This is a genomic window from Kiloniella antarctica, from assembly GCF_042682825.1.
GTDB classification, from domain to species: domain Bacteria; phylum Pseudomonadota; class Alphaproteobacteria; order Kiloniellales; family Kiloniellaceae; genus Kiloniella; species Kiloniella antarctica.
The window spans coordinates 347,927-405,597 of the sequence record NZ_JBHUII010000011.1 but is presented as its reverse complement, the minus strand read 5'-3'; the positions used below and the strand labels follow the sequence as shown (position 1 = coordinate 405,597).

53 protein-coding genes and 6 tRNA genes (1 of these 59 cut by a window edge) are annotated in these 57,671 nt (G+C 43.3%); 19 read left to right on the top strand and 40 right to left on the bottom strand.

What is annotated here, in order from left to right; translation table 11 throughout:
- The 3 genes from ACFSKO_RS17945 to ACFSKO_RS17935 form a co-directional block, all read right to left on the bottom strand.
- On the bottom strand, positions 1 to 517 hold the start of the coding sequence (locus ACFSKO_RS17945; RefSeq protein WP_380254186.1) for a DUF502 domain-containing protein. 911 nt of this gene lie to the left of the window's left edge; the window shows 517 of its 1,428 coding nt (coding positions 1-517); its start codon is at positions 515 to 517; the stop codon falls past the left edge of the window.
- Between the two features lie 158 nt (positions 518 to 675).
- Positions 676 to 762, bottom strand: a tRNA-Leu gene (locus ACFSKO_RS17940).
- Between the two features lie 80 nt (positions 763 to 842).
- Positions 843 to 930 (bottom strand) — tRNA-Leu (locus tag ACFSKO_RS17935).
- 547 nt (positions 931 to 1,477) lie between these two features.
- On the opposite strand from ACFSKO_RS17935, the gene ACFSKO_RS17930 reads away from it, so the two are divergent.
- Complete coding sequence (locus ACFSKO_RS17930; RefSeq protein WP_380254184.1) at positions 1,478 to 1,831, top strand: TraR/DksA family transcriptional regulator; 354 nt, start codon at positions 1,478 to 1,480, stop codon at positions 1,829 to 1,831.
- A 145-nt stretch (positions 1,832 to 1,976) separates the two neighbouring features.
- Here the strand turns inward: ACFSKO_RS17930 and ACFSKO_RS17925 are convergent, their stop codons facing one another.
- Complete coding sequence (locus ACFSKO_RS17925; protein ID WP_380254182.1) at positions 1,977 to 2,189, bottom strand: DUF3126 family protein; 213 nt, start codon at positions 2,187 to 2,189, stop codon at positions 1,977 to 1,979.
- Positions 2,190 to 2,330: 141 nt separating this feature from the next.
- On the opposite strand from ACFSKO_RS17925, the gene ACFSKO_RS17920 reads away from it, so the two are divergent.
- Positions 2,331 to 2,540, top strand: coding sequence for a hypothetical protein (locus ACFSKO_RS17920; protein WP_380254180.1), 210 nt, complete (start codon positions 2,331 to 2,333; stop codon positions 2,538 to 2,540).
- A gap of 74 nt (positions 2,541 to 2,614) precedes the next feature.
- On the opposite strand, the gene ACFSKO_RS17915 is transcribed toward ACFSKO_RS17920, so the two are convergent.
- The 8 genes from ACFSKO_RS17915 to ssb all read right to left on the bottom strand — a co-directional run bounded on the left by ACFSKO_RS17915 (position 2,615) and on the right by ssb (position 9,696).
- Positions 2,615 to 3,631 carry a M23 family metallopeptidase gene (locus tag ACFSKO_RS17915; RefSeq protein WP_380254178.1) on the bottom strand — a complete coding sequence of 339 codons (1,017 nt, stop codon included), beginning with the start codon at positions 3,629 to 3,631 and terminating at the stop codon, positions 2,615 to 2,617.
- A 9-nt stretch (positions 3,632 to 3,640) separates the two neighbouring features.
- Complete coding sequence (locus tag ACFSKO_RS17910) at positions 3,641 to 4,405, bottom strand: 5'-methylthioadenosine/adenosylhomocysteine nucleosidase (RefSeq protein WP_380254176.1); 765 nt, start codon at positions 4,403 to 4,405, stop codon at positions 3,641 to 3,643.
- A gap of 226 nt (positions 4,406 to 4,631) precedes the next feature.
- Positions 4,632 to 4,707, bottom strand: a tRNA-Lys gene (locus ACFSKO_RS17905).
- Positions 4,708 to 4,744: 37 nt separating this feature from the next.
- Positions 4,745 to 4,820 (bottom strand) — tRNA-Lys (locus ACFSKO_RS17900).
- Positions 4,821 to 4,973: 153 nt separating this feature from the next.
- Positions 4,974 to 5,492, bottom strand: a complete 519-nt coding sequence (gene coaD / locus ACFSKO_RS17895) for a pantetheine-phosphate adenylyltransferase (RefSeq protein ID WP_380254174.1) — start codon at positions 5,490 to 5,492, stop codon at positions 4,974 to 4,976.
- Between the two features lie 37 nt (positions 5,493 to 5,529).
- Positions 5,530 to 8,337, bottom strand: a complete 2,808-nt coding sequence (gene gyrA, locus ACFSKO_RS17890) for a DNA gyrase subunit A (RefSeq protein WP_417458095.1) — start codon at positions 8,335 to 8,337, stop codon at positions 5,530 to 5,532.
- Positions 8,338 to 8,603: 266 nt separating this feature from the next.
- On the bottom strand, positions 8,604 to 9,056 hold the full coding sequence (locus ACFSKO_RS17885) for a GNAT family N-acetyltransferase (protein ID WP_380254172.1): 453 nt from the start codon (positions 9,054 to 9,056) through the stop codon (positions 8,604 to 8,606).
- A gap of 100 nt (positions 9,057 to 9,156) precedes the next feature.
- On the bottom strand, positions 9,157 to 9,696 hold the full coding sequence (gene ssb / locus ACFSKO_RS17880) for a single-stranded DNA-binding protein (protein ID WP_380254170.1): 540 nt from the start codon (positions 9,694 to 9,696) through the stop codon (positions 9,157 to 9,159).
- A 203-nt stretch (positions 9,697 to 9,899) separates the two neighbouring features.
- Between ssb and uvrA the strand changes: the two genes are divergently transcribed.
- Complete coding sequence (uvrA, locus tag ACFSKO_RS17875) at positions 9,900 to 12,740, top strand: excinuclease ABC subunit UvrA (protein ID WP_380254168.1); 2,841 nt, start codon at positions 9,900 to 9,902, stop codon at positions 12,738 to 12,740.
- A gap of 63 nt (positions 12,741 to 12,803) precedes the next feature.
- Here the strand turns inward: uvrA and ACFSKO_RS17870 are convergent, their stop codons facing one another.
- Positions 12,804 to 14,036, bottom strand: a complete 1,233-nt coding sequence (locus tag ACFSKO_RS17870) for an adenylate/guanylate cyclase domain-containing protein (RefSeq protein WP_380254166.1) — start codon at positions 14,034 to 14,036, stop codon at positions 12,804 to 12,806.
- Between the two features lie 135 nt (positions 14,037 to 14,171).
- On the opposite strand from ACFSKO_RS17870, the gene trmFO reads away from it, so the two are divergent.
- Positions 14,172 to 15,533 carry a methylenetetrahydrofolate--tRNA-(uracil(54)-C(5))-methyltransferase (FADH(2)-oxidizing) TrmFO gene (gene trmFO / locus ACFSKO_RS17865; RefSeq protein WP_380254164.1) on the top strand — a complete coding sequence of 454 codons (1,362 nt, stop codon included), beginning with the start codon at positions 14,172 to 14,174 and terminating at the stop codon, positions 15,531 to 15,533.
- A 71-nt stretch (positions 15,534 to 15,604) separates the two neighbouring features.
- Here the strand turns inward: trmFO and ACFSKO_RS17860 are convergent, their stop codons facing one another.
- The 5 genes from ACFSKO_RS17860 to yajC all read right to left on the bottom strand — a co-directional run bounded on the left by ACFSKO_RS17860 (position 15,605) and on the right by yajC (position 19,910).
- Positions 15,605 to 16,453: a phytoene/squalene synthase family protein gene (locus ACFSKO_RS17860; RefSeq protein WP_380254162.1), complete on the bottom strand. Its 849-nt coding sequence runs from the start codon at positions 16,451 to 16,453 to the stop codon at positions 15,605 to 15,607.
- 13 nt (positions 16,454 to 16,466) lie between these two features.
- Entirely contained in the window at positions 16,467 to 16,844 is a 378-nt protein-coding gene (locus ACFSKO_RS17855; protein WP_380254160.1) for an Mth938-like domain-containing protein, read from the bottom strand.
- Between the two features lie 12 nt (positions 16,845 to 16,856).
- Positions 16,857 to 17,801, bottom strand: coding sequence for a protein translocase subunit SecF (gene secF, locus ACFSKO_RS17850; protein ID WP_380254157.1), 945 nt, complete (start codon positions 17,799 to 17,801; stop codon positions 16,857 to 16,859).
- 21 nt (positions 17,802 to 17,822) lie between these two features.
- The gene (gene secD, locus ACFSKO_RS17845; RefSeq protein ID WP_380254155.1) at positions 17,823 to 19,391 is read right to left on the bottom strand and encodes a protein translocase subunit SecD; all 1,569 of its coding nucleotides are present in this window, start codon (positions 19,389 to 19,391) and stop codon (positions 17,823 to 17,825) included.
- Positions 19,392 to 19,520: 129 nt separating this feature from the next.
- The gene (gene yajC, locus ACFSKO_RS17840; RefSeq protein WP_380254153.1) at positions 19,521 to 19,910 is read right to left on the bottom strand and encodes a preprotein translocase subunit YajC; all 390 of its coding nucleotides are present in this window, start codon (positions 19,908 to 19,910) and stop codon (positions 19,521 to 19,523) included.
- A 221-nt stretch (positions 19,911 to 20,131) separates the two neighbouring features.
- On the opposite strand from yajC, the gene ACFSKO_RS17835 reads away from it, so the two are divergent.
- Entirely contained in the window at positions 20,132 to 21,004 is an 873-nt protein-coding gene (locus ACFSKO_RS17835) for an ATP-binding protein (protein ID WP_380254151.1), read from the top strand.
- Positions 21,005 to 21,087: 83 nt separating this feature from the next.
- Here ACFSKO_RS17835 and ACFSKO_RS17830 read toward each other — a convergent pair whose 3' ends face one another.
- The 15 genes from ACFSKO_RS17830 to ACFSKO_RS17760 all read right to left on the bottom strand — a co-directional run bounded on the left by ACFSKO_RS17830 (position 21,088) and on the right by ACFSKO_RS17760 (position 35,505).
- Positions 21,088 to 22,338: a peptidoglycan DD-metalloendopeptidase family protein gene (locus ACFSKO_RS17830; protein WP_380254149.1), complete on the bottom strand. Its 1,251-nt coding sequence runs from the start codon at positions 22,336 to 22,338 to the stop codon at positions 21,088 to 21,090.
- A gap of 36 nt (positions 22,339 to 22,374) precedes the next feature.
- A complete protein-coding gene (locus tag ACFSKO_RS17825) occupies positions 22,375 to 23,016 on the bottom strand; it encodes a protein-L-isoaspartate(D-aspartate) O-methyltransferase (RefSeq protein WP_380254147.1) in 642 nt (213 codons plus the stop codon).
- Positions 23,013 to 23,807 (bottom strand): 5'/3'-nucleotidase SurE, encoded by a 795-nt coding sequence (gene surE, locus ACFSKO_RS17820; RefSeq protein WP_380254145.1) that lies wholly within the window; start codon positions 23,805 to 23,807, stop codon positions 23,013 to 23,015. Before surE ends, ACFSKO_RS17825 begins: the two co-directional genes overlap by 4 nt.
- Positions 23,800 to 25,077 (bottom strand): serine--tRNA ligase, encoded by a 1,278-nt coding sequence (gene serS, locus ACFSKO_RS17815; protein ID WP_380254143.1) that lies wholly within the window; start codon positions 25,075 to 25,077, stop codon positions 23,800 to 23,802. The genes surE and serS overlap by 8 nt, the downstream gene beginning before the upstream one ends.
- 101 nt (positions 25,078 to 25,178) lie before the next feature.
- The gene (gene tatC, locus ACFSKO_RS17810) at positions 25,179 to 25,979 is read right to left on the bottom strand and encodes a twin-arginine translocase subunit TatC (protein WP_380254141.1); all 801 of its coding nucleotides are present in this window, start codon (positions 25,977 to 25,979) and stop codon (positions 25,179 to 25,181) included.
- A 5-nt stretch (positions 25,980 to 25,984) separates the two neighbouring features.
- Complete coding sequence (tatB, locus tag ACFSKO_RS17805; RefSeq protein WP_380254139.1) at positions 25,985 to 26,479, bottom strand: Sec-independent protein translocase protein TatB; 495 nt, start codon at positions 26,477 to 26,479, stop codon at positions 25,985 to 25,987.
- An 84-nt stretch (positions 26,480 to 26,563) separates the two neighbouring features.
- Complete coding sequence (locus ACFSKO_RS17800; RefSeq protein ID WP_380254137.1) at positions 26,564 to 26,773, bottom strand: twin-arginine translocase TatA/TatE family subunit; 210 nt, start codon at positions 26,771 to 26,773, stop codon at positions 26,564 to 26,566.
- 115 nt (positions 26,774 to 26,888) lie between these two features.
- Positions 26,889 to 27,950, bottom strand: a complete 1,062-nt coding sequence (locus ACFSKO_RS17795) for an ABC transporter ATP-binding protein (RefSeq protein WP_380254135.1) — start codon at positions 27,948 to 27,950, stop codon at positions 26,889 to 26,891.
- Positions 27,951 to 28,087: 137 nt separating this feature from the next.
- Positions 28,088 to 28,822: an SMC-Scp complex subunit ScpB gene (scpB, locus tag ACFSKO_RS17790; protein ID WP_380254133.1), complete on the bottom strand. Its 735-nt coding sequence runs from the start codon at positions 28,820 to 28,822 to the stop codon at positions 28,088 to 28,090.
- A complete protein-coding gene (locus tag ACFSKO_RS17785) occupies positions 28,812 to 29,702 on the bottom strand; it encodes a segregation and condensation protein A (protein ID WP_380254131.1) in 891 nt (296 codons plus the stop codon). The genes scpB and ACFSKO_RS17785 overlap by 11 nt, the downstream gene beginning before the upstream one ends.
- Before the next feature lie 9 nt (positions 29,703 to 29,711).
- Positions 29,712 to 30,410 carry a site-2 protease family protein gene (locus tag ACFSKO_RS17780; protein WP_380254129.1) on the bottom strand — a complete coding sequence of 233 codons (699 nt, stop codon included), beginning with the start codon at positions 30,408 to 30,410 and terminating at the stop codon, positions 29,712 to 29,714.
- Positions 30,411 to 30,464: 54 nt separating this feature from the next.
- Complete coding sequence (gene nagZ, locus ACFSKO_RS17775) at positions 30,465 to 31,487, bottom strand: beta-N-acetylhexosaminidase (RefSeq protein WP_380254127.1); 1,023 nt, start codon at positions 31,485 to 31,487, stop codon at positions 30,465 to 30,467.
- 18 nt (positions 31,488 to 31,505) lie between these two features.
- Positions 31,506 to 32,567 (bottom strand): SPOR domain-containing protein, encoded by a 1,062-nt coding sequence (locus ACFSKO_RS17770; RefSeq protein ID WP_380254125.1) that lies wholly within the window; start codon positions 32,565 to 32,567, stop codon positions 31,506 to 31,508.
- Positions 32,567 to 34,321 (bottom strand): arginine--tRNA ligase, encoded by a 1,755-nt coding sequence (gene argS / locus ACFSKO_RS17765; RefSeq protein ID WP_380254123.1) that lies wholly within the window; start codon positions 34,319 to 34,321, stop codon positions 32,567 to 32,569. The genes ACFSKO_RS17770 and argS overlap by 1 nt, the downstream gene beginning before the upstream one ends.
- On the bottom strand, positions 34,318 to 35,505 hold the full coding sequence (locus ACFSKO_RS17760; RefSeq protein WP_380254121.1) for a deoxyguanosinetriphosphate triphosphohydrolase: 1,188 nt from the start codon (positions 35,503 to 35,505) through the stop codon (positions 34,318 to 34,320). The genes argS and ACFSKO_RS17760 overlap by 4 nt, the downstream gene beginning before the upstream one ends.
- Positions 35,506 to 35,846: 341 nt before the next feature.
- On the opposite strand from ACFSKO_RS17760, the gene erpA reads away from it, so the two are divergent.
- The 4 genes from erpA (at position 35,847) to ilvD (ending at position 39,782) form a co-directional block, all read left to right on the top strand.
- Positions 35,847 to 36,188, top strand: coding sequence for an iron-sulfur cluster insertion protein ErpA (gene erpA, locus ACFSKO_RS17755; RefSeq protein ID WP_380254119.1), 342 nt, complete (start codon positions 35,847 to 35,849; stop codon positions 36,186 to 36,188).
- Between the two features lie 73 nt (positions 36,189 to 36,261).
- Positions 36,262 to 37,050, top strand: a complete 789-nt coding sequence (gene xth / locus ACFSKO_RS17750; RefSeq protein ID WP_380254117.1) for an exodeoxyribonuclease III — start codon at positions 36,262 to 36,264, stop codon at positions 37,048 to 37,050.
- 115 nt (positions 37,051 to 37,165) lie between these two features.
- Entirely contained in the window at positions 37,166 to 37,780 is a 615-nt protein-coding gene (locus ACFSKO_RS17745; RefSeq protein ID WP_380254115.1) for a rhomboid family intramembrane serine protease, read from the top strand.
- A gap of 151 nt (positions 37,781 to 37,931) precedes the next feature.
- Positions 37,932 to 39,782: a dihydroxy-acid dehydratase gene (ilvD, locus tag ACFSKO_RS17740; RefSeq protein WP_380254113.1), complete on the top strand. Its 1,851-nt coding sequence runs from the start codon at positions 37,932 to 37,934 to the stop codon at positions 39,780 to 39,782.
- Between the two features lie 70 nt (positions 39,783 to 39,852).
- Here ilvD and ACFSKO_RS17735 read toward each other — a convergent pair whose 3' ends face one another.
- From ACFSKO_RS17735 to ACFSKO_RS17715, 5 genes are all read right to left on the bottom strand, one after another.
- Entirely contained in the window at positions 39,853 to 40,500 is a 648-nt protein-coding gene (locus ACFSKO_RS17735) for a TetR/AcrR family transcriptional regulator (protein WP_380254111.1), read from the bottom strand.
- Positions 40,501 to 40,686: 186 nt separating this feature from the next.
- Complete coding sequence (locus ACFSKO_RS17730) at positions 40,687 to 43,338, bottom strand: valine--tRNA ligase (RefSeq protein ID WP_380254109.1); 2,652 nt, start codon at positions 43,336 to 43,338, stop codon at positions 40,687 to 40,689.
- Between the two features lie 140 nt (positions 43,339 to 43,478).
- The gene (locus ACFSKO_RS17725) at positions 43,479 to 44,240 is read right to left on the bottom strand and encodes a DUF2497 domain-containing protein (protein ID WP_380254107.1); all 762 of its coding nucleotides are present in this window, start codon (positions 44,238 to 44,240) and stop codon (positions 43,479 to 43,481) included.
- Between the two features lie 105 nt (positions 44,241 to 44,345).
- Complete coding sequence (locus ACFSKO_RS17720; RefSeq protein ID WP_380254105.1) at positions 44,346 to 45,734, bottom strand: TolC family outer membrane protein; 1,389 nt, start codon at positions 45,732 to 45,734, stop codon at positions 44,346 to 44,348.
- Positions 45,735 to 45,986: 252 nt separating this feature from the next.
- Complete coding sequence (locus ACFSKO_RS17715) at positions 45,987 to 46,658, bottom strand: protein-L-isoaspartate O-methyltransferase family protein (RefSeq protein ID WP_380254103.1); 672 nt, start codon at positions 46,656 to 46,658, stop codon at positions 45,987 to 45,989.
- Between the two features lie 230 nt (positions 46,659 to 46,888).
- On the opposite strand from ACFSKO_RS17715, the gene ACFSKO_RS17710 reads away from it, so the two are divergent.
- From ACFSKO_RS17710 to ACFSKO_RS17700, 3 genes are all read left to right on the top strand, one after another.
- Positions 46,889 to 46,962, top strand: a tRNA-Cys gene (locus ACFSKO_RS17710).
- A 422-nt stretch (positions 46,963 to 47,384) separates the two neighbouring features.
- Positions 47,385 to 47,460 (top strand) — tRNA-Asn (locus ACFSKO_RS17705).
- Between the two features lie 167 nt (positions 47,461 to 47,627).
- Positions 47,628 to 48,578: a tetratricopeptide repeat protein gene (locus ACFSKO_RS17700; RefSeq protein ID WP_380254101.1), complete on the top strand. Its 951-nt coding sequence runs from the start codon at positions 47,628 to 47,630 to the stop codon at positions 48,576 to 48,578.
- Positions 48,579 to 48,597: 19 nt separating this feature from the next.
- On the opposite strand, the gene ACFSKO_RS17695 is transcribed toward ACFSKO_RS17700, so the two are convergent.
- Entirely contained in the window at positions 48,598 to 49,197 is a 600-nt protein-coding gene (locus ACFSKO_RS17695) for an SEL1-like repeat protein (protein ID WP_380254099.1), read from the bottom strand.
- 168 nt (positions 49,198 to 49,365) lie between these two features.
- Between ACFSKO_RS17695 and ACFSKO_RS17690 the strand changes: the two genes are divergently transcribed.
- The 7 genes from ACFSKO_RS17690 (at position 49,366) to ACFSKO_RS17660 (ending at position 56,517) form a co-directional block, all read left to right on the top strand.
- Complete coding sequence (locus ACFSKO_RS17690) at positions 49,366 to 50,700, top strand: pentapeptide repeat-containing protein (RefSeq protein WP_380254097.1); 1,335 nt, start codon at positions 49,366 to 49,368, stop codon at positions 50,698 to 50,700.
- A 97-nt stretch (positions 50,701 to 50,797) separates the two neighbouring features.
- Positions 50,798 to 51,436 carry an NUDIX domain-containing protein gene (locus tag ACFSKO_RS17685; protein WP_380254095.1) on the top strand — a complete coding sequence of 213 codons (639 nt, stop codon included), beginning with the start codon at positions 50,798 to 50,800 and terminating at the stop codon, positions 51,434 to 51,436.
- A 55-nt stretch (positions 51,437 to 51,491) separates the two neighbouring features.
- Positions 51,492 to 52,493 (top strand): cysteine synthase A, encoded by a 1,002-nt coding sequence (locus ACFSKO_RS17680; RefSeq protein ID WP_380254093.1) that lies wholly within the window; start codon positions 51,492 to 51,494, stop codon positions 52,491 to 52,493.
- Positions 52,494 to 52,696: 203 nt separating this feature from the next.
- Positions 52,697 to 53,407 carry an alanyl-tRNA editing protein gene (locus ACFSKO_RS17675; RefSeq protein WP_380254091.1) on the top strand — a complete coding sequence of 237 codons (711 nt, stop codon included), beginning with the start codon at positions 52,697 to 52,699 and terminating at the stop codon, positions 53,405 to 53,407.
- Between the two features lie 18 nt (positions 53,408 to 53,425).
- Complete coding sequence (gene sseA, locus ACFSKO_RS17670) at positions 53,426 to 54,277, top strand: 3-mercaptopyruvate sulfurtransferase (protein ID WP_380254089.1); 852 nt, start codon at positions 53,426 to 53,428, stop codon at positions 54,275 to 54,277.
- Positions 54,278 to 54,371: 94 nt separating this feature from the next.
- Entirely contained in the window at positions 54,372 to 55,868 is a 1,497-nt protein-coding gene (locus ACFSKO_RS17665) for an MATE family efflux transporter (RefSeq protein WP_380254087.1), read from the top strand.
- 49 nt (positions 55,869 to 55,917) lie between these two features.
- Positions 55,918 to 56,517 carry a GNAT family N-acetyltransferase gene (locus ACFSKO_RS17660; RefSeq protein WP_380254085.1) on the top strand — a complete coding sequence of 200 codons (600 nt, stop codon included), beginning with the start codon at positions 55,918 to 55,920 and terminating at the stop codon, positions 56,515 to 56,517.
- A gap of 23 nt (positions 56,518 to 56,540) precedes the next feature.
- Here the strand turns inward: ACFSKO_RS17660 and ACFSKO_RS17655 are convergent, their stop codons facing one another.
- Complete coding sequence (locus tag ACFSKO_RS17655) at positions 56,541 to 57,563, bottom strand: type 2 periplasmic-binding domain-containing protein (protein ID WP_380254083.1); 1,023 nt, start codon at positions 57,561 to 57,563, stop codon at positions 56,541 to 56,543.
- Between the last annotated feature and the right edge of the window lie 108 nt (positions 57,564 to 57,671).

The window sequence follows — 57,671 nt, the reverse complement described above, 5'->3', positions numbered from 1 at the left end:
CAAATACATTGATCACGGTCTTATCGGTTACGCTCTGAACTTCGCCCTTGGTCCTCCCCGTAATAAAACCAACCGCCCAACACCCCTTGTGAGGGTATTCAACAAGAACAACCTCATTAAATGCTGACGAATTCTTGGATAGAACAGTTTCGAAAACTTGCTTGGTCCAGCTGTACACGCCGCGGACGACGGGTAATCGCTTCACAATACCTTCGCTGGTACGCATTAAAAGGCGCCCAATGTACCCTGCTGTTAGAAAACCAATTAATGTCAATCCAACAAGGATGACCACCAGCCCAAGTCCAGGTACTCCAAAAGGAAGGTAATGCTCCGGATTCCAGTTTGCAGGTATTAAAGGAGTTACCTGATTATCAACAAAAGTAACCGCCTTCCAAGCTAACCAAAGAGTAATGGTCACAGGTGCTGTAATCAAAACTCCCGCAAGAAGATAATTACTAAGCCGTTGGGCAAAAGATTGCTTCAGCTTCTTATTGGCCTTGCGACCCGTATCTTTCATGAATCAAGGTTCCGTCATAAACAACTGTTTAGGTGCCAATTGATAAATGGCATCTTATGCATTTAAAGATTGCTGTTTATGCTGTCGTTTTCAAGGGAAGAAATGTTTGAAAGATACCTAGAAATCAAAAACCAACAATCGGTATCGAAACTGTGGGATGGTGCGGCAAAGAGGACTTGAACCTCCACTCCCTTACGAGAACTAGCACCTGAAGCTAGCGCGTCTACCAATTCCGCCATTGCCGCATTTTAAGATGCACCCACAGGCTTTGCCTAGAAGATCTTAGCGGATCAATATCGGCATTATCAAAGCAACAATAAAAGTATGGTGCGGTCGAGAGGACTTGAACCTCCACGGGCTATTAGCCCATAACGACCTCAACGTTACGCGTCTACCAATTCCGCCACGACCGCATCGTTGTTGCTTGAGGGGATTTATACTGATCCAATCAGAAAGGGCAATCGAAAAATTTCAGAAAAATGAATTTAAATGAAATTACCTGTGGATAAATCTTAAAAGCAGCAACTGAAGGTACTTTTTAGCATAATTAGGCTGTTGGAACTCAATTTTTAATCACTTTAAACGCATAATTATCGTTTATTCGATTCTCTAACAAATATAATTTTGCTTTAAAGAATCTATAGTTAAGAACTTATTACTCAAGAAACAGGCTTTCTCAACAAGCTTTATCCAGCAAGTCTCTCGTAGAGCTATAATATATGTAAAATTAAGTATGAATACGTTTTGATCAAGAACACAAAAACATCACAACAATTTTTAAAACCCTTTGATATGGTCTTTTCAAGCACCTCGAATTAAGACGTAGGCCATGCCGTGGCTTGTTCACGGTAACCCCCATTTGGCCGTCCCCCTGTCTTCTTTCGAGGTGTTTTCTATTTCTTACTAATCATTGTCATATATTTGCTATAATAGCTTTTCACAAAGAAAGGCAAAATGGGCATGGCCGATGAAAAAATCCAATTTAACCGAGAGAAATTTGCACAAAACTTAAAGAAACGAAAAGCTGAGATCGGTGATCTTCGTCTTTCAAGTGCTGAATCTCGTAATGTCGTTGAGCTTGACCAAACAAAAATGGGTAGGCTCTCACGAATGGATGCCCTCCAGTCTCAAGCCATGTCTTTAGAATCGGAAAGAAGGCGGCAGCTTGAGCTCGAAAAAATAGAAATGACACTGAACAGACTTCAGAGTGGTAATTTTGGATATTGCCTAAAATGTGATGAAGAAATTCAGGTTAAGCGTTTGGAACTCGACCCAACGGTAACACTTTGTATTGATTGCGCCTCAAACAAGTAAAGGCACAGCTGAAATAAACTGAAGAGATAAATAAACGTCGAGGTAAAATCAAAGATTTGACCCCGACAGTTCATGCCTGTACAGCTTATTTAAATTGGTAATTTGTTAAATGTACCAAAGCTTAGGCAATAATTTACTTGGTAAATTATTTAGGTAGATCGTCTGCTAGGATCGCCATGTTAAATGAGTAAGAAAGCTCATCATCTTCATCGTCCCGATACAGAACACCAATAAACTCTCCGCCAAGAGTAACTTCAATCGAATCTTCTTTTTTGGTTTTAAGGTCCAAGCCAATTGATTCATTACCAAAGGTTTGGCGAAGATATTTTTCTACACTGGTGATTTCGTTATTATCCACGCTTACGCTCTCCGACATTAAATATAAAGGAACTGATTAACGGATCGAACTCAGAACTTAAAGTATTTTCTCTTTAAGTTCTCAAAAACATCCCTATATATGTTAACACTTACTTAATAGAGATGTGAGAAAGTCTTTAGTATGAATGTAAATGCAACATCTTTCCAGAGCACCGTTCGTTTTTCAGAACCAGCTGCTGCAATTGATACCTCGCTTGAAGGCGGCGTTCATAAAAATTCGCAGGCTGAGTTCGCAACCAAACGTCCCGTTGAAAACTCTGAATCTGCAGCAGAGCCACGTAAGTTTAATGCGAGCCAAGATCGTGGACAAAATCTTGACATTGAAGTCTAAGAAGTCTAAGAAGTCTAACGCGCTTCATTTAACTATTATTAAAAAAATTACATATATATAAACTTGCTCTATATTTAAGGGTAAGTGACATCTGTATTGTCTGAAAACACTATTTGCCATTTCCCTTCGACAATACGCTCTAATAGCACCGCTCCCTTATACTTTCCAGACAACCACCCTTCCTCAGGCCGATTGATTCCGTAATATTTAAAATACGACGCTTGATTATTTTTTACAACTTTCTGGCTTTTAGATATTTTCCCTGCAGGATCCACATATATTAAAGTGATCCGATCTGCGATCTTCACCCCAAAAACCTCTACCCAGTAAATAAGAAGTTTAGCATCTTGGCGTAACGCTATTCTTTTTCTTTCATCAGAAAATGGTAATTGTTTTTGATGTGGTATTTCTGATGAAAACCCGGATTCAACAATTCCAGTCTCAATATATTTTAGTTTATCTTGGGCAAGAGCATTCCAAAAACTATTCGATGTTCTGTATAGGCACCCCTCGGCTAAAGCCCCCATAAAGGGATCATAAGAATTATAACCATGCATAATCTCGAAATGCAGGTGAGTAAACTCACTTTTACCACTAAGTCCGACAACACCTAATGCGTCACCAACTTGAACAGCATCACCAACCTTTACAGTGATCGATCTTTTACGTAGATGCTCATAAAGCGTTTGCCACCCCCCTTTATGCTGAACAACGACACTATTCCCCTCTTCAGTTCTTGGTGTTAGCTTGCCTTCTTCTCTGATATAAGCGCCATCTTCTTGTCCTTCTTTAACACGCAAGACAGTTCCATCAGCAGCGGCTAGAACCTTTACTCCTTGACTGAATAATGGATAGTTTAAAACTCTAAAGTCGGTCCCCTTGTGTCTTTCATAACTCAGAGTTCCGCATCTAAAATCACGTACTCCAGGACCTGGCCGGACATCCATATAGTTCTGAACAACACAATCATTAGGGAAATCACATCGTAAAGGAATGGAGAATTCAGGAATATCAAGCTCATCGGCTTGTGCAAATGCTATGCTTAGAATTAACGCTCCGACAAAACAGAGCGCATGAAATATTCCGTACATAATCACTCCCTAAACGATATTGATAATACGCCTTAACACTAAAGCGGCTCCTCCGGCTGTCTCCTCAAGGAACTTAACAAAGTCCATGGTACTTTCCTCGCCTGCCAAGTCGCTTAGAGAGCGGATGATCAGAAAAGGCACCTTATAGCGCTCAGCGACCTGTGCAATCGCTGCACCCTCCATTTCAACAGCCAACCCAGAAAGATCATTGTACAGTTTATCACGAGCCATCGTACATCCAATAAACTGATCTCCTGTTAGGATTGTCCCAGCAGTAATAACGGGTTGTCTTTTTTGCCCACCGGCAGCTTCAGCAGAAATTTCAGGCAAGTGAAATTCTTTCAGCTCCGACATAATTTTATCAATTAAATTCAAATCAACGTCATAGCCAAGCTGTTCGGTTGGCATATGAATTGGAAGGTGGCCTGGTTGGTATGTCATCAACCGTCCATCAACTGTCATTCCGTAATCATGCTGGATGAGTTTGTTGCCTACAATGACATCACCAACACCGAGCCTAGGATCCAGGCCGCCAGCTACCCCTGAAAAGAGAATTGCCCGACACTTAAAATGCTCCATAAGCAAAGTCGTAACCACGGCGGCATTCACTTTGCCCATCCCAGCTTCAACAAGAACTGTCTCGACACCGTCCAGCTTGCCAGAATAGAAAGAAAACCCCGCGATAAGTCGCTCAGAATTCTTAACAAAAGCAGAACCAAAATGTTGAATTTCGTTGGGAATGGCACAAATAAGGCCGAGCGGATTTAGAGGCACATGTTTATCCTAGCATTTATGGTGGTATCAAAAAACCAAAGCTATTTTAAAAACTTTAGCCAAAGACATTACATTACGAAATTTAATACCGTTCTATCAGCCATACAATGGTTATTCAATTGAGAGACAATGAAGGAGTTTCAAAATAAAGCGAGGGACATTTAAATATTTTTTGATTAAGCAGATAAACAAAACCCCGCATTGAAGCGGGGCTGTTTGTACAGATTGGTGGGCCCGACTGGGCTCGAACCAGTGACCTGCCGATTAAAAGTCGGACGCTCTACCAACTGAGCTACGGGCCCAATCTGTAATATGTACCGAATTACATTCGGTTGAGAATGGTGGGCCCGACTGGGCTCGAACCAGTGACCTGCCGATTAAAAGTCGGACGCTCTACCAACTGAGCTACGGGCCCATTCTCATTTGCTTTCCGACATCAAACTGTAATGCGGTAAGCGAGGCGGAAGATAGAACCACTTATTGATTCGGTCAACAGCCTTTTTGCCTTAAAGAGTAAAAAAATGAATAATTTCAAATATTATTTAAAAGACTTTGATTTAAAATGGCTTTATCCCTCGTTCAAACGCATAAGTTCAAACTTATCTTCCAACTTTATTTTTGTTTCGGCACTCACGAATGATGCGATATCTCCACCTAAATATCCGATTTCTTTAACGAATCTTGAGGAAACAAATTGTTGTTTCTCAGATGCCATAAGAAAGACAGTTTCAATTTCAGCATCTAATCTGGCATTCATACCTGTCATTTGAAATTCATATTCAAAATCAGATACAGCTCGAAGACCGCGTAGGATAACGCTCGCCCCGACGTCACGAGCAAACTTAACCAACAGATTGTCAAAGGGCAGAACTTCTATCTGGAAGCCCTTCTTTCTTAAGGGCTCCGTATCGTGCAAAACCATCTCTACACGTTCCTCTGTATTAAACAGAGGCCCCTTACGGTCATTGCGTGCGACAGCAATGACCAGCTTATCAACCACACGGCAACCGCGGGTTATTATGTCCATATGGCCTTTGGTAATAGGGTCAAAGGTGCCTGGGTAGAGTCCGACGTGTTTTGTCGTCATGGAGCCTATCTTTCTCTCTTCGCCGAAGAGGCGGGGATTACTCCCCTCCCTCTCCTTCTACCTGTTGAGTTTTGATCGAGATATCTTCTGAAGTAATTTCAGGATTCTCATCAACGATCTCTACACCATCGTCTTCTTCGTTCTCATCTTCACCATCATCTTCAAGGCGAGAAACAGAAACAATCTTCTCATTATCTGCAACATTGAAAAGATTAACACCACGTGTAGAGCGACCAGCGATACGAACATCATGAACTGGACACCGGATTAATTTACCAGCATCCGTAACCAGCATGATGTGATCAGTTTCCTCAATTGGGAACACTGAAATCACTGTTGTGGTTTTATTTTTACCACGAGATAGATCAAGGTTTCCAATCCCCTTACCACCACGGCTTGTCACGCGATATTCAAAGGATGAAGTACGTTTACCCAACCCATCTTGAGATATGGAGAGAATAAACTGTTCGGTTTCTGCCATGCTATCAAGAAGTTCTTGAGACAACGTTGTTTCTAACGCAGTAGGATCAAAATCCCCCTCATCAGCATTTTCGCTACGTCTTTTTGCACTCGCATAACGAAGATACTGTTCACGCGTATCAGAATCTGCATCCATGTGATTAATAATCGCCATGGAAATTACAGAATCACCGTCTGCCAAGGATATGCCACGAACACCTGTTGATGTACGCCCAGAGAACACGCGCACACCTTTAACCGGGAAACGAATACATTTACCACGATCGGTTGCAAGCATGATGTCATCATCTTCACTACAGGTCTGAACACCAATAAGATGACTGTCCTCACCCTCGAGCTTCATCGCAATTTTACCATTTGCCATCACGCGCGTGAAATCAGATAGTTTGTTACGACGAATACCACCCGTCGATGTTGCGAACATCACATACATGTTTGACCATGTATCCTCATCCTCAGGCAAAGGCATCATCGTTGAAATGGTTTCACCCTGTTGCAGCGGCAACATATTGACCAAGGCTTTGCCTCGTGAAGTCGGTGTCCCCGGCGGCAAACGGTATACCTTCATCTTGTAGACCATACCACGTGAAGAGAAGAATAATACTGGCGTATGGGTATTACAGACGAAGATCTGAGAAACGAAATCTTCTTCTTTTGTCGCCATACCAGAACGCCCCTTGCCGCCACGACGTTGTGCTCGGTAAGTGCTAAGTGGTACCCGCTTGATATAACCAGTGTGACTAACGGTTACGACCATTTCTTCACGTTGAATAAGATCTTCATCATCGTAACCAAAGACACCATCTAAAATCTCGGTACGGCGTGGTGTCGCATACTTTTCCTTCATTTCAACAAGTTCGTTGCGAAGGATATCAAGTAGCTTCTCACGAGAAGCCAAAATTTCGAGATAGTAGCGAATTTGTGAAGCGATCTCTTCCAATTCGTTGGCTATTTTGTCTCTTTCAAGACCCGTAAGTCTTTGCAACCGAAGTTCCAAAATAGCGCGGGCTTGAATTTCAGAAAGATAATAATTTCCATCGGCATCAACACTACGACCAGGCTCATCAATCAACCTGATCAAAGGCTCAACATCTTTGGCAGGCCACCCTCTGGTCATAAGTTGCTCACGCGCAAGCACTGGGTCTGATGCTGCTCGAATAAGAATTATAACTTCGTCGATATTCGCAACAGCTATCGCTAAACCAGCAAGAACATGGGCACGATCACGGGCTTTATTGAGTTCATAAATTGTTCTGCGGGTAATCACTTCTTCGCGGAATGCGATAAATGCAGAAATGATTGCTTTAAGATCAAGAAGCTCTGGACGGCCAGAATTTAGCGCCAACATATTGGCACCAAACGAAGTCTGTAATGGAGAATAGCGATAAAGTTGATTAAGAATAACCTCTGGCTCAACATCACGACGTAACTCAACAACGACACGAACACCGTGTCTGTCACTTTCATCACGAATGTCCGTAATGCCTTCAATCGTCTTTTCACGGGCGATTTCAGCAATTTTTTCAAGCATCCGAGCTTTATTTACCTGAAAAGGTACTTCGGTGATGATAATTGCCATTTTGTCCTTACGGACTTCCTGCACCTCTGCCCTACCTCGCATGATAATTGAACCACGACCAGTGTGATAAGCATCACGGATTGTGGTTCGACCAAGGATGAGGCCTCCAGTTGGAAAATCTGGTCCTGGGATAATCTGGTTTAGCTGATCAATAGAGATATCTGGATCATCAACGTAAGCCTGGCAACCATCCAAAACCTCACCAAGGTTGTGTGGTGGAATGTTAGTCGCCATACCAACCGCGATCCCCCCGGCACCATTTACCAGCAGATTTGGGTAACGTGCAGGAAGAACGATTGGCTCTTTTGTTGATTCGTCATAGTTATCCTGAAAATCAACCGTATCTCGGTCAATATCTTCAAGAAGAGCCTCAGAAGCAACACGTTGAAGTCGAGCTTCAGTATAACGCATTGCAGCTGGCGGATCACCATCCATGGAGCCAAAGTTACCTTGGCCGTCAATCAATGGCAGGCGCATGGAAAAGTCTTGAGCCATACGAACCATGGCATCATAGATCGCACTATCACCATGGGGGTGATATTGCCCCATTACGTCACCGACAATACGCGCAGATTTACGGTAAGCCCGGTTCCAATCGTAACCAGACTCTTTCATAGCATAGAGTATACGGCGATGAACCGGCTTCAAACCGTCTCGAACGTCAGGAAGTGCACGGGAAACGATAACGCTCATTGCGTAATCGAGGTAAGAGCGCTTCATTTCATCTTCAATGGTTACCGGAAAGATATCCATGTGATCAGAGGAGGTATCAGAATTCGAGGTCACGTAATTATCCTGTTTCTGTTGCACAGAAATGCTTAAAACATCGCCCTAGGCTGATTGCCAAAGAGCTAATAACTTCAAGCGTCATAAATTTCAGGAAAAATGTAACAAATTCATCGCGCAGCTACAACAAAATGTGCGCAAAAAGGTGAGGAAAAAGCATGTTCTATCAATTTGAAACTAAATAACTTTTCAAGAGCCCTATTATTGATAAAAATTTAATATATTTTTGATTTGTCAAGATAAATAAATAGAACATTTATCGAGATTTATACCGCTCGGATCATATCCACATGCATAACACCGGCATCATCATACGGTTGATCAGATATTAAAACATACCCAAATGATTTGTAAAAATTTGTGAGATACACCTGAGCTGATAGCTCTATTCGTTCTGCACCTTCTTGTTTGGCAATAAACGCATGCGCTCGGTCCATCAGTTCCTTTGCTAATCCCTGCCCCCGGCCGGCCTTGGATATGGCAACCCGCCCAATTGAATAACAAGAACCATCCTTCGGATCTTTAAGAATACGCAACACACCGACGAGAACATCATTCTCATCTTGAACAAGAATATGCCAAGCACGCTCATCCAGCCCATCTATATCTTGATACAAAGACTTCTGCTCTAACACAAAAACATCAGATCTTAGTCGCAAAACAGCATAAAGCTGTTCTCTAGAAAGTTGATCAAAGTGTAGTAGGTTCTGTTGATACAAATTAAAATCCTAGAGTTACTTTTATAAAATCAAAGTGAACTTTACTTAATAGCAAAAAAGCGGCCACCAGGGCCGCTTTTTTGATTATCTAAGATTTTTTTTAAAATGGGATTTCATCATCCAGATCATCAACCGGGGCCGCACCACCAGAGGAACTGCCACCACCGCCTGAACCTGAGCCGCCACCAAAGCCGCCGCCATAACCGCCGCCGCTACTTCCGCTCCCGCCAAAGCCACCAGCATCACCACCTGAAGAATCGCCAAAGCCACCGCCTTGCTGTCCATCATTCCTGCCGTCCAGCATAGTCAGTTCACCTCGAAAATTTTGAAGAACGATTTCAGTGGTATATTTTTCAACACCAGAATTATCAGTCCACTTACGTGTTTGAAGAGAACCTTCGAGATATACTTTGGAGCCTTTACGAAGAAACTTTTCCGCAACGTCGACCAAACGATCGTTAAAGATAACGACGCGGTGCCATTCCGTTTTATCACGGCGTTCGCCAGAAGATTTATCTTTCCAGCTTTCAGATGTCGCAATATTCAAATTGGCCACACGCTGTCCAGACTGCATTGAACGGATCTCAGGATCACGTCCCAAATTACCAACCAGGATCACCTTGTTAACACTACCAGCCATGGCCACTTTCCTTGATTTATAAAGAATCTAAAAATTTAATTTGAAACCCTATCAGTTCAGGGTGCTCAGAGCCAATGTCTAATAGAATATCGTTCACTTTTCTGCAAGATGTGGAAATTTTTATAAAAAAAGATGCATTTTGTTCACTGTTCGTCCATATATATTTAAATGAGAACATTTAGAAAACATTAGCAGGTAAGAAAATGAGTTTGATACAGGAATCCCGCACTATTTCCGTCCGCGGTGCGAGAGAGCATAACCTGAAAAATGTCAATGTTGATTTACCACGAAATCAACTGGTTGTCATAACGGGGCTCAGTGGTTCTGGTAAATCATCTCTTGCCTTTGATACCATCTACGCAGAAGGCCAACGGCGATATGTCGAATCACTTTCTGCTTATGCACGACAATTTCTGGAGTTGATGCAAAAGCCGGATGTCGATTCTATCGAAGGCCTTTCTCCTGCGATTTCAATAGAACAAAAAACAACATCAAAAAACCCACGCTCTACAGTCGGCACCGTTACCGAGATTTACGATTATCTCCGTCTTTTGTTTGCCCGCGTAGGAATTCCATACTCTCCGGCAACAGGCCTGCCCATCCAAAGCCAATCTGTCAGTCAAATGGTTGATAAAGTAATGGAAATGGAACAAGGAACCAGATTATACCTTCTGGCGCCTATCGTTCGTGGCCGTAAAGGAGAATACAAAAAAGAACTCCTCGATCTTCAAGTAAAAGGATTCCAAAGGGTAAAAGTAGATGGCGAACTCTACGAGATTGCGGATGTCCCGACCCTGGACAAAAAGAAAAAACACGATATCGAAGTTGTTATTGATCGCGTCGTCGTCAAAGGGGATATAAAAACCCGTTTGGCTGACAGCCTTGAAACAGCTCTGGGTCTTGCAGATGGCATTGCCTTTGCTGAAGATGCCAAAACAGGCGAGCGCACGATTTTCTCAGCCCGCTACGCCTGCCCTGTTTCCGGGTTCACAATCGATGAAATAGAACCTCGCTTATTCTCTTTTAATAATCCCTTTGGCGCATGTCCAACCTGTGATGGCCTAGGGAAAACACTTATTTTTGATGGTGAACTTATTGTCCCAGATCCAAGAGTAGCACTCAAAGAAGGTGCGATTGCGCCTTGGGCAAACTCTACTTCAAAATATTACCTGCAAACTCTAAAAAGTCTTGCAGAACATTTCGGATTTGAACTTGATTGCTCATGGAATGAACTTCCAGAGAAAATTCAAAATCTGTTGCTTCAAGGTTCCGGTAAAGAAACCATTGATATGACCTACACTGATGGCAATCGAAGCTATCAGACTAAAAAGCCTTTTGAAGGCATCATCCCCAATATGGAACGTCGCTTTCGTGAAACTGACAGTGATTGGGTCCGTGAAGAGTTATCGAAATACCAAGCCAAACAACCATGTACGGTTTGTAAGGGGTACAGACTAAAACCCGAAGCACTTGCGGTTAAAATTGGCGACAATCATGTGGGTGAGATTGCCCAATTCTCCATTGCAGAAGCTGCAAAATGGTTTACAGAAATTCCAAAAATCCTTTCTTCCAAAGAAAATGAGATTGCAGTCCGGATTCTCAAAGAAATTAACGAGCGCCTTTACTTTCTCGTTAACGTCGGCCTTGATTATCTAACACTTTCACGATCCTCCGCGACCTTGTCTGGTGGAGAAAGCCAACGTATCAGACTGGCTTCGCAAATAGGCTCAGGACTAACTGGCGTCCTCTATGTTCTAGACGAACCTTCAATCGGTTTGCACCAACGTGACAACGCCCGTTTGCTAGAAACTTTGCGGCGATTACGTGACCTTGGAAATACCGTTGTTGTCGTCGAACATGATGAAGATGCAATACGCACAGCCGATTACCTCGTGGATATGGGGCCAAGGGCAGGAAAACACGGAGGGCAAGTTGTTGCCTGTGGTACACCTGACGAAGTAATGGCAAGTGAGGCAAGCTTAACGGCAAAATATCTAACCGGTAAAGTCGCCATCAAAATTCCGGACAAACGCCGTAAAGGTCACAAAGGGCAGAAGATCAAAGTCCTGAACGCCAACGAAAATAATCTGCAAAATGTATCAATAGAGGTTCCTCTCGGTACTTTCACCTGTATCACAGGGGTTTCTGGGAGTGGTAAATCTACCCTAATTCTTGAAACGCTCTATAAAGCAGTATCTCGGAAGCTTCACAATGCCAAGGGGCACCCTGGAAGTCATGATTCGATCGAAGGTCTAGAACATATCGATAAGGTAATCGATATCGATCAGTCTCCAATTGGTCGAACACCTAGATCAAACCCGGCGACTTACACTGGTGCCTTCTCCCCAATCCGTGAGTGGTTTGCAGGCCTGCCTGAATCGAAAACTCGGGGCTACAAACCTGGTCGTTTCTCTTTTAACGTCAAAGGCGGACGCTGTGAGGCCTGTCAGGGCGATGGCATGATCAAAATTGAGATGCACTTTTTGCCAGACGTTTATGTCGAATGTGATGTCTGTAAGGGTAAACGTTATAACAGGGAAACTTTAGAAATTCTCTTCAAGGGAAAGTCCATTTCTGATGTATTACAAATGAATGTTGATGATGGATTGGAGTTTTTTAAGGCCGTTCCTTCCATTCGAAATAAGCTCGAAACCTTACAACGAGTTGGGCTTGGCTATGTTCAAGTGGGACAATCAGCAACCACGCTGTCAGGCGGCGAAGCACAGCGCGTAAAGCTTGCCAAAGAGTTATCCCGACGCGCAACAGGTAAAACACTTTACATTCTGGATGAACCGACCACAGGACTACATTTTGATGATGTAAAAAAGTTACTAGAGGTCCTTCAAACTCTTGTAGATCAGGGAAATACAATACTTTGTATCGAACACAATCTCGAAGTTATTAAAATTGCAGATTGGATTATAGATATGGGTCCTGAAGGAGGCGATAAGGGTGGCAAAGTTATCGCCACTGGAACACCTGAGAAAGTTGCAAAAACAAAAGGCAGCTATACAGGTGAATATTTAAAACCCTACCTATCATAAACTTTCATCGAGTTTAATAAAAAAATGCCGGAAGATTTTTTCTTCCGGCATTTTTATTTCAAATCAGTTTGTTAACGTAAATATTTCACGTTTTTCTTCAATACCCCTGAGACGATGTTCCCCCATGGATACACATTGTTTGCCAACAATTTCAGCAAATTCTTTACTCATAAGAATTTTTTTACCAAGTGTTTTAGTCAAATCTTCAAGACGAGCAACTTCATTTACAGCTGGCCCAACTGTCGTAAACTGAAGTCGATCTGGTAAGCCTATATTTCCAAACATGACATTGCCGACATGCAGGCCTAATCCAAAAGAAGCTTCGCATTTACCGTTATCACAAGCACAAGCATTGAGTTCTTTAATGCGTTCCAATGCATCATTGGCAGCTTTTACCGCAAGTTCACCTGTTTCGGCCTGAGTACGATTTTCGGTAAAGGGAAAAATACCCAATACGGCATCACCAATAAGCAAGAGGACATCACCACCATTATCAATGATAGCCCCTGCCGTACTTTCGAAATACCCATTGAGAAGGTCGAGGTATTCTTCCTCAGGCATCATATCGGCAAGCGCAGTCGAATTACGTAAATCGCTGTACCAGATTACGGCATGGATTTTTTCACCATCACCTCTTTTAATTTGCCCCTTTAATACACGTTGTCCCGCATTAGTTCCAAGGTAAGTGGTCGAAATGTTATGTGCGATCTGAGATTTGATAATTACCTTGCAGGCAACAGCGAGACGGTTTTGTACACGGATCAGAGATCGAATATCAGAATCACTAAACCCAGCTTTTATATCGCAAGACCAAGTTCCGAGTATCCCTCTGGCTTCAGTATCTCCTGGGGCAAACTCTTCAAAATGAATGGCATAACAAAGCGTATCAGTATAACCATCATCCCTAAGGTCAGTCATGAGCGGGAAATCATGAATAGCACCCTCCCCAATCAACCGACGTCTTAAAAGGCCAATGTCTTTACTGAGCATAAAATAAAATGGACTTCTGCGCCACTCATCTGACATTGAGCTTTCGTGAGACATGCCAACCGTTTTAACGCCGTTGCCCAGTTCCCAAGTAAGGCCCATGGCACTATAAAGCGGATGAAGCGTCCGGAAAGCGATATAACCGCGAGCAATAGGTAGGCCCGCAGATCTCAAGCGCAGACAACAGCCTTCGAAGAGGTCTTCGATCGTTGTATCACGTAGGGCTTGCGCCATTACCCAATCAACAACCGAGCTGATAAGGCTATCCTCATCTCCTCCTCGTTTAATGCGGTCATCAATTCGTTGCATAGGTTAATGTGCTCCTGAGAAACGTGTTATTAATTAATTATTATAAAGAAAATTACATAGCCTGAAACATATGGGTGCAATTAGCTGGATTAATAGATATAACACGGAAAATTATTTAACACACGAGAAGAACAAATGAGCAACAGCGATTTAAAACCTATCCACGTAATTGGTGGCGGAATGGCGGGCACCGAAGCGACCTGGCAAATTGCTCAATCTGGCATCCCTGTTGTCCTTCACGAAATGCGTCCAGTAAGAAAGACCGATGCACATCAAGGAGAAGGTCTGGCCGAGTTAGTTTGCTCAAATTCCTTCCGATCTGATGATTACGAAAACAATGCCGTTGGGCTACTTCATGAAGAAATGCGTAGATTAGATTCTATCATCATGGCTTCGGCTGCTTTGCACATGGTTCCGGCTGGTGGTGCCTTAGCTGTAGATCGTGATAATTTTTCAGACGAAGTAACACGGCGCCTTGAAACCCATCCTCTTGTGACAATTGTTCGTGAAGAAATTGACGCTCTGCCTCCCGAAGAATGGGATTCCGTTATCATGGCAACCGGTCCCTTGACCTCTGAAAGCATGAGCACCGTTATCGCCGGCATCACGGGCGAAGAGTATCTTGCGTTCTTTGATGCTATTGCCCCCATTGTCTACAAAGAATCCATTAATTTTGACAAAGCTTGGTTCCAATCACGCTATGACAAAGTTGGTCCCATGGGCGACGGGGCTGATTACATCAACTGCCCCATGAATAAAGAGCAATACGAAACTTTTATTCAGGCTCTAATTGATAGTGAAAAAACTGACTTTAAAGAGTGGGAAGAAAACACCCCTTACTTTGAAGGATGTCTTCCGATTGAAGTGATGGCGAGCCGTGGTGTCGAAACTCTTCGTTTTGGCCCAATGAAACCCGTTGGCCTGACAAACCCGCACAGTGATGAAGAACCTTATGCTGTTGTCCAGTTACGTCAGGATAACAAACTCGGTACGATTTATAATATCGTTGGATTTCAGACTAAAATGAAATACGGCGCACAAATGGAAATCTTCCGTGCTATCCCTGGTTTAGAAGAAGCTGAATTTGCCCGTCTTGGAGGCCTTCATCGCAATACTTTTTTGAAGTCACCGAAACTACTAGATAGCTCACTTCGCATGAAGCCAATGCCCCGGTTAAGATTTGCAGGACAGATCACTGGTGTTGAAGGTTATGTCGAATCTGCGGCCTCTGGGCTGATGGCAGGACGCTTTGCTGCGGCAGAACGCCTTGGCAAAGAACTACCAGCTCCCCCCATTACCACAGCACACGGCGCTTTGATCAACCATGTTACGGGCGGGGCTGATGCCAAGACCTTCCAACCCATGAACGTTAACTTTGGTATATTCCCGAATATCCCAAGAGGTCCTGGCAAAAAAGTGAAGAAGAAAGACCGCAAGCCGTTATATTCCAAACGTGCGCTGGAAGATCTCCAAACCTGGTATGATGAAAACTATTAAGAATTCAATTTCTTGAAGGCTGATAATAAAAATGGCTCCGAACTTTAAAAGCTCGGAGCCATTTTCCTTAATTAATAGCGAGATCTTAAGTTGGCCCACATTAAACGCCAGGTTGACGAAGACGTCACTTTGCTTAGTGATGGGTAAAAAGGATCATAGTCATTATCCTCTAGCCGCGAGATGTACTGGTCTGCAAGAACCCCCACAAGCAAAGGGGACATTACGTTTTTAGGAATGTCCTGCCGAAAAGATCTTGCATGAACTAAATGGTCACGCAGCCGTTCAGTCAGAACTTTGGTAATATCACACAGAGCTTTGGAGCTTTGTAATTCAAAAAGCTCTTTAGGATCTAAATTATACTGATTACTTAATTCCCGTGGAATATAGATCCGTTTCCTCTCAGCATGGAAAGGAATAGCCCTTACTAAACCAAGAATGCCCCACGCAAGCCCCATATGTTTAACAGCTTTATGAATACTGTTTGTTTGGTTAGATGCTGTGATCTCTACTGCTGCCGTTAGTAAGCTCGACGATGTACTCTCAACATAGTCTTCTAAAGAGGTAAGAGTTGCCGGAACTTCTTCGTCCAGATCAAACTCTCTACTATCGATTATTTTATCAAATAATCTCTGCTCGAGAGAAAATTGATGGATCGCATCTGATAAGGCCTCAACAACGATATGTTTTCTTGGGGAATTATCATAAATTCCCTGAACTGATTCACGCCACCATTGTAAACGAATCATACCTGTAAGTGGTTCGCTAACAACCTCGGCCGTTTTTGCAATCTCTTGGTTGAAGGCGTAAAGAGCAAACAAAGCGTTGCGGCATTCTTCGGGAGCAAAGAGACATGTTAGATAACGATCATAATCATTAACTTTAACATCCTGACCACAAGGTGAGAGCGCATTATTACTCATAAAATTTGTTGATCTATTCTACAGCAATTAGCGCTGCGGCCACTGTACGATTTTCTGATAACAAAACGTTATAAGTTCGACATGCAGCGCCTGTGTCCATGGCATCAATCACAAGGCCTTTATTTCGAAGTTCTTCTCTCAATTTCGGAGGAATAAATTCTGTTTTTGAACCACAACCAATCAAGAGAACTTCGATTTGATCCGCCATAACAATGAAGGGCTGAAGGCTCTCAACTGTTAAATTATCAAAGCTATTAACATCCCAAGAAACGGTTTCTTCAGATCTGATAAGAACAGAACCTTCGTGGTAATGGTTGCTTATAAGAAAGCGACCATTACCATATTTTTCAACGACCTGTTGGCCTTCATTTAATTGCAGAGTCACTTCCACAGTGTGGCGCTCCTAAACTTCTTGTTCGTTTTCGGAACCTTCGCCATTTTCTTCTTCTGGAACAGGTGAACGAACATCTGTTGCAAAGAGTAATGGAACAGCAAGGCCAATAGATGAGTAAGTACCAATAGCAACCCCCCAAATCAGACCCAAACTCAAACCACGAAGAACTTCACCACCAAAGACAAAAAGAGCCACAAGCGCGAGTAAAGTCGTGACAGATGTAAGGAGCGTCCGAGACAAGGTTTTATTGACCGACATATTAAGAACGTCAATGACTTCCATTGTCTTATAACGACGAAGCTCATCTCTTACCCGGTCAAAGATAACCACTGTATCGTTGATCGAATAACCAGCGATCGTCAAAATTGCTGCCAGTGTCGCCAGATTAAACTCATATTGCGTTAGCGCAAAAAAGCCTATTGTTGTGATAACATCATGGGTAAGTGCCAAAAGCGCAGCAACAGAGAATTGCCATTCAAAACGGAACCAGATGTAAAAAGCTATCCCAAGAAGAGCAAAGATTGTTGCAAGTGCACCATCTGTTTTCAGCTCAGCCCCAACTTTTGGTCCAACAAACTCTACGCGACGATACTCTGCAACATCGTTTCCGAGCTCAGCTTTAACCAAATCAATGGCTTTTACCTGTTTTTTTTCATCACCGTCTTGCTTTTGGATATTGATGAGAACCTCATCAGCTGCACCAAACTCTTGAAGGCTAACTTCGCCGATATTAAGTGAACTCATCCTGCTGCGAAGATCATTCAAATCAGCAGGCCCTGTGGTTTTGATTTCGATCAGAACGCCGCCACGAAAATCAATACCAAAGTTTAGTCCACGGGTCGCAACCATAAAGATAGAAAGACCAATCAACAGCGCAGAGAAAGCCATAAACAGCTTTCTTTTACCCATGAAATCAATCTTAGGATCAACAGGAAGTTTTTTAATTAGTGCCATAATATATATCCAACCCCTCTATTATATGCCGAGTGATTGCGGACGTTTCCGACGCAACCAAACTACGATAAGCAAACGGGTGAACATAATCGCCGTAAACATAGAGGTAATGATGCCAATAGTCAGTGTGACCGCAAATCCTTTGATTGGACCCGTTCCAAACTGAAACAGCAGAACCGCAGCAATCAAGGTCGTGATATTTGAATCCAGAATGGTTGCAATCGCACGCTTGTAGCCTGCATCAACAGCCATAACAGGGCCTCGGCCATTTCGTATTTCTTCTCGTATACGTTCAAAAATCAAAACATTCGCATCCACAGCCATACCGATTGTCAGTACGATACCCGCAATACCCGGCAAAGTAAGGGTCGCCTGAAACAGAGAAAGCACAGCAACAATCAAGACGAGGTTAGCGACCAACGCGAAGTTCGCCATGATGCCGAACAGACCATAAGCCAAGCCCATAAAGATCAGGACCAAAACAAGCCCAATAATACTTGCGTATTTACCAGCTGTGACAGAATCTTCGCCAAGTCCCGCACCAACAGTTCTTTCTTCTTCAAAAGAAATATCAGCAGGAAGCGCCCCTGCTCTTAGCAAAAGAGCAAGTTCTTCAGCAGATTGAGTGGTGAAGTTCCCTGATATAATACCGGTTCCCGTTAGAATTGGAGAGCGAATAACCGGAGCAGAAATAACTTTACCATCAAGAACAATGGCAAAGGGACGATTTACATTTGCTTGTGTCGCGTCAGCAAAGCGTTTGGCGCCAGTGGTATCAAACGTGAATGAAATAACAGGTTGGCCATCTTGAAATGTTGCTTGCGCATCAATCAGGTTTTCACCGCTGACCATAACGCGTTTATTAATCACATAGCGCTGCGGTTGACCGTTGGTCTGTAGGTCTTGAGAAAGTAGAATTTGAGAACCAACGGGTGCTTTACCTGAATAAGCATCAGCATTTTGGTTAACCATCTGAAAATTTAGTTTCGCGGTTTTACCAATGAGTTCTTTTAATCTTTCAGGGTCTTCTTCACCCGGGGCCTGTAAAACGATACGGTTTTCACCCTGTCGTTGCAGGCTGATTTCTTTTGTTCCTGTTTCATCTACGCGACGTCGAATAACTTCAATCGACTGATTTAGAATAGAGATTTTACGTTGCTGAATAGCCTGTTCACTGTACTCCGCAGCAATCGTGCCATCATTCGTTGTAATCAGTAGACCTGGATTGCTCTGAAAAATCATTGAACGAACGCGTGATGACATTTCTTCACTGCGATCTTTCAGGTCAAAAGTAGCAATTCCATTTTCCACGCGAAGGTTTTCATAACCAATACGCTCAGTTCTCAAGCTAGAGCGAAAACTTTCAACGAGATTGGATAATTGTTCTTTTTGTGCAGCTTCAAGATCTACTTCCATCAGAAGGTACGAGCCGCCTTGAAGATCCAATCCCAAGTTTATTTGGTCTGAAGCCACCCACTCGGGGAAGTTATCAAGAGTTTGTTCTTTGAAAACATTTGGCATGGCGTAATAGATACCAAGAACAAGAACGCCAATAATTGCAAATATTTGCCACTTAGGAATTTGAACCATAACCGGCCCGTTTTATCTGTTAATAAATGAAATAAACCTGCTCTGGATATAAGGCCAGAGCAGGCAAAGACCAACCCGTAAACTTATTTACTTAAAAAAATAAGCTAAGTTACTGGAGGCTAAGACAAATTAATCTTTAGATTTTTTGTCTTTTTTGCTTTTCTTGTCGTCGTTTGCTGATTTTTCAGCTGACTTATCAGCAGGTTCTGGTTTTGTCAAAACACTGGCAATCGTGCTTTGGATTACGGTAATCCGTACGCCATCAGCGATATCAACTTCGACTTCGCCTTCTTTAACGCGAGACACTTTACCAACAATACCACCAGCAGTGATAATTTTATCACCACGGCTAATCGCTTGGATCATCGCTTTTTGTTGTTTCATTTTCTTGCTTTGTGGGCGAATAATCAAGAAGTAGAAAACCGCAAAAATCAAAACAAGCGGAAAAAGTGTCGCGAACAATTCGTTAGGTGAACTAGAACCACCAAGTGCCTGAGCATAGGCTGTGGAAATAAACATTAATCCCTCCAGAAGATAGAACTTGGAATCGGTCTATTAACAGCCGTCCAAAAAAAATTACCCGCGGACTATAACGGTCTGGCCCGGAAATGCAAACGAATGCAACGGAACAGAATAACAAAGCTAACCGAACTAGATGATACTCTAATTGACGCTTCCAGAACAGAAGGATAGGGTTCCGGAAATACTAACATTATTGGCGTATAGCCGGAGTAAGATAAATGACTGATTCTCAATCTTTAATGCCCGTTCTTGAACGCATAGCCACAGCATTGGAAAAGATCGCTCCGGCAATAAAATCAGAACCCGATCTTACTAAAGCAGAAGCGTATGTCTGGCACGCAAACCCTGACCAATTAGAGCCAATTGTCGACGTGAATCGGATTGATTTCGACTTGTTAAAAGGCATTGATCGCCAAAGAGAAATACTTCTTTCCAACACTTTACGGTTTGTTGAAGGTTATCCAGCAAACAATGCCCTGCTCTGGGGCGCCAGAGGAACGGGTAAAAGCTCTATTGTAAAAGCTGTTCATGACAAAGTTAATGATCTTGCAAAAGAAGGCGACTTCTCAAAACTCACACTTGTCGAAATACACCGTGAAGACATCCCTTCCCTGCCAAGATTACTCAAAATTTTAAAGAAATCTGATCGCCCCTGTATTTTATTCTGTGATGATTTGAGTTTTGATACCCAAGACGATACTTACAAATCCCTTAAGGCAGTTCTAGAAGGCGGCATAGAAGGACGACCAAACAATGTAATCTTCTATGCGACATCAAACCGTCGCCACCTGATGGCCCGTGATATGATCGAAAACGAACGTTCTTCTGCGATCCACACATCTGAATCAACAGAAGAAAATGTAAGTCTATCAGATCGCTTTGGTCTATGGCTTGGTTTCCACAATTGCAATCAGGATACTTTCTTTGCCATGATTGAAGCCTATGTTGAACATTATGGCATAAAGATAGACAAAGACGCTTTGCATGCTGAAGCCCGTGAGTGGTCCGTTACACGTGGATCACGCTCAGGAAGAGTTGCATGGCAATACATTCAGGATCTAGCCGGCAGAATGTCTATAAAGATTTTGTAAGAGAAAGGTTACTGTCTCTAAAATAAGGGCTCTAAAAACAGGGCCCAGGAAATAATAAATCTGCTCCTGAAAAATAGAATTATCTATTTGGTAATCAGCTTAGCTGGATTTACCGCTTCAGAGCCTTTTCTTATCTCAAAATGAAGTTGAGGCTTTGAAACGTTCCCGGTACTCCCTACCTTAGCAATAGCCTGCCCTCTTTTGACCCTTTGTCCTCGACCAACCAAGAGTTGGTCCGTATGTGCGTAGGCAGTAACCCACCCATCAGAATGTTTAACCAATAACATTTGACCAAAGCCCTTCAACTCGCTTCCTGCATAAACAACTACGCCATTTTCTGCAGCTTTAACTGTCGTACCCTTTTTAGCCTCAATATTCATTCCGTCATTATGAATGCCGCCGGGTTTGGGACCAAAGGTGGAGATGATCTTTCCGTTTACAGGGCGCAAAAAATTACTCGCCGAACGCGGTAATGGTTTAGGAACTGGTCCGGTAAAATTTTTGGCTTCAGGAACACGATTAACAGCAGAATCTTGTGTTGAAGGAGCAGATACAGTCTGTTTTTTTATCGTTGAACGAACAGCTTTTTTAGTCACAGCCGCACTTGAAACAGTACTTTTTCTCAGGGCAGGCAAATTCAACCGTTGCCCAACGCGTAAAGAATAAGGAGGTTGAATTTTATTGATACGTACCAATTCTGTCGTTTCCACGCCGTAACGTCGTGAAATGCCATATATCGTATCCCCCCCAGCAACGACATGTTCTTTAGAAACAGGGAGTTGGATAACCTGCCCTGCAACTAACTTATAAGGCGCAGACAGTTTGTTTAAGATAATCAATTCTCTAATAGAGACTCGTTTGTCACGAGAGATTGAATAAACGCTGTCCCCTCGCATAACTTTGTATCGGAAGGTTGCGTTATCAGATGCGCCATTTTTAGAGGTCGAAATAGTTTGTAACCCAGAATTAGTGGCCGTTTTATTATCTGAATTATTAAGTGCCTGTACCTTGGTATTACCACGCCTTGGGTTTCTTTTCGGTAAAGGGATACGATTAGGAAACAAGGCCGGAATTTCGTTTCCGGCAACAGTTCCAGTGCCCTGCTCAAAGGTTTGTGGTCTCGGTGGCGGCGTCGGTTTGCGTTTTGGTAAAGCCGTTGGAGGTAAATACCGGTAAACTTTCGCCTCAGACTTTTGAGACGATGATGAAGAACCCGACAGTATTGGAAACGAAGGAGGCTGAAAGGTACATCCATACAATCCTGCTGAGAGAAGCAGGATAGGAACTTTCAAAATAGATAAGTATTTCTTATCAAACATTATTTTGTAACGCACGTTAGCCTATCCCACTTTGACCTCGGGATATCGACCTTATCGTTCCTTAGGCATTCCATGTACGAGAGGTACAAAACGTACGCCCCCCAAATTTTCCTGATCAAAACCATGCTCAGTTCGTGTAATTCTAATCAGTTCTTGATTATTTCCCTGCGATCCAAGTGGTAAGACAAGGATACCACCAATTGCTAATTGCTCAAGCAGTGCCTGTGGAATTTCTTTAGGCGCAGCTGTGATAATTATGCGTTCGAAAGGTGCTTGTTCCTTCCACCCCTTGTAACCATCTCCCAACTTTGTGGTCACATTGTGAAGACGTAACTCTGTAAAGCGTTCTTCTGCCTCGGATAATAGCTCTTTGTAGCGCTCGATAGTGTAAACCCTACGACACAAACGGGAAAGGATTGCAGCTTGGTATCCCGACCCAGTTCCAACTTCGAGAACCTTCATGCGTTTATTCAAGGTAAGAGCCTGCGTCATCATCGCGACAACCTGAGGCTGACTTAAAGTCTGTCCCCGACCAATTGGCAGCGCCATATTTTCGTATGACTGATCTTGAAAGGGTTTTGGAACAAAAGCTTCTCTTGGAATGCGCTCAATCGCAGACAAGACATCTGTATCCGAAATGCCCCCGCGGCGCAGTTCCATGATCAACCTGATTTTTCGCGCTTCCAGGCTCATGGGAAAAGCTGACCCATTTTCTCAAGAACGCCATGATCCGTCAGATCGTATTTCAAAGGGGTTATCGTAATGTAGTTTTCTGCAATCGCAGTCAGATCCGCATTGGGCACAGAGGTGTGATGACTGACAAATTGCCCCACCCATAAAAAGGGCCTTCCGTTGGGATCGCTACCTTCAACAACGGTGGTTTCTTCATCTCGATGCCCCTGACGACAAACCTTTACACCTTTGACCTGATCGGCTGGTATCCCAGGAAAGTTGACGTTGAATAAAAGATTAGACGTTTCCTGCCCCTGCCAAAGCGATAGTTTTCGAATAATATCCGGTGCAAATTTTCGGACAGTATTCCAATGATATACTGTATCATCATGGTTATCCGGGCGCAGACTAAGTGCAATAGATCGCGCACCAAGGATAGCGCCTTCCATAGCAGCAGCTACTGTTCCCGAATAGATTACATCTTCACCAAGGTTGGCACCAACATTAACCCCAGAGAGAACGAGGTCAGGGCGCTGCCCTTTCATAAGATACTTCATACCCATTAAGACGCAGTCCGTCGGTGTTCCATCAATCGAATAGCGTTTATCGCCAAGCTTTCGTTCACGTAATGGCCGACGCAAAGTCAATGAATGACTTGCAGCGCTTTGTTCTACTTCTGGGGCAATCACCCAAACATCATCAGATAGGTTTCGTGCAACATCTTCAAGAACAGCTAATCCTTCGGCGTGAATGCCATCATCGTTAGACAGTAGCACCCGTGCCTTCGAAAGATCGTGTATAATCTTACTCATTCGTAAGAATGCTCTCCTTGCCGCCCATGTAAGGACGTAAAACTTCTGGCACAATAATAGAGCCATCAGCTTGTTGATAGTTTTCCATAACCGCAATCAAACAACGTCCAACGGCCACACCTGATCCGTTTAATGTATGTACAAATGAAGGCTTTTTACTATCTGCAGGGCGGAAGCGAGCATTCATACGACGAGCTTGAAAATCCCCACAGGTGGAACAACTTGAAATTTCACGATAAGCATCCTGACCAGGAAGCCACACTTCAATATCATAGGTTTTACGCGCACCAAATCCCATGTCGCCAGTACAAAGCACAACCACGCGGTAGTGCAGCCCCAGACGCTTTAAAACATCTTCGGCACAACCTGTCATACGTTCTAATTCTTCATCCGATTTATCAGGATGAACAATGGAAACCATTTCAACCTTATCGAACTGGTGTTGACGCAGCATACCACGGGTATCACGTCCCGCAGATCCAGCTTCAGAACGGAAACAAGGCGTAAGTGCTGTCATACGTCTTGGAAGATCAGAATCTTTTAAGATTTCGCCAGCCACAGTGTTTGTCAAAGGAACTTCAGCTGTTGGTATCAACCAAAATCCCTCTTCTGTACGGAAAGAATCTTCGGCGAATTTAGGAAGTTGTGACGTTCCATACATAGCATGATCACGAACTAATACGGGAGGTATAACCTCAGTATATCCATGCTCATCAATATGAAGATCGATCATGAACTGTGACAACGCCCGATATAACCGGGCAACACCACCTTTCAGAACAACAAACCTTGAACCAGAAAGCTTCGCAGCAAGTTCAAAGTCCATTTCGCCATCTACTTCACCAAGCTCAAAATGTTGTTTGGCATCAAAGGACAGTTTTGGTTTATCACCAACCAGACGCGCTAGAATATTATCATCTTCATCCGCACCAACAGGAACATCATCCAGAGGGCGATTGGGCATTCCTGAAAGAATATCCTTAATCTGGTTCGCTAAGTCGTTATCAGCCGATTCTTTTTCAGCCATGCCTGATTTAATCTCAGCAACCTCTGCCATGAGGTCAGAAGCATCATCTCCATTACGTTTAGCTATACCAATTTGTTTCGACGCATCGTTACGGCGCGCCTGCATATCTTGCAGTTCAGCCTGTATAGCGCGATGTTGTTTATCCAGCTCAAGAATGCGTGCTGACATTGGCTCTAAATTACGCCGTTTGAGTCCTTCATCCAGAACTTCCGGTGTTTCTCGGATTAACTTTAAATCATACATAGGTATCTCTGTCCTTATTTTGATAGAGACAAAATTCAATAAAAGCTGAATGCTTCCTGCACCTTATCAAAAGGATACAGGAAGCTTGTACAGTATTCGTTTTAAGTATCTGTCGATTCAGCGTTTTCTTCTTCGGCCCGTTTTTTCTCAACCATCTTAGCCATAAGAATAGAAATTTCATAAAGCAGAACGATTGGAATGGCTAAAGCCAACTGGCTCAAGGGATCGGGCGGGGTAAAAATTGCAGCGACGATAAATACGCCAACGATAGCATATTTACGTTTTTCGGCCATTCCTTTGGAGGTAGCCATGCCAACTTTTGCCAACAAAGTCATAAGTACTGGAAGCTGAAAACAAATACCAAAGGCAAAGATGAGCTTCATCATAAGCGAGAAGTACTCATTAACCTTGGCTTCGAGCTCAATTGCAATTGTACTTTCACTTCCTTGAACCTGAAATCCAAGGAAAAACTCGGCCGCCATTGGGAAGATAACGTAATAAACCAACGCACCACCAATAAAAAACAAAATCGGTGAGGCTATTAAAAACGGCGCAAAGGCTGATTTTTCGTTTTTATACAAACCTGGAGCCACAAAGAGCCAAATTTGAGATAGAAAAATCGGACAACTGATAAAGGCGCCAAAAAAGAAAGCTACTTTGACATAGGTGAAAAAAACCTCTGTCAAATCTGTAAAGATCAACCGAGTTTCACGGTCACTTACAGCATTTTCTCGCATAACCTCAGCCAAAGGGGCAGCTAAAAACTCAAAAAGATATTCGGCAAAGGCAAAGGATGCCAAAAAAGCAAACAACAGAGTGAGTACACTCCATAGAAGGCGTTTTCTGAGTTCAATCAAATGCTCCAGCAAGGGCATTTTTTGTTCTTCTGTCGTATCAGTCACAATGATTAGCTACTTTTAGAAGAGGTTGTTTCACGATCTGTATCCGAAGCAATGACAGGTTTAAGGTCGTCACTTTTTTTAGCCTCAGCTTTAGGGGCTTTTGGCGTATCAGATACAAGATTTGTTGGCGGCGTTGTAATGGAAGAAAAAGGATTATGCTCTTCTTCTTCGACATCCTTATTCGCATCTTTTGCGATAGCCTCAACGCCGTCCTTCACCTCTTGCGTGGCTTTGGACAGGCTTTGGCTTGGATCAATTACGTCTTCCAGAGTTTTACGAATAGATTCACTATTTGAACCCTCAAGTGCTTTTCTGGCGTCTTGAAGGTCTGACTCACGAATAACATCGTCCACACCGGACTGGAACTCACGCGCCAGCCCTTTTGCTTTCTTTATCCACTTGGATACTGTTCGCAGCGTGTTAGGCAGCTCTTTAGGACCCATAATTAACAGGGTTAGAACTGCAACGACCATCATTTCCGACCAACCAATGTCGAACATAGGTTACTGCTCCTTAAGTCAAAGCTCTGTTCAATTGAAACCCATCTGGAAAATCCATCAGGCCAATTGAAACCCTAAATGGGTTTATGCTTTGTCTTTATCCTCGGAAATGATTTTGCTTTCTTCATTTTCAGAAGCAGCAGTATCTTTGTTTTCTTCTTTTAGACCTTTTTTGAAGGCTTTGATGCCTGAGCCTGCGTCACCCATAAGCTTACTCAGCTTACCGCCGCCACCGAAGAGAACCAAAACAACAACTAAAACAATCAGCCAATGCCAAATGCTGAACGTACCCATTACTCTCTCCCTGGAGATAAAAACCTAATAATCTGCTTGGGACTATGGCAAAAAGATCAGGGTCAATCAACGATTCATACGTATCGGGTTTAAGTGTCTTGTATGAAACACATAATTATTCAATTGGCAGAGCAGAAAAGACAAAGGCGAGACGTTGATCCAGCTCAAGAACAATCTTCTTTCCTGCTTCGGGAATAACTGCACTTTCCAATCGAGCTTTTACATGAAGATCATTAGACAAGCCATTGGGAATTTTAAAATCTACCAGTGAAGTTCGCCCTAACATTCGCGATTTTAAGACACTGGCTTCCACCCCTGTACCATTGACTTTTTCTCCCAACAACACCCCTTCATGACGGATAAGAATATTAACAGGAGATCCATGTGGTACACTTGGTGTATTAAGCGGTCCAAAGGGTGTGGCAACTTGCCCGTTATCACAAACCCCATCAAATTCATTCAAATCACCAAAAAAATGCGCAACAAAAGGGTCTGCAGGCTTTGTATAAAGTTCCGATGGCGTCGCCAGTTGGATAATCTTGCCCTCACGCATGATGGCTATCCTATCTGCCATGAACATGGCCTCTTCTGGATCGTGGGTAACCATCAATGTCGCGGTGCCGTTTTCTTTTAAAACTCGAACAGTTTCATCTCTGATTTGGTTCCGAAGACGAACATCAAGCCCGGAAAAAGGCTCGTCAAGCAAAACAAGCTTTGGTCTGGGCGCTATAGCTCGGGCCAGTGCAACCCGCTGTTGTTGACCGCCAGACAAAGTATGGGGATAAGCTTCAATATAATCAGCCATGCCTACTTGTTGTAGAGTTTCCAACACCCGAGACTTTCGCTCACCTCTGGAAAGGTGAGAAAGTCCAAACGCTATGTTTTTTTCTACATTGAGGTGGGGAAACAAGGCATAGTCTTGAAAAACCAAACCTACGGACCTCTCTTCCGGAGGCGTTTCAACAGAACGATCAGCAACAACGGTTCCTCCCATACGAACAATGCCGCCCTGAAGAGGTTCCAGTCCCGCCGCTAAACGTAAAATAGTGGTCTTCCCGCATCCCGAAGGACCTAACAGGCAAATAAACTCACCAGCCTCAATAGACAGGCTGACATCATTTACTGCTGCTAATTTGCCAAAACGATGGCTTACATTTTCCAAAGAGAGCGCGGGCATGAAGTAACCGTACCGTTAAACTTTATTACACTTTGTGCAACCTACGCAGAACTGCAGTTAAAAATCAATATCAACTAGAGCCTGCTTCCAAAATGTCGCACTTAAAAGCTCACAATTCGTTATTTTGTCAAAAATACCTAAACAGGCAATGAAGATTGATCTCTGTCTTTATCTGTATTTTTAGCCGATTCATCCTCAGAGTTGACAAGTTCATCACCAAAGTCTGACTGCAGCGTTTCAATAAAAGGTTCATTCTCATCATCAAGAGTATCAATATCAACCCCGTCTCCAGCCACGGATAGTAAATCGCCATGATCTCCTAATGCCGTAATGGCAGGCCTTGCGTCCAAAAGACCAGCAACCTTCAACTCGTCTAAACCAGGGAGATCATCCAAGTTTTCAATAGAAAAATGATCTAGAAACCGATCACTCGTCGCCCAAGTTACCGGTCGTCCTGGTGTTCGACGCCGTCCCTTCGGGCGTACCCAACCTATTTCGAGCAAGGTATCCAAAGTTCCTTTGGAAAGCGCAACACCGCGAATTTCTTCAATTTCTGCTCTGGTAACAGGTTGATGATAGGCAATAATGGCAAGGGTTTCGATACCCGCACGGGTTAAACGCTTAACCTGACTTTGTTCAATTCTAAGCAAAGGAGCCATATCAGGGGCTGTACGAAAGGCCCACTTCTCATCCAGTTGCAAAAGATTTACCCCCCTGCTCTCATAAACAGCCTTGAGCTCCTTGAGAAGAGATAAGAGGTCAGTATCGGGTGGAAAATGACGAGCTAAATCTTTGGGCGAGAGAGGTTCCGTTGCCGCAAAAAGTAATGCTTCAATAAGACGAATATGATCATACTTGGTCTCAAGAACCATTTGTTTCCCCCTTAACATTACCCATTGGAAGACCATCCATGATCACAGTGTCAGTGTCAGGTCCACTAAAGCTTTCGCTTTTAGGTCCGTTTTTGATGCCGTCTTTGATGTAAATTGGGCCAAAGGTTTCTGTCTGCTTTAATTCGAGCTTCCCTTCCCGACACATCTCAAGACTGGCAGCAAACAGAGAGACCACAGCTGAGCGCCCAAGGATACCCGATTGTATATTACGAGGTAAAAATTGTTGAAGATCCCGCCAATCAGGCAAGGTTCCAAGAATTGCGGAAAGCCTCTCTATCGCCTCTTCAACGGAATGTAATTCCATATGTTCAATTAATAAGCTTTTGGTTTCCGTTTTGGCTCGGGTATTGCCGTAAGCTTTCAAGAGCTCAAAGAGAGACACTTCATAGCTTGTCTTCTCTATAACACCCGTATTTTCCGGTGTTCCTCTGGCAAAAAAATCCACGCCCAACTGAGGTCGAGCCATAAGATTTTTCCCGGCATCCTGCATGGTCTGTAGACGTTGGAGTTGAAATTTTAAAGATGCCGCAAGCTCTGCACCCGAAGGCTCATCATCCCCTTGGGGAGCTGGTAATAACAGTCGGGATTTGAGATAAGCCAGCCACGCAGCCATAACCAGATAATCGGCGGCAAGCTCTAGTCTTAATTCATGCGCCTGCTGGATAAAGTCAATATATTGATTGGCCAGATCGAGAATGGAAATTTGTGTCAGATCAACCTTTTGATCTCGCGCCAGCTGAAGAAGAACATCAATCGGTCCCTCAAACCCCTCAAGGTCGAGAACAAGCGGATGAAGCGCCTTTAGCGCGTCATCCCTTTCAGACTGATTATCTTCCTCAAATAACGGCGTTTCTGTCACTTATTTCCTTTAATTGAATTTTATAAGATTAGCTAATTCCTGAAAAAACGGAATTATAGCACTCTTTGCCTCAATCATTACGTATCTAAATATATCAAGATCAGTACCGATTTGTTGTCCGATCATTGGTAACAGAAAAATTAATCCAAGTAATACAAACATTCCATAACGTTCTGACTTAGAGAATTTAATAGCGAGCGGTGTAGGTAATAATCCCGTAAGTATACGTCCTCCATCCAAAGGTAAAATAGGAAACATATTAAATATAGCCAAAATCAGATTAATATTAATCGCATTAGATAAGTTTTGCGCCACCCATTTATAAGCGACAGGGTTGTCGATAAGAGGAATAAAGTTAAAGCAAAACGCCGCGATTAAAGCTATTAAGATATTTGATATTGGCCCGGCAATTGCCACAAAAATCATATCGCGCTTAGGGTTTCTTAATCGACCAAAAACCACTGGTACGGGTTTAGCCCATCCAAAAAGAAAAGGAGCACCAGAAAATATAAGTATCCCAGGTAAAAGTACCGTTCCAAATGGATCGATATGTTTTAAAGGGTTAAGACTTACCCGTCCTAATTTTGTAGCTGTATCATCTCCTAGAAGTTTTGCAACATAGGCATGTGCAGCTTCATGAAGCGTAACGGCTAATAGAACTGGTAGAACCCAAATAGAGGCTCCTTCCAGGAAGTCTGCAATACTCATTGAAATTAATCCTGATTAGAAAAGGCATCTGATGTTTATGATACGATAGTGGTCTTATAATGAAGGCCAATAAGGTGAGATTAAAGAAGTTAATTCAGCGAGAGGTTCATCCCTACCAAGAGAAGGCTCTTTGCGTAAGCTCCAAGCATTATCTAATCGTATTTGTGTACTTTCATTGATCCGCGTAAGCCCTTTAGAAACTGATTCCATCTCTAATTGGTCACCATTACAATGCAGCGCAAGATCACATCCGGATTGAAGAGATGATTGTGCACGTTCTTCATATGTACCATGCATGGCTTTCATCGAAAGATCGTCAGAGAGAAGAATACCGCTAAAACCAATTTCTCCGCGAATAATCTCTTTAATCACCTTTTCAGAAACCGTTGCGATATTATCGGGATCAATGTTTTCATAGATCACATGCGCGGTCATTCCCCAAGGGGCATCGTTCATCAACCTAAAAGCTTCAAAGTCACTTTTCGAAAGCTCCAATTTCGAAGTATCAACCCGCGGAAGCTCTTTATGACTGTCCACCATTGCCCGACCATGGCCGGGTAAATGTTTGACCACAGGCATAATACCGCTATCCAGAAACCCTCTACTTACAGACCGGCCAAGAGCCGCGACCTGCTCTGGCGTTGCGCCATAGGATCGATCACCAACAATTTCATGCGCTCCCGGGATTGTAAGATCCAACACGGGGGCACAATCAGCTGTAAAACCAAGCTCAAGTAATTCCTGAGCAATCAGACAAGAATTCAGATAAGCCGCCCGAATACCTTGTTCTGGAGAGTGTTCGTAGATCTTTCCAAATATCGCCGCCGGGGGAGTACGCCGCCAATGGGGAGGTCGAAGTCGGGCGACACGCCCCCCTTCTTGATCAACCAGCACAGGAAGATCATCCCGGCCAGAAAGTTCCCGTAATTCAGTTATCAGGTTTTTAATTTGGTCAGGAGTATCACAATTTCGGCCAAAAAGGATAAAGCCATAAGGATTAATTTCAGGAAAAAATCCTTTTTCCCAATCCGTTAGGCTGTGTCCTTCACACCCGAAGATAACAGAATTACATCCCATTTTACCGCCCCAGAATTCCTATTTTACTTTTTTAACGAGGCAATCTCTTTTAGCCGACTTGAGCTTGGCACAAAAATCATTCGCTGTTTTTTTATCGGCAAAAGGCCCGGTTTGCAGACGGTATCGAACCCCGACCCCTGTAATGTTGGCCTTTTCGATAATGGGATTCTTATCACCAAGAAGGCTGGATAGCTTCTTCTGCATACCGCCCCACTCAGTCATGGCACCGTCTTTGGATTTCAACGAAGCCAACTGAAGGACGTACTGACCGGATACGGGCTTTGCGGCCTCAAGAGTTTTGCTTGGCGCCGGAGTTGAGGCCGGAGCCACCGCAACCACTTCTTTAGTTTCAGAAGCTTTCGGTTCTGTTTTAGTCACTTTTGGCACTTCGGGAACCTGCTCTGGTTTCTTGGGTGCGAGTACAGACTCAACTTCCGGTGCCGGGGCTTCTGTAACCGCAGCTACTTGTGCTGGTTGTTTTGTCTCAGACACCTCTGTCGAGCCCGCTAATGTTTCGGCAACACCTTCTCCGTTATCCTGAGCGGCCTTTTCAGGAACCTCAGTTATAACTGTATTTGTATCGGTAACTGGCGCAACAGCATCAGCCTTTGGTGGTTGAGGCACTTCAGGTGGCGGCAACAACTTTTCAACTTTAATTGTTTTATTGCCTTTACCTTCCTCATTCAAAACGAGCTTATCCTGATGAGGAATTTTCATGCCCCCAGGAGATTCTGGCTTGGTTTTTTCAGGGGTGGTCTCGGCCTCAATCAAGGGAATAGCATCTGGGATATTTTGTTTGGGTGAGTTATCACCCAGCATAATCAAAATACCGCCTCCAACAATTGAAACAGCAATCAAACCAAGACCAACAGGCATTAATTTTTTAAAAATACCAGCACCAGGGTCATCATCCAAATCGATTTCATCTTCCCAGTATTCCTCACCAGAAAGTTCATCATTAGGCAAATCATCAAATGTATTGGATGCCTTATCAGCATTTCGATCTGCAACCATACGCATTGACTCGTTTTGCCGTACTTTTTCAAAATCTCTTAGATCATCAGTCGGTTTAGAAGACATCAGCGCATTTCCTCAGCTGGTTCAATGCCAAACATCTCAAGGCCAGAAGCAATAACATTATTTGTTGCTTCAAGAAGTGCCATGCGTGCCTGCGTAAGATCTTGATCATCACGAACAATGAAACGCATGCGTGGATTCAACTTACCCTTATGGTAAAGAGAGTGAAGTTCAGCAGCAAGATCATAGAGATAAAAAGCAATCCTATGAGGTTCGTGTGCTTCCCCTGCGCTTTCCAGTAATCTTGGCCATGCACAAAGTAATTTTACCAAACGAAGTTCATCTTCGCTGTTAAGAACAGACAGGTCTAGGTTCTTTAAAGTCTCAATAGATAGATCTATTGAAGAAAATTCATCTGTGGCATGTTTAAGAACAGAACAGTTCCGAGCATGCGCATACTGAACATAAAAGACCGGATTGTCTTTGCTTTGTTCAAGCACCTTTACCAGATCGAACTCAAGCGAGGCATCGTTTTTACGGGTCAACATGATAAAGCGAACAACATCTTTACCAACTTCATCGATCACTGAACGTAAGGTAATAAAATTGCCCGAACGTTTGGACATTTTGACAACATCACCGTCGCGCATCAACTTCACAAGTTGGCAGATTTTAACATCCAGGCTGCCTTTTTTATCCGTAACAGCGCTAACAGCAGCTTGCATACGCTTAATGTAACCGCCGTGATCTGCACCCCAAACGTTGATCATCGTATTAAAACCACGACGATATTTGTCGAGGTGATAGGCCATATCGCCCGCAAAATAAGTCCAACTACCGTCAGACTTCTTAATTGGACGATCAACATCGTCGCCAAATTCCATGGACTTAAAGAGAGTCTGCGGACGTTCTTCCCAGTCTTCCAGTTGCTTACCTTTTGGAGGCTCTAACACACCTGTGTAAACTAAGTTTTTAGCTTCAAGAACGGTCATCACCTCATCGACACCACCAGCTTCAACCAGTGCGCGTTCTGAGGAATAGAGATCCATAACGACACCCAGTGCAGCCAAATCACTTCTGATAAGCTCCATCAATTGGCTGATGGCAAATTCTCTAACTTCAGAAAGCCAAACGCTTTCTTCTTTACCAAGCCACTTTTCACCATCTCGATTGGCGAGAGCTTTCCCAACGTCTTTGAGGTATTCGCCCGGATAAAATCCCTCTGGTATTTCTCCGATATCTTCACCTAGCGCTTCGCGGTATCTCAGATAAGCAGAGTTGGCCAAAACATTGACCTGATTACCGGCATCATTGATGTAATATTCACGGCAGACATCATATCCAACTTTGGATAATAACGAGGCAAGCGCGTCACCGACAATCGCGCCCCGTGCATGACCAACAGTTAAAGGCCCGGTAGGATTAGCCGAGACATACTCAACGTTGACCTTTTCGCCCTTCCCCATATCGGAATCGCCATACGATTTTCCAGCCTCAAGGATGGTTCTAATCTGTGCGAACCAGAAATCTTGGTCCAACCTTAAATTAATAAATCCGGGGCCCGCAATTTCAACTGATTTCACAACATCTAAGGATTCTAGTCGCGCAGCAAGTAAACCGGCGAGGTCTCGAGGTTTCATCCCAGCTGCTTTAGAAAGCACCATGGCAGCATTTGTTGCGGCATCACCATGGGAAGGATCTCGTGGAGGTTCTGCTGCGACACGGGAAAAATCTAATCCCGCAGGAATTTCACCAGCCGCAACCATATCTTCGAGTTGCTCAATAACTTTAGTTCTTAGATCTTTGAAAACGTTCATTTTATCTCAAAATCCAGATTGAAAATCTGTCTGTGTTGTTCAAAAGCAAAGCGATCCGTCATTCCAGCAATATAATCTGCAATTAAACGGGCGCTACGCTTCGTTAATTTCGTTCCAGCTTCCAAACGCCAATAATCAGGAAGCTCTTCCGGGTGTTCTGAATAATGCGAAAATAGGTTTCTCACAACCTGCTTTACACGTTCTCGCATTTCTTTGACCTTTTCATGGCGATACATACGCTCGAAAAGGAAAGCTCGCAACTCTCTTTCAACTTTCTTAAAGTCATCAGAGAAGGCAACCATGGCTCTTTTCTGACATCTTATGTCATAAACCGTTTTGGGTTGCGCAGCTAACAAGCGGTCGTTGGTTTCTTTTAAAACATCTTCAGTCATATAGCCAATAAGACTTCTGACAGCCTCGTGTACAAGGCTTTCTTTCTCGAGGTTGGGATATCGCTTCATAACATTTAAAAAGATGTCACCAACCAAGGGTAACTTAAGTAAATCTTCTATTTCAAACAACCCAGCCCGAATTCCATCATCAATATCATGGTTATTATAAGCGATATCATCCGCAACCGCTGCAACCTGAGCCTCTAGACTGGCAAAAGAGGAAATTTCAAGATCTCGCGCATTTTTACAATATTTTAAAATGCTGTCGGGGACATGTTCATGACGCGCATTAGGACCATCAAGAGGTCCATTGTGTTTCGCCAACCCCTCCAGACTTTCCCACGTTAGATTTAAACCGTTAAAGTCTGCATAGCGCCGCTCTAATTGTGTAACGATCCGAAAGGTTTGTTCATTATGGTCAAACCCGCCAAACGGCTCCATGACATCCTTCATGGCATCTTCACCCGCATGACCAAAAGGCGTGTGGCCAAGATCGTGTGCTAAAGCGATGCCTTCAGCAAGGTCTTCATCGACCCTCAAGGTTCGGCTCAGACTACGGGCTATTTGGGCGACCTCCAGGGAATGGGTCAACCGTGTTCTAAAATGATCACCCTCGTGGTAAACAAATACTTGAGTTTTATATTGCAATCTTCGAAAAGCAATTGAGTGGATAACCCGATCCCGATCCCGTTGAAAACATGTTCGAGTCTGGCTTTCCGGCTCAGTTAAGAGCCGTCCGCGAGAACTTTCAGGATAAGAGGCATAAAGTTTTTTCGAATCGTCCTTTTTCATAGCAAAAGACTAGCTGTATAAGGCCTTTAGTAAAGGCTAATTAACCCATTTTATCAAATCCGAGACAATTCCCTATGGGACGCTCTTTTAACAAATGAAGATTGACACTCTCATGTTCTTCCTTACATACATATCTGAGCCATGGTAAAGCTTGAAAATGTGGTAGAGTATTGGCAAATGCGTGCATTTTATTAATTAGGGTGCCAGTTTGTTCTACACACCAATTTGTTTTACACAAATGAGTTAGGTCGTTCCAGAATTGATGCCCAGAACTTGAAATCTAAAACTTGGTACACGGACCTATACTCGATCTTGACGCCTGAATTGACGGATACAAAATTATGACTGACCAAAGCCCTTCAATTTCACTTTCCTCCAGTGCTGCAAAGCGCGTGGCATGGCTTGCCGTACAAGAAGGCAACCCCGATCTTATGTTACGGATAACGGTGTCTGGCGGTGGTTGCTCAGGATTTCAGTATGGATTTTCTTTTGATAGCTCCATCAACGAAGATGACAAAACATTTCAAACCGATGGTACCAAAGCCGTTATAGATGAAATGTCTCTAGATATCTTAAACGGTTCAGAGGTTGATTTCATCGAAGACCTTATGGGCGCTTCCTTTAGGATTAACAATCCAAACGCCACAGCCTCTTGCGGATGCGGAACATCTTTCGCGATCTAGACACAACCTCAACATATAACCTGAGTATTTCTGGTTATAAATTCATTTTACCTTTTCTGGAGCCCGTTCTCTAATGGTCAAGATTGCGACTTGGAATGTAAATTCCATCAACAAACGTCTCCCCAATGTTCTTGACTGGATTAAAACGGTTTCACCTGATGTTCTTTTGCTACAAGAACTCAAGACTGTTGCGGAGAAGTTCCCCTACCTTGAATTTGAAGAGTTGGGCTATCACGTAGAAATCGTTGGGCAAAAGAGTTACAACGGCGTTGCTTTAATTTCCAAAGAACCAATTACAGACGTTATAAGAGAACTTCCAGGTGATGTTGATGATGATCACGCCCGATATATCGAAGGAACAACCTTTGGCATACGTGTCGCTTCCATCTATTTGCCCAATGGAAACAACAACCATAATTTAACGGATGAAGTTAAGTTTCCGTACAAATTAAAGTGGATGGAACGCCTCAACGTCCGCGCGCGCACACTTTTAGAATCAGAACAGCCTGTTGTTCTCGCGGGAGACTACAATTTAATTCCTACTGATGATGATGTGTTTGATGCCCGTCGTTTCGCAGGAAGTTCCCATACTCACCAAGATTCCAGAGATCGCTACCGTGCACTGGAATACCTTGGGTACAGTGAAGCTTGGCGCAGTTTAAATAAAGAAACTCATGTCTACAGCTATTGGGATTATCAAAAGAGTGCTTTTGCACACAACAACGGCATCCGCATTGATCTTATGATGCTGTCCCCACAAGCCGCAGACCTTTTAACATCCTGTAACATTGATAAAGAACCACGGGGTAAAGAATCTCCTTCTGACCATACACCTGTTGTGTGCGAGCTCGCGGCGGCATAAAGCCCTTATGTTTTTCCCTCTCTTCGATAATCTGCCAAGGTTACTTATTGAAAAGCCGTGGGTTACCATAGGGGTAATTATACTCTGTACTGTCATTTATACTTTAGAGAGCCTTTTGCCTTCCGCTGCTACAACACGCCTGTTATACGGTTTTGGATTAATACCTGATGTCCTGTTGGGCACGGCACAGCGTCCATCCTCAATAGACTGGATTGCCCCGATCTTTACCCTGATATCCTATAATTTCCTCCACGGGAGCTTTATGCACTTGATTGGAAATATGGTTTATCTCTGGGTATTTGGTGACAATGTAGAAGATGCTATGGGGCACAAACGGTTTCTTGTCTTTATTCTCTCATGCGGTGTACTCGCTGGATTAGGGCAAGCTCTCATAGTTTCATCAAGTCAATCCCCCATTGTTGGAGCAAGTGGTGCCGTTTCCGGCATTCTTGGGGCTTACCTGTTACAATACCCTCGCGCCAAAGTTCTTATCCCCATATTCACCATTCCGGTCTTTGTCCGCGCATACTTGCTTTTGATTTTATGGATTGGATTTCAAATTTTTTCGGCATTTATATCCGGACAAGATGGTGTTGCTTGGTGGGCTCATATTGTTGGTTTTTTTAGTGGTATGGCCTTACTTCCATTCTTTCGCCATAAAACTCTGCCTATATTGAGTCCAGAAGAGCTTCCGCGAGGATTAAAGATTAGGAAAAGCCGTAAAGATTAGCCTAAGTAAATTAATTTTTTGGGGCAAATTGTCTCAAAAGTAATAATTTTCCATCCCTTTTGTGAAATAACCATGGACGAAGTGCCTTGGATTTCCTAATTATCTTACAAGAGCTTTAAATAACAAACGAAGTAACGTTAGGATTAAGACAGTGCCTGAGTATCGCTCCAGAACATCTACACATGGTCGTAACATGGCTGGCGCGCGTGGCCTTTGGCGCGCGACGGGGATGAAAGATGATGATTTTGGCAAACCAATCATTGCCATTGCGAACTCGTTCACTCAATTCGTCCCAGGGCACGTTCACCTGAAAGACCTAGGCGGTCTTGTCGCAGAAGAAATTGATAAAGCCGGTGGTGTCGCCAAAGAGTTTAATACCATCGCTGTCGATGATGGCATTGCCATGGGGCATGATGGCATGCTTTACAGCTTGCCATCACGTGAAGTGATCGCAGATGCTGTCGAGTACATGTGTAATGCACACTGTGCCGATGCTGTGGTATGCATATCCAACTGTGATAAAATCACACCAGGCATGTTAATGGCGGCTATGCGTCTAAATATTCCTGCGATCTTTATCTCTGGCGGCCCTATGGAATCCGGTAAAATCGTTCTTAACGGTAAAGAGCGCAAACTCGACCTTGTGGATGCCATGGTTGATGCTGCAGATCCAAATGTCAGCGATGAAGATGTTGCCGCAATTGAGCGTTCAGCTTGTCCAACTTGTGGCTCTTGTTCCGGTATGTTCACTGCCAACTCAATGAACTGTCTGGCAGAAGCCATGGGCCTTGCCCTTCCCGGTAACGGCTCTCTCCTTGCCACACATAAAAAACGCGGCGAATTGTTTAGAGAAGCTGGCCGCAGAATTGTTGACCTCACAAAACGCTATTATCAGGACGGCGATGAGAGCGTAACCCCACGGGGTATTGCCACAGCCGAAACTTATGCAAACGCCATGGTACTTGATATTGCTATGGGCGGATCTACGAATACGATCTTGCATATTTTGGCGATGGCAAAAGAAGGCGGTGTTGACTTTACACTCGCGGACATTGATGCCCTCTCACGTAAAGTGCCTCAACTCGCCAAAGTAGCTCCATCAACTACAAAATATCACATGGAAGACGTCCATCGTGCTGGTGGTATTATGGGTCTACTGGGCGAATTAGATCGTCTGGGCTTGATCGACAGAAGTCGCCCGACAGTTCATGAAAAGACCCTTGGTGATGCTATTGATAAATGGGACATCATCAAAACGGATGATCCAAAGGTAAAAGAGTTTTATTCCGCGGCGCCCGGTGGTGTAAGAACCACTGAAGCGTTCAGTCAGGATAAATACTACTCTTCACTGGATGATGACCGTGCAAACGGCTGTATCCACAACGGAGAAAATGCCTTTAGTCAGGAAGGTGGTCTGGCTGTCCTTTTTGGTAACATCGCCTTGGACGGTTGCGTTGTAAAAACGGCTGGTGTTGATGATTCAATTCTGAAGTTTACTGGAAGCGCCCGAATTTTCGAATCTCAAGACGGTGCTTGTGCTGGTGTTCTCAGTGGTGAAGTCGTCGCCGGCGATGTTGTTGTTATTCGTTACGAAGGCCCCAAAGGTGGGCCGGGCATGCAAGAAATGCTCTACCCGACCAGTTATCTTAAATCTATGGGTCTAGGCAAAGCCTGCGCCCTCCTTACAGACGGACGTTTCTCTGGTGGTACATCCGGTCTTTCAATCGGGCATGCATCTCCTGAAGCTGCCCAAGGTGGCGCGATAGGGCTCGTAGAAGCTGGAGATGCTATTGAGATTGATATTCCAAACAGAACCATCAACGTTCTGGTCAGTGACCAAGAGCTTGAAATGCGACGTAAAGCAATGGATGCCAAGGGTAAAGATGGTTGGAAACCGGCAAAACCACGCGAACGCAAGGTAAGCTCTGCTTTGAAAGCCTATGCTCACTTCACCACTTCTGCAGACAAGGGTGCTTACCGTGATGTTGACCAACACGATTAACAATTACTGCTAACAACTTGAATTTAAATACAAAGGCTGCCCAGGGAAATTTTGGGCAGCCTTTTAAATATTATGTTTCAGGTTTAAAAGCGATGCCAATCACTTCAAGGAGGGATTGTTTCCCTCTGGAGAAAATTTGAGGCTTTTGAGTTTCATCTGAATTAGCCAAAGGCGTGACCAAGGCCCTCTCGAAATGAAGTAACAAAACAGCGATATGCTGTAATTCTACCAAGGGTAATTTAGCCCCTAGGGCTTGCATAAAGTTGGTCATTCGTTCTGCCAACAATTGGCCATGAACAAGATCGAGTTGCCTCAACTCATCATTCATTCCCATTGCTTTTTGCAACCGATCTTTGACTTCAACGCCTGTATTCGTTGCGGCGAGTGCATCAAAAAGTTGACCAAAAAATTCTCTCCACCCTCTTGTTTGCAAACCGTTCTCTTCAGCTTGGTCCATAACGCGCCCTGTTTCAGCGAGCCATTTTTCATAAAGGGCAAAGATCACAGCCTCTTTATTTGGAAAAAATTGATAAAGCGTTGCAATATTTACTTCTGCAACTTCTGCAATCCGACGCGTGGTTAATTTATCCACACTATTAGTGGTTAATAATGTTGAAGCAGCCTCTAGGATGCGCTCCACGCGTTGGCGCGAACGCTCCTGTGAAGGAAGACGTCGTTTACCAACCCTGGGCAGTTCCGAAGTTGCATTTTTTTTCAATACCATCATGCCATTAGAATACTGGGCATGAAGTTGTCTTTATATACGTAGATAAACGTATAAATCGTATTTTCAGTACATGAAAACGACTTGCAAAACTGAAGATGACCATATTAAACAGTTCGAACAAAGAAAATGCCGCTCATAAAGAGCAGCATTTTTAACCGAGCTATCTACTTGAAGTGCTTAAAGATCTTTCAGACGATCCATTGCTTCTTCCAAATTGGATTTCACAGAAATGTATTCGTCTCGAAGGGCACGCTTTTCTAAGACAACCTTTTCAGGGGCTCTCGAAACAAAGTTCTCATTGGAAAGTTGCTTATCAATCTTCGCAATTTCCTCAAGAGTTTTCTCCATCTCTTTACTCAAACGCGCGCTCTCTTGATCAACATCGATAATACCTGCAAGTGGCAGAGCAAAAATAGCATCATCCAAGACGATTTGAATGGCTCCTTTTGGTAAGTCATCTTCGGTAAAATCTACGGAAGACAATCCTGCAAGCCATTTTACGATGTCGCGATATTGATCAACTTTGGTTTTAACAGCCCCGGAACCGTCTTTTAACAAAAGTGGTGCTTTGAGTTTTGGCGGAGTGTTCAGTTCAGCACGTGTTGCCCGAATTTCAGAGATCAGTTTAATAACCCAATCCATCTCTTTTTCGACGTCAGTATCCGTATGACATTCGTCAAACTTAGGCCAAGCGGAAGAAATAAGCGGCGTTGCCCCTTCTCCGCCAATGGTTTCCCAAAGTTCTTCCGTGATGTAAGGCATAATCGGATGCATCAAATGCAATGTCTGGGCAAGCGTCCAGGCAATCGTGGCTTTGGTTTCTTTGATGGTCGCCTCATCGCCAGCAGCCAATACTGGCTTGGTGAATTCGACATACCAATCACAATATTCATTCCAGAAGAAACGATACAGCGCATTTGCCGCGTCATTAAAACGGAAATCATCTATGGCCTTGTCAACTGCTGCAGTTGCAGCCGCGACCTTACCTACGATCCACTTGTTGATGGGTTCTTCACAGCTTAAAGGATCAAAATTTGGATCGTATACAGCATCACTCATCTGGCTGTAAATTGACGCGTTCCAAAGTTTGGTTCCGAAGTTTCGATAACCTTCCACACGCGAAGATGCCAATTTGATATCACGTCCCGGTGCTGCCATTGCTGCAAGTGTAAAGCGAAGAGCATCACAGCTATATTCAGAGATGATCTCAAGAGGATCAATAACATTTCCTTTGGACTTGGACATTTTTTGACCGTTTTCATCCCGGACCAAGGCATGGATATAAACAGTCTTAAATGGCACTTCTTTCATAAAGTGCATCCCCATCATCATCATTCTGGCAACCCAGAAGAAAATAATGTCAAACCCTGTAACAAGAACATCGCCAGGATAATATCGTTCTAGTTCAGCTGTTGTCTCTGGCCAACCAATGGTCGAGAAAGGCCAAAGTGCAGAAGAGAACCAAGTATCAAGAACATCAGGATCACGCGTTAATTCAACTTCTTTACCAAAGTGAGCTAGAGCGGCAGCCTTAGCTGATTCTTCAGATTCTTCAACAAAGATTTCTCCATCAGGGCCGTACCATGCCGGGATCTGATGCCCCCACCAAAGCTGGCGAGACACACACCATGGCTGAATATTACGCATCCAGTCGTAGTAAGTATTTTCCCATTGTTTAGGAACGATTTGGGTTTTACCCGTCTCAACCGCTTCCAATGCAGGCTTAGCAAGTGTTGCCGCATCAACATACCACTGATCAGTCAACCAAGGTTCAATAGGAACCCCGGAACGATCACCATGCGGTACAGTATTGAGGTGGTCTTCTATCTTTTCCAGTAAACCAAGTGCTTCGAACTCCGCAATAATTTTTTTACGAGCAACAAAACGATCAAGCCCCTGATAAGCATCAGGGGCATTTTCATTTATCTTCGCAAACTTATCAAAGATGTTGATCATTTCCAGATTACAGCGACGACCAACCTCAAAGTCATTAAAGTCGTGCGCTGGTGTAATTTTAACGGCGCCAGAACCTGTTTCGGGATCAGCGTATTCATCTGCAACTATAGGAATCAGGCGGCCAACGATCGGGAGTTTAACGTTTTTACCAACCAAATCTTTATAACGGTCATCATCCGGATGTACAGCAACACCACTATCACCCAACATGGTTTCAGGTCGGGTGGTGGCAACAACGATAAACTTATTATCTTCACCGTCGATCGGATATTTGAAATGCCAGAGGCTACCGTTACTTTCCTTTGGATCGACTTCCAAATCAGAAATAGCCGTAAGTAATTTGGGATCCCAGTTGACCAGACGTTTGTCTTTATAGATCAAACCTTCTTTATGGAGCTGAACAAATACTTTTTGCACTGCGACAGAGAGGCCTTCGTCCATTGTAAAGCGCTCGCGCGGCCAATCAGCTGACGCACCAAGATGACGAAGCTGCTTTACAATTGCACCACCAGACTCTTCTTTCCATTCCCAAACAGAATTCAGGAATTTTTCTCGACCCAAATCGTGTCTGGAAATTCCTTTTTCCGCAAGTTGGCGCTCAACGACCATCTGGGTCGCAATACCTGCGTGGTCGGTACCTGGCTGCCAAAGGACATCGTGACCTTTCATACGCTTATAACGCACCAAAACGTCCTGAAGTGTGAAAGTCAATGCATGCCCCATGTGCAGATTTCCTGTCACATTTGGTGGCGGCATCATGATGGTATACGGATCTGCAGGAGAGTTCGGATCAGCGGAGAAAGCTCCGGATTTTTCCCAGCGCTCGTAATGCTTTGCCTCAATTTTTTCAGGGCAATAGGTTTTGTCCAGCATTACTGGGTTCCTCTTAACTAGAAATTCGATGTGAAATTATGCTAGCAGTAGCTAGCAGTTTGGGAAGAAAAAAGAAAGTCCGAGCCATAGAATTAATAAGATTAATTAAACAACCCGGACAAAAATCAGAGCATCAAAAATTATAAATCTTCAGCTCGACGGACCATTTTTTTAATTTCTTCACGGACAATTCGCTCGACCATAGGGCCTAAACGCACGTCAAGCCAAGCTTTTAGCTCGGGGACCAGAGCCTCGCGAACGATATCCTCAAGCGTTTTACCTGTACCAATCGCAAGTGAGCGCTGCACAACAGCCGCACGGGCGATTTCAGACAGCGCAGAAGAAGTAGAATCCTGCGTTGCCGCCTGAAGGATACTATCCTCGTCTGGCGCATCAAGGTCGATGTCGTCTCCGACCTCAATTTCGACATCTTCGATCACAGACTCAATTTCGGGCTCAATTACTGGCTCAATTTCGGGCTCAGGTTCCAAATCAATCTCAAGATCATCTTCCGGCTCTTCGTCAAAGGTAACCTCATCGGTTTCCTCTTCAAACTCAATCGCCTCTTCTTCAATAGATTCTTCTGGGTCCTCTTCTGCGATTTCTTCAGGTGTTTCCATTGATTGCCTAAAGTCATCTTCAATAGAATCTTCTGAATCGACAGGTTCTTCAACTTCAGCAGCGGAATCTTCTTCAGATTCGGTCACGATCTCTTCTTCCTCGACTTCTTCAGTCAATTCAAGAACATCATCGTCTTCCGGTTCTTCTGGAGCGGCTTCTTCCGACGCCTCACTTACCGGTGGTGTACCCTCCCCCTCGGGATCGTCCTCTGAAATAATCCGGCGAATAGACGCCAGAATTTCTTCCATCGATGGTTCGCCCTGGGCTTCTTGATCACTCATTGAAATGTTGTCCCACCACTGCTTACACTGCCAACATAGTCTTTAGCCGATATAATATCGGTATTAAAAGCAACATATTATTGAAAAGGAAGGGCTTTTGCACGCCTATTTTTCAATTTCAAGTCCAAACCACTTGTCGCGAACCTTGCTATAGTCTTCTGTTGGATCAAACAGGTTAACAGAAAGCCCCATATGTTGAGCTGTCATTTGCCCCATAGAGCTTAGAACCTGATATGTTGCAACAACTTCATCTCGTTGAGCCCGAACGAGATTAACTTGTGCATCAAGAAGCTCTTGTTCTGCATCAAGAACATCAAGAACTGTTCGTTCTCCAACTTCTTCTTCTTGTCGAACCCCCTCCAAAGCAATCTCGGTCGCATTAACAGAGGCAATAAAGGATTTAATTTGTGCACGTGTGCTTACTAAATTTTCCCATGCAGAAGTACTCTGTTGCTCTACAGACCTTGTTTGTTCAACAATTTGGATTCTGCGTTGGTTCGCATTTTGTTTTGCCTGACGAACACGACTACTAACCAGACCTTGTTGGTATAACGGCACAACCAGTTGGGCAATAACTTCACCAGAAGTACTATCAATATCCTTACCTGAGGTTTCATCTGATCGGCTCACACTGCCAACGAGAGAAAGCTCAGGATAAAGTTCACCCGTTATTTCGCGAACTTCATTTTTGGATGCGAGCTCATTATATTGTGCAGCCAATAAAGATGGATTGTTTTCTTTTGCTGCAGATAGAAGCTCTCCTTCTGAAGCAGGCAACACACTATATGGATCTGGCTGTTCAAGAAAGCTTGATTCGACACCAATAACTTCTTCATAAACGGCCTTGGCCGTATTTAAATTTCCCTCAGAAGCAATACGTTGCGCGGTCGCTGTTGAAAGCCTTGATTCAGACTGCGCCACATCAGTACGGGTTAGCTCACCGACTTCGTAACGATCTTTGGTCGCTTCCAACTGACGTGCAAGAACTTTTTCATTGTTTATATTCAATTCGAGGATAGCTTGCTCACGCCATACATTTGCATAAGACGTCACTGCCTGTAGCAAAATATCCTGCTCAACCGATGTTACTGTAGCTCGTTGCGCCAAGACCAAATTTTCAGCCAGCTCTGTAGCAGCTTCCGTTCTCCCGCCACGATACAAAGACTGTTTGACTTGCAAAGTCGCATTCAAAGGCTGGGTATTAACATCAGTACTCGACGTTGGAGTATCAGTATCCGTCCGGCGAACTCCGGCAGAAGTTGAAAGAGTAACCTCTGGGCGCCAGTTGGATAAAGCTTGCGGTACGCCTTCATTTACAGATTTTAAGCCAGTTTGCGCACTTGAAAGTGTTGGATTGGTTTCATAAGCCTGTACAAGAGCCTCATTTAATGTCTGAGCAGATGCATTGCTGACAATACCACCACAAGCAACGAGACCAATAAAAGCGCTTCTCGCCAAGAGGTTTCTTTTGGTGTTCTTAGAGTAAAAAATCATATCTTTTCCAATGTAAACCTAAACCGGATAAACAGAAACCGGCTCCAACTATTCAAAATTAGAATTGCCCCAATTATTATGTGCCATTAACAAACAACACTCAAAGCGCACCTAAAAATTAAGCGTTAAAAATCAAACGCTTAAAATCCACACAGAGGACTTATACCAGAAACTTAAAACTGGCGCTTAAAGCGCCAGTTAAGAAAGTAGTCAACAAAAAAGTTATAGCAAGTTTTTTGCTAAATAGAAATTTTAAAAACTAAAGCCTTCTTCAAGTGCAAAACCGGGTAGTAAAGGCGTATTCGCATCAAATACAATCCGACCTGAGACATTACCAGCATGTTTTTCCATAAGAGTTACACGCCCTAAAAACTGCTTATCACGGGCGTTAACATCCTGAACAACTGCGACGAGACGCCCCTTCTCTGCAAGTTGCTCAATTAAAGAGCCCGGTATTTCAGAAACAGCACCACCAAAGAAAATTAGATCATATGGCGCTTGCTTGGGATAGCCTTCACTCAGGCTTGCTTTTACAGCAACTGCGTTCTCAACGGATTGAGATGAAAATAATTCGTTCATCTTCGTAACAAGATCATCTTCATCTTCAAGAGCCACAACAGCATTTACAAGCTTAGACAAAACGGTCGCCGCATAACCTGTTCCAGCTCCAACAACCAAAGCTGTTTCATTTTCTTGAGGGTCAAGCACCTGAAGCATACGACCAAGAACCATCGGTTCCATAAGATAACGACCATGACTGAGTGCAAGATCTTCATCCACATAGGCGATATTTTTCGATATTTCTGGTACGTACTCTTCGCGAGCAACACTCTCAAAGGCATTAAGGATACCTGAATGCGTAACCTTATTGGTACGCAACTGGCAGTTTACCATGTTTAGACGAGCTTGTTCAAAGTTGATCATAGTTTGCAAGACCGATTATTAAATAAGAATTTGGGGGATCATACCCAAGACAACTCGGGCTTTCCAGATAAAGTATCTATTTTGAGCATTTTATTTATCATTTCAAATCTCTCTAGACAAAAAATTAACTAAAACGGATCGGGATTTTGGAATCGAGATTGAGCACTTGACCTCTTCTTTCACTCCCACTATACACTGCGGCACTGCCTACGAATTATATTCGTCCGGATGGCCCGGTGGCAGAGTGGTTATGCAGAGGACTGCAAATCCTTGTACGTCGGTTCGATTCCGGCCCGGGCCTCCAAATTCACATTTCATCTCTTTTTAAAATCACTCAACTCTTGCAACGCTGCTAATTTATAAACCCGGATTACCGATTTCCTGTATCGAGTTGATCAGATTAATTATTTCCGTATTTATATCCACATATCTGACACAATGGTACTATGTGTCGATATAAATCATGTTCATTAAAGAATAATATAAACAAATAATGAGAACACCCAGAGATTCTCTAAAGCTTACTCCTCATCCCTATTTCTTTCATACTTTATAAGAATCTAAATCTTATAAGATGTCGTGAATCGGTAAAGAACATGTCCATTCAAACCATTGAAATCAAAAGAACAAAAAAAATATTAAAAAAATACATAAAAGCCATTGCCAGGTTATAAGACCGCTGTTATAACCCATCCCAACGCCGAAGAACACGGCGTAAAACACTGATCCGCGATAGCTCAGTTGGTAGAGCAGGTGACTGTTAATCACCTTGTCGCAGGTTCGAGTCCTGCTCGCGGAGCCATTACGAAAACCCTGGTTGAAGATTTTCAATCAGGGTTTTTCTTTATCTAAGATAAATTCAGATAAATGATCGAAACCAAACATTTCAATTTTGCAATTCTCTTATCAGTTAGATAGACTTACCGTTCGTTAACTATATTTTCCAAAGCCCCTGTGGGTGCAAGAGATATGCTATTTAAAAAATCGATTACTGCCGCCATATTTATTGGCCTGCTCCCTTTCTATTCCCTCCACGCGCAAGCGAATGGTATAGAGTACGCGCGTGCGGCTCAAGAAGCTCAAGATTTTGGCAATCGAGAATTGGCGATCAAGTACTACACGAATGCACTTGATGAAGGAGACCTGTCTGCCAAGCATCAAGCTTATGTGTATAATAATATGGGTATTCTTTATCAGGAACTTGGAAATACAGAAGACGCAGAAAGTCATTTTAAAAATTCTGTTCAACTATTGCCAACCTATAGTGATGCCTACTTCAACTTATCCAGTTTACATTCCTCCCAACAAAGATATGAAGATGCTCTTGGGTTGCTGAACGCTGCTCTGATTGAATTACCAGAAGATGCTGAGTTAATCTTGCAACGCGGTATTATCTACCGCGAACTCAATGAAATTGAAGCGGCTTTACAAGATGTATCTCAAGCAGTTCTCATCAATCCTTCTTTGGGTGCAAAGCTCATCAATCAAGACAACGTCTATATCGACAACTACATAGAAACCGCAACCATTGATAACTTTATCTCCATTTTATCAGAAGAACCTGCATCACTTGACGGCTATCTACATCGCGCTAAATCGTATTTGAGTGCGGGTTTCTTTGATCAAGCCCTTATTGACGCCGAGTACGTTATTGAACTAGAACCAAAATCATTTAAAGCTTACGAAGCAAAAGCAATCATTTTGTATAGTCAGGGTGCTTATGACAAGTCGATTAGGGCTTTTGATAACGCCCTTCACTTTGCACCCAACAACTCTGAAATATTTTACAATAGAGGAAAGCTCTATAAAAGCTTAGGCGACAATAATAATGCCCTATTCGATTTTCAAATGGCGTTTAGTATTAATCGATCAGAGAAAAAATATAGAAAAGAGCTTAGGGAATTGGGTCTAATTAAATAATTGATAAAAAAATTATTAATTATTTAAACAGCTTAAGAATACGTCTTTGTTGCGTAACATTAAGAGTTGGCCAAATCTTATCCATATTTTCTTTGGCTTCAGTTGCGCCTGATAAGTAGGCCCGACCATACCAGATATATGCCGCCTCGTTGGGAGCCAAGTCTGACGTCGACTTCGGCATCATGCCCTGAACATACATCCAGGCAAGCAACTCCATCGCTTCTTTATCACCAGATTCTGCTTGTTTAGTCAGACTATTAAGATCCTGCTTATAAAGTCTGCCCTCTTTAATATTCTTTGCAGCCCCAATTTTGTTCTCAAGTATAATGGCAGCCTTAAGCATCCGTTCCGCTTCAGCTCTTTTCCCTGACGCAATATTATCTCGATGGCTGGAGAACGAATCTCCTACTTTGATTTCTTTTGGAAGGCTTTCACACCATGATGGTGGCGTATAGTCCGCGCCACATTGATCCCAATGTTGTAGCCGTGCAGCATCTTGCCAGTTCTTTGAAGAATCCGACGTTTCACTCGCATGTGCACCCTCCGCCAGATTCGCAAAAAGAATCGAAACGGATAGCGCACCAACAACCAGATGCTTTATAGAAGACAACTTTAACATGGTAATTACCTTATCAATGCAAACCTAAGATAATGTAAAGACCCCTTATCGATCAAATAAATTCAATTTAAAAGCCTAATGATCGCTAATTACTTCCGATTTTATACTTCTGACCGTACACTGACGTTCAGGGACGGCTTATAAAGCTTGGAAATATCGGACAGATATATGAAGGACGACAAAAAGACCCCACTAGAACGCGTAAATCAGATATGGCTTGATGAAGGTATCTCGCTGCACCGTAAATATTTAGATGGGCGTACTGGTGGCATCCGCTTGTTTTTATCGTTTAAAAATGCGCAAAAACTAAACTTTTCAAATCAAATCTTAGATACGACAGAAATGGTTGGGGCAGAACTCTCAAAAGCAAATTTCAACAATTCGAGCCTAGCACGGTCAAATTTGTTCGGCGCAGACCTTACTGGCGCTGAGATGCAAGGGTGCTCTTTAACCAAAAGTGATCTTAGAGGTGCTTGCCTGGAAGACGCCAACTTAGAAGGCGCATCATTAACATCTGCAGACATCAGAAATGGATTTATTCTTCTTCGAAAACCCGATGGCACCTATGAACCAGTAAAAAAAGACGAAGCAACAAGTTTTGATGGAATCAATTTAAAAGGTGCCGATTTAAGTGATGCCAAACTCGGACGGGTTATTGGCAGAAGAACTAACCTCACAAATGTAAACTTTAAAAATGCTGATCTCACCGGCGCTGTTATGGCCAATTCGGATGTTAGCGGATCTATATTTACAGGCGCAGACCTTACCAATGCTGATTTTAGCGGGTGCGTATTTCACGGTGCCAACTTAAGCGGTGCTCTCCTCAATAACACCAATCTTGAAGGCGCAGATCTCACCGCGGCTCATTTCAACAATAACGATCTTCATTACGCCAGTACCCTAGACGCACACCTTCCCAAAAGCGTAGAAACGCTCGATAGAACCTTAATAATAATTCTCGAAGATCATATGTCCTGGATTAATTCTTTAGGTAGAAAAGGTCGCCAGGCCAATCTCTCTCAATATGACCTTCAAGCAACCGATTTTGCCGGAATAAATCTACAAGCTGCAGAACTTTCGTTTTCCAATCTTTCGAATTGTACTTTTCTTGCCAGCCGTTTGAATATGGCCAACATGACAAACGTCATGGCCCTTAATACTGATTACAGTGATGCTGATATGCGTGGGGCAAAACTTGAAAATGCAAATTTAACAGGTGCCAGTCTAAGGCATTGTCGTCTTTCCCCCATGACGATCTTGGGGACACAAGGAAATAAAGTGAATGCAAATCTAAAGAACTGTTGCTTGGATCAAACTGACCTAGAAAATGCGGACTTGAGCCATGCCGACTTAACAGGGGCAAAAGTACGTCTGGCCAGTCTATCTAATGCCAATCTGTCACACGCAAAATGCGTTGATGTTGACTTCACTGGCGCAGACCTTAGAAGCGCCAATCTCGAAGGAGCAGACCTACGTGGTAGTAAGGGTTTAATTTTGTCGTGAAAATAAATTAAACACTTTTTATTTGTTATTAAATTATTTTCACAGTATTTTCACTGCAATTCTTGTATTTTATTTAGCGAGACACTAATTTCAAATCATGAGAAAAAATCAAAACGTAATTGGTGACTTAAATAATCTTGGAAAGATTGAGGTCATTGAAAAATCCACTCCTTTCAAGGGGTACTTTCAGGTCGATACCTATCGTTTTCGCCACAGCCTTTTTGAAGGCGGATTATCACAAGAAATCACTCGTGAAATATTTGAACGAGGACACGCCGCCGCTGTACTACTTTTTGATGCCAAAACGGATGAAGTTATACTCATCGAACAATTTAGACCGGGCGCATACGCAGCAGGTATGGCGCCTTGGTTAATTGAGGTCGTCGCAGGCATTATTGAACCCGACGAAAATGCCGAAGACTTAGCACAACGTGAGGCAATGGAAGAATCCGGCTGTAAAATTGGAAGGTTAGAGAAAATTGGCACCTTTTTAATGACCCCGGGTGGAAGCTCGGAAACTATTGCGCTTTTTTGTGGCGAAATTCTTAGCCAGGAAATCAAGGATACTTATGGATTGGATCATGAGGGGGAAGATATTCGCACCCACAGGATTAAGGCATCGGAATCCTATAAACTCATGAATACAGGAAAAGTAACAAACGCCATTACGGCCATTGCTCTTCAATGGTTAGAGTTGAATAATGAGCGTATAAGAACTAAATGGTTATCAGACTAAATTAGGCACCAGACTTTCTACTATATTTAACAGTTAACACCTATGGACGACGAACATGGATATTCGCGACGGTTTTATTGACAGCATTGGCAACACCCCTCTTATTCGCCTTAAGCGAGCTTCAGAGGAAACTGGTTGTGAAATCCTTGGAAAAGCTGAATTTCTCAATCCTGGGGGGTCTGTTAAAGACCGTGCAGCTTGGGCAATCGTAAAAGATGCTGAAGAAAAAGGTATCCTAAAGCCGGGCGGTGTGATTGTCGAAGGCACCGCTGGTAACACAGGTATCGGGCTTGCTCTAGTTGCCCGTGCACGTGGATATCGCTGTGCCATTGTCATTCCTGAAACCCAATCCCAGGAAAAGAAAGATATGCTTCGTCTTTGTGGAGCAGAACTTTATGAAGTGCCTGCAGCTCCCTATAAAGACCCCAATAACTATGTTCATTATTCCCAGAGATTAGCTCAAGAACTCGCCGGGCAAGAGCTAAACGGCGTCATCTGGGCCAACCAGTTTGATAATATTGCCAATCGTCAGGGGCACATTGAAACCACCGCACAGGAAATCTGGAAACAAACGGACGGCAAAGTTGACGGTTACGTCTGCGCTGTTGGCACAGGCGGAACCTTGGCTGGCGTATCAATGGGCTTGAAAGAGCACAACAAGAACATCCAAATTGGCTTGGCTGATCCCCACGGCGCAGCTTTGTACAGTTATTACAAACACGGAGAGTTAAAATCCGAAGGATCTTCTATCACCGAAGGTATCGGGCAAGGACGTATCACAGCTAACCTGAAAGGCGCCGTTATTGACGAAGCATTTCGCATTAGTGACGAAGTTGCTATTCCCTTGGTCTTCAACCTATTTGAAGAAGAAGCATTATGTCTAGGAGGTTCCAGCGGAGTGAATATTGCCGGGGCAATTGAACTCGCTAAACAAATGGGCCCTGGTCATACTATAGTGACCATGTTGTGCGATTCAGGAACACGCTACACCAGTAAAATGTATAACTCAGAGTTTTTAAAGGAACGTGGCTTACCTGTTCCAAAGTGGGTTTCATAAAAAAAAGAAAACCAGCTAGATTCCTGCTTTAATTTCTTTAGAAGGCTGCTTTTGAGCAGCCTTTTATTGTAAGGAGACAAAGTTTTCAAATAATTGAAGCCTTATCACTATAACAATAGGAATCTCCGTGATAGCTTTGACTTTCGACATTGATATTTCCCACTTATTCCTTTTCTAACGTTTGTTTCGATCGAGGTTTTTCTATGGATTTACTTTTTTACAAAGACGCTTACCAAAAATCATGCGAAGCCGTAATCACCTTTGCACAAAACGGATCCATTCGACTTGATCAAACCATTTTCTATCCAACCGGTGGGGGACAGCCCGGCGACAGCGGTTGGATAGAACTTGAAAATGGTGACAAAATTTTGATTACCGAAGCGAGAAAAGGCGAAAGTCACGAAGATATAGTTCTGCATCTTGAAGAAGGCCCTCCTCTTCCCGCTGTTGGCGTAAAAGTTATTGTACACCTCGATTGGGAACGCCGTTATGGGCACATGAGAATCCATAGCTGTCTTCACCTTCTTTGCGCATCAGTTGTTGGTGATGTCACGGGTGGGCAGATTTCTGCTGCAAAAGGGCGTCTTGATTTTAATTTACCAGATACAGCAATTGATAAAATTGCTCTGGAGGATAAAATTAATCAACTCATAGAAGAAGATCACCCCATCACGATGGATTGGATCTCCGATGAAGAGCTGGACAACAACCCCTCAATGATTCGCACGATGTCAGTAAAACCTCCACGAGGTTCGGGGAAAATACGGCTGGTTAAAATTGGGGAGAACGTCGATCTTCAACCTTGCGGGGGAACCCATGTGAAGTCCACAGGTGAAATTGGTAAAATAAAAATAGGTAAGGTTGAAAACAAAGGCAAACAAAACCGACGTATAAACCTCACATTTGCAGATTAGAAGCAGGGAATTCGGCTTATGAGTAATGGATTAAACTCACTGGTTTCAACCCAATGGTTGGCTGATCATTTATCAGCACCCGATGTTCGCGTTGTTGACGGGACATACTATCTCCCCAATGAAAATAAAAATGCTCGGGAAATTTATGAAACACAACACATAAAAAATGCCGTCTTTTTTGATATCGACGATATCTGTGATGAGACAAATCCACTCCCTCATATGATTCCATCCGAGATAAAGTTTGCATCACGCGTGCGAAAACTTGGCTTAGGTGACGGGAATCGGATTATTGTTTATGATCAAAGAGGTCTGTTTAGTGCAGCCCGCGTCTGGTGGATGTTTAAGCTGTTTGGCCATAAAGACGTAGCTGTTCTTGACGGTGGCCTCCCTAAATGGCTTGAAGAAGGCCGTCCCGTTGATGACAACAAAGTCTATCCCGGAGAACGCCACTTCACGCCCCGCTTTAACAGCTTTCTCGTTCGGGATAAGGGACAATTGATCAAAAATCTGGAAACGAAAAAAGAACAGGTTTTGGACGCCCGTGCTGCTGGACGTTTTTCAGGGCAAACACCAGAACCAAGAACAACACTTCGTTCGGGTCATATTCCAGGAAGTTTAAGCCTCCCCTTTACTGAACTTCACACTGAAGAGGGTCTCCTGAAATCCACAAAAGATTTACGCACCTTGTTCGAACAAGCAGGGGTTGATTACTCCAGCCCCGTTGTGACCTCTTGCGGGTCAGGCGTAACAGCGGCTGTGTTAAGTCTTGGACTTGAATTATCTGGCCACAAAAATACTTCTCTTTATGATGGTTCCTGGACCGAATGGGGACAAGAAGGGGAAACTCCTGTAGAAACAGGCTCCTAAAATATTCCATCTATTAACATCCCGACTTAAAGTAACTCGCATTGTTTCAAGATTTTTTCTTTGAAGCAAAAGAGAAATCTTTACGGCAATTACAATGGGTAAAACAATTACAACACCTATCAAAGATAACGCGCGAAACGGAAACTCTAAATCAACAAACATGAACGCCCGTTTTGTTTCCGGAAGCATCTTAAAACACGTTATCTACATGACAGGCGCAACTTCGGTTGGCCTGATGTCAATATTCTTTGTTGAACTGGTTGATATGTACTTTATCAGCCTACTTGGCGAAGAAGTTCTAGCTGCTGCAATCGGGTTTTCTGGCGCTATTACCTTTTTCGTTTTCTCGATTAGTATTGGCCTTTCAATTGGCCTAGCCGCAGTCGTTTCTCGTACGATTGGTGAAGGTAAAGGAGATCAGGCAAAAAGTGTTATTTTTAACGGTCTGCTCATTTCCTTTCTCCTTATGACTTTAATTGCCATCCCGGTGTTCATTTACACTCGCGAGCTCTTAAGCCTGGTGGGAGCAGAAGGTAAAACCCTCGACTACGCCGTTAAATACATGCATATCGCAGTTCTGTCTTTACCTGTGATATCTATCGGGATGTCAATGGGAGCAGTTTTACGAGCTGTTGGGGCAGCCAAAGAATCTATGATCTCGACGATCATTGCAGGTATCGTAAATGTAATTCTTGATCCAATATTTATATTCACCCTAGATTTACATATCGAAGGTGCCGCATATGCAACCCTAGCCGCACGCTTAACAATGGCTCTAGTCGCAGCAATCATTCTTGCACGTCATATGGGCATATCCGTATTCCGTCCTCAAGGTGGTTTGTTTGAGGATGTTAACTCTATTTCCAAGATTGCCATTCCTGCAGCGCTAACAAGTTTAGCGACCCCGTTTGCAAACTCTTACATAACAGTTGCTGTCGCCAATTATGGCGCAGATGCCATCGCAGGGCTTGCCATCATCAGTCGCATCACCCCCTTTGCCTTTGCTGCAGTATTTGCTCTTTCAGCTGCCTTGGGCCCGATTGTCGGACAGAATATTGGTGCCGGCCTGAATATAAGGGTAAAAGAAGCTCTCACCAGCTCTCTATTCGTTATTTTTGCCGTGGTTTGTGCAACTTCACTTATCATGACATTCACAGCAGATTTCATCGTATATTTATTTAATGCAACAGGACAAAGCGCTGATCTATTGATCTTTTTCTGTGTGTTTACGTCTTGGAGCTTTATTTTTACTGGAGCTCAATTTATAGCCAATGCCGCTTTTAACAACATGAACAGAGCCACTTGGTCCACCTTTGCTAATTGGAGCAAGGCAACAATTGGTACCATTCCATTTATTTGGATTGGTGGAAATCTCGCAGGCGCAAAAGGAATAATGGCAGGACAAGCCATTGGATCAATAATTTTTGGTATCCTATCAATTATCGTTGCTTATTATATTGTGGATCGTCCGACAAAGAGTGTTGGACCACGTTATTTTGGTGCTATGCTTCCTGCTGTTCTTTCTCAATTTGGATGGCAGCGTTTCCTCGAAGAACGTTGGAATGCTGATCCAAGAAATCAAAAAGATTGAAAAGTAAGGTGAAAAATCATAATCGTTCAAAGGGGCGGAGTACGTAAAAATGCCAAAAAAAATTGATGATGATACCACATCTTCTGATGGTAAACTGAGCGTAACAATAACATCACTCGAAATGTTCTCGCGTCCCTCAAATTTGATTCTTCATTCGCCCCATGGTCATCAAACCTCCCTTATCAGAGCATATGACCCAACGGTCTCTTTCTATCGATACCTATACAATACAGTCGGCGCTCCTTGGTTATGGTGGGAACGCAGATCGATGCCTGATAAAGATTTACTCAATATAATTAAGGATCAAGCCGTAGAAATTTATGTTCTTTACTTTGATGGCGTCCCTGCCGGTTTTGCAGAACTTGATCGGCGGAAACATCCTGTTATTGAACTCGCTTATCTCGGACTAATACCTGAATTTGTTGGATGTAAATTAGGCCCCTACCTATTGTCATCGATGATCGATATCGCCTGGAGTTATGAGCCGCAACGCCTTAGCGTCAATACCTGTACTCTTGATCACCCTAAAGCCTTGGGGCTTTATCAAAAATGTGGTTTTACTGTGTATGATCAAAGCGCGAAACGCATTGATGATCCCAGACTGAATTCTGTACACCCATTTAACTCTGAAAATTTAAAAACCCAGTAAGATTCGTGTTCAAAGTATCGTAATTAGTTCCTTTTTAGAACGCTTTGATTATAAACAGGCTCATTCAAAAGAAACGATATTGGGTTTCGTGCAATCGGAAAATCACTATCAACGCCAAAATGTCTCTCGTAAATTTCACCGTAGTTACCATAAGATTTAAGAACCCGATAGGCCCATTGCTTATCTAATCCAAGGGATACGGCCTGATCTTCTTTTAAACCCAGAAGAAGTTGTACGGCCTTATTCGTACTGGTGGATGCAATATAATCAATATTAGTAGAATTTATATTTTGAATTTCAGCTTCGAGTAAGGCATATCCAAAAGCACTTGTCACATTGATCCATTCCGGGTCGCTCGCTAAGACCACAATGCCGAGTTTTGGGTTGGTAGTCGCTGAATCAATAATTTCCGCCAAGGGATAATATTTTTGTATTTTTCCATGAAATTGAAGTAATTGAATACGAGGAAGAGCAACGGCTCTACACTTATGATTTAACGCCATTTCCAATAAATCATCAGGAGTCTTATAACTCGCCACGCTGAAACTCGTTTGTTTTTTTTGCCCAAAGACAGCCAGCCCTTGATTGTTTATCTGGTTATTAAGCGTACATACACGTTGACCACTTAGTCTTTGAGGGGCTTTTCCACCTGTGAGATTGAGAACTTTCACATCATTTATCAATAACGGCGCTGATAAAACCGTTATTTGGTGTGAAACATCTCCACGGCTTCCCGACAGCATCACCAAATCAACGCTGTTATTGTTTAGGAAGCTTTCTGTTTTACCCGGAGGTATATAAATTACTTTGTTTGCGTTTTTATCCCTAAAAAGTGCAAGGGTTATGGCTTCACAGTATTCTCTGGCAGCGTTTTCGAGGGGGGGGTTCTCAGATAAAAACGATGTTGTTTTCTCGATACCACAACGCAGATATCCCCGATCTTCAATTGAATCACGAACAGATCCCGCCAAGGCTTGCTCAACAGAAAAAAAGAACAAAAGTAGCGTACAATACGCCTTCCCAAACCGGCCAATCGCAAACAACATGATGTCCTTAAATAATCCCTAGCTAACAAAATTAGGTAACGTAGAGTACCAACGCCTTCTCTACTTTGTATAATTTCATACAATGTTCAAACAAAAAAAGCGGCTGCA

Bases quoted from the DNA above. Each gene is read 5' to 3' on its own strand.
- ACFSKO_RS17870 (WP_380254166.1), bottom strand. From the start codon at position 14,036: ATGCAACGAATTGATGACCGCATTAAACGAGGAGGAGATGAGGATAGC.
- xth (WP_380254117.1), top strand. From the start codon at position 36,262: ATGGTCAAGATTGCGACTTGGAATGTAAATTCCATCAACAAACGTCTC.
- ACFSKO_RS17930 (WP_380254184.1), top strand. From the start codon at position 1,478: ATGGCCGATGAAAAAATCCAATTTAACCGAGAGAAATTTGCACAAAAC.
- uvrA (WP_380254168.1), top strand. From the start codon at position 9,900: ATGAGTTTGATACAGGAATCCCGCACTATTTCCGTCCGCGGTGCGAGA.
- tatB (WP_380254139.1), bottom strand. From the start codon at position 26,479: ATGTTCGACATTGGTTGGTCGGAAATGATGGTCGTTGCAGTTCTAACC.
- secD (WP_380254155.1), bottom strand. From the start codon at position 19,391: ATGGTTCAAATTCCTAAGTGGCAAATATTTGCAATTATTGGCGTTCTT.
- ACFSKO_RS17660 (WP_380254085.1), top strand. From the start codon at position 55,918: ATGCCAAAAAAAATTGATGATGATACCACATCTTCTGATGGTAAACTG.
- ACFSKO_RS17720 (WP_380254105.1), bottom strand. From the start codon at position 45,734: ATGATTTTTTACTCTAAGAACACCAAAAGAAACCTCTTGGCGAGAAGC.
- ACFSKO_RS17795 (WP_380254135.1), bottom strand. From the start codon at position 27,950: ATGCCCGCGCTCTCTTTGGAAAATGTAAGCCATCGTTTTGGCAAATTA.
- surE (WP_380254145.1), bottom strand. From the start codon at position 23,807: ATGAGTAAGATTATACACGATCTTTCGAAGGCACGGGTGCTACTGTCT.
- secF (WP_380254157.1), bottom strand. From the start codon at position 17,801: ATGGCACTAATTAAAAAACTTCCTGTTGATCCTAAGATTGATTTCATG.
- ACFSKO_RS17690 (WP_380254097.1), top strand. From the start codon at position 49,366: ATGAAGGACGACAAAAAGACCCCACTAGAACGCGTAAATCAGATATGG.
- scpB (WP_380254133.1), bottom strand. From the start codon at position 28,822: ATGGTTCTTGAGACCAAGTATGATCATATTCGTCTTATTGAAGCATTA.
- serS (WP_380254143.1), bottom strand. From the start codon at position 25,077: ATGTATGATTTAAAGTTAATCCGAGAAACACCGGAAGTTCTGGATGAA.
- ssb (WP_380254170.1), bottom strand. From the start codon at position 9,696: ATGGCTGGTAGTGTTAACAAGGTGATCCTGGTTGGTAATTTGGGACGT.
- yajC (WP_380254153.1), bottom strand. From the start codon at position 19,910: ATGTTTATTTCCACAGCCTATGCTCAGGCACTTGGTGGTTCTAGTTCA.
- erpA (WP_380254119.1), top strand. From the start codon at position 35,847: ATGACTGACCAAAGCCCTTCAATTTCACTTTCCTCCAGTGCTGCAAAG.
- ACFSKO_RS17730 (WP_380254109.1), bottom strand. From the start codon at position 43,338: ATGCTGGACAAAACCTATTGCCCTGAAAAAATTGAGGCAAAGCATTAC.
- ACFSKO_RS17685 (WP_380254095.1), top strand. From the start codon at position 50,798: ATGAGAAAAAATCAAAACGTAATTGGTGACTTAAATAATCTTGGAAAG.
- ACFSKO_RS17665 (WP_380254087.1), top strand. From the start codon at position 54,372: ATGGGTAAAACAATTACAACACCTATCAAAGATAACGCGCGAAACGGA.
- coaD (WP_380254174.1), bottom strand. From the start codon at position 5,492: ATGACGACAAAACACGTCGGACTCTACCCAGGCACCTTTGACCCTATT.
- ACFSKO_RS17920 (WP_380254180.1), top strand. From the start codon at position 2,331: ATGAATGTAAATGCAACATCTTTCCAGAGCACCGTTCGTTTTTCAGAA.
- ACFSKO_RS17675 (WP_380254091.1), top strand. From the start codon at position 52,697: ATGGATTTACTTTTTTACAAAGACGCTTACCAAAAATCATGCGAAGCC.
- ACFSKO_RS17695 (WP_380254099.1), bottom strand. From the start codon at position 49,197: ATGTTAAAGTTGTCTTCTATAAAGCATCTGGTTGTTGGTGCGCTATCC.
- ACFSKO_RS17760 (WP_380254121.1), bottom strand. From the start codon at position 35,505: ATGAAAAAGGACGATTCGAAAAAACTTTATGCCTCTTATCCTGAAAGT.
- nagZ (WP_380254127.1), bottom strand. From the start codon at position 31,487: ATGGGATGTAATTCTGTTATCTTCGGGTGTGAAGGACACAGCCTAACG.
- ACFSKO_RS17700 (WP_380254101.1), top strand. From the start codon at position 47,628: ATGCTATTTAAAAAATCGATTACTGCCGCCATATTTATTGGCCTGCTC.
- trmFO (WP_380254164.1), top strand. From the start codon at position 14,172: ATGAGCAACAGCGATTTAAAACCTATCCACGTAATTGGTGGCGGAATG.
- ACFSKO_RS17835 (WP_380254151.1), top strand. From the start codon at position 20,132: ATGACTGATTCTCAATCTTTAATGCCCGTTCTTGAACGCATAGCCACA.
- sseA (WP_380254089.1), top strand. From the start codon at position 53,426: ATGAGTAATGGATTAAACTCACTGGTTTCAACCCAATGGTTGGCTGAT.
- ACFSKO_RS17780 (WP_380254129.1), bottom strand. From the start codon at position 30,410: ATGAGTATTGCAGACTTCCTGGAAGGAGCCTCTATTTGGGTTCTACCA.
- ACFSKO_RS17725 (WP_380254107.1), bottom strand. From the start codon at position 44,240: ATGAGTGATCAAGAAGCCCAGGGCGAACCATCGATGGAAGAAATTCTG.
- ACFSKO_RS17860 (WP_380254162.1), bottom strand. From the start codon at position 16,453: ATGAGTAATAATGCGCTCTCACCTTGTGGTCAGGATGTTAAAGTTAAT.
- ACFSKO_RS17715 (WP_380254103.1), bottom strand. From the start codon at position 46,658: ATGATCAACTTTGAACAAGCTCGTCTAAACATGGTAAACTGCCAGTTG.
- ACFSKO_RS17655 (WP_380254083.1), bottom strand. From the start codon at position 57,563: ATGTTGTTTGCGATTGGCCGGTTTGGGAAGGCGTATTGTACGCTACTT.
- ACFSKO_RS17825 (WP_380254147.1), bottom strand. From the start codon at position 23,016: ATGAGCCTGGAAGCGCGAAAAATCAGGTTGATCATGGAACTGCGCCGC.
- ACFSKO_RS17800 (WP_380254137.1), bottom strand. From the start codon at position 26,773: ATGGGTACGTTCAGCATTTGGCATTGGCTGATTGTTTTAGTTGTTGTT.
- ACFSKO_RS17770 (WP_380254125.1), bottom strand. From the start codon at position 32,567: ATGTCTTCTAAACCGACTGATGATCTAAGAGATTTTGAAAAAGTACGG.
- argS (WP_380254123.1), bottom strand. From the start codon at position 34,321: ATGAACGTTTTCAAAGATCTAAGAACTAAAGTTATTGAGCAACTCGAA.
- ACFSKO_RS17680 (WP_380254093.1), top strand. From the start codon at position 51,492: ATGGATATTCGCGACGGTTTTATTGACAGCATTGGCAACACCCCTCTT.
- ACFSKO_RS17915 (WP_380254178.1), bottom strand. From the start codon at position 3,631: ATGTACGGAATATTTCATGCGCTCTGTTTTGTCGGAGCGTTAATTCTA.